The organism is Promicromonospora sp. NPDC050880 (assembly GCF_044456525.1).
Lineage (GTDB): Bacteria > Actinomycetota > Actinomycetes > Actinomycetales > Cellulomonadaceae > Promicromonospora.
This window is the reverse complement of sequence record NZ_JBITFV010000004.1, coordinates 1-57671: the sequence shown is the minus strand read 5'-3', so window position 1 is coordinate 57671 and position 57671 is coordinate 1. Positions and strand designations below refer to the sequence as shown.

Genomic DNA, 57671 nt, shown 5'->3' with positions numbered 1-57671 from the left:
ACACCGACGCACAGGCCCTCCTGATGTCCGACGCCGACGTGAAGCTCGACGTCGGCCGGGAGCTCACGCGCGGCCTCGGCGCCGGCGCGGACCCCGAGGTCGGCAAGAAGGCCGCCGAGGACCACGCCGAGGAGATCGAGGACGTCCTGCGCGGCGCCGACATGGTCTTCGTCACCGCGGGCGAGGGCGGTGGCACCGGAACGGGCGGCGCCCCGGTCGTGGCGCGGATCGCGCGCTCCCTCGGCGCGCTGACCGTCGGGGTGGTCACCCGCCCGTTCACGTTCGAGGGCCGGCGCCGCGCGGTGCAGGCCGAGAGCGGCATCGAGAACCTCCGCGACGAGGTCGACACGCTGATCGTGATCCCGAACGACCGGCTCCTGTCGATGTCGGACCGGAACGTGTCCGCGATCGCGGCCTTCCACTCGGCGGACCAGGTGCTGCACTCCGGTGTGCAGGGCATCACCGACCTCATCACCACGCCCGGCCTGATCAACCTCGACTTCGCGGACGTGAAGTCGGTCATGCAGGGCGCGGGCTCCGCGCTCATGGGCATCGGCTCCGCCCGCGGCGAGGACCGCGCGGTGCAGGCCGCCGAGCTGGCGATCTCCTCGCCGCTCCTGGAGGCGTCGATCGACGGCGCCCACGGCGTGCTGCTCTCGATCCAGGGCGGCAGCGACCTCGGCCTGTTCGAGGTGCACGAGGCCGCGCGCCTGGTGCAGGAGGCCGCGCACCCGGAGGCGAACATCATCTTCGGCACGGTCATCGACGACGCCCTGGGCGACGAGGTGCGGGTCACCGTCATCGCCGCGGGCTTCGACGGCGGCCTGCCCAAGGAGCGCAAGGACAGCCGTGCGCTCGGCCAGGTGACGGGTGCGGGCACGCGCAGCCCGGCCACGGCGCCGGTGCCGCTGCCCGACGTGTCGGACGCGGCCCGCCGTGCCCCCGAGCAGCCGGGCGTCAACGGCATGCCGCCGTCGGTCCCGCCCACGCACCAGCCGTCGCCCGTCTCGACGCTGCCGCGCGTGATCGACGACGAGGGGACGGACGACGTGCCGCGCACGCTGGACGAGCCGGCCGTCGTGGTGCAGGGCTCGTTCAACCGCCAGGAGGTCGGGCGCGAGCAGGGCGACCGCGTGGAGGTGCCGCCGCTGTACGACGAGAACCCGCGCCGGACGCCCGAGGACCTGGACGTCCCCGACTTCCTCAAGTGACCGGCCTCAGGTGATCGGCCCGGTACGCTCGCACGCGTGAGCGACACACGGACCCTCGAAGGCGTGCACCCCGTCGACCTCGGCGACGGGGTGCACGCCTTCTTCACGTCGGGGGCGGGCGGCGTCTCGCCGTCCCCGTGGTCGACGTCGGACGGCGGCGGCCTCAACCTGGGCCTGAACGTGTCCGACGACGCCGCGCGGGTCGCTGCCAACCGGTCGCGGGTCGCCGCGCAGCTCGGCGCGCCGGTGGCGTTCGCGACGCAGGTGCACGGCGACGTGGTGCTCGCGCTCGGTGCCGCCGAACGCGAGCGGTGGGCGGCGCCCGTCCCGCCGTCGACGGCGGGGGAGGGCGACGCCCTGGTCACCGCCGAGCCCGGGCTGGGGCTCGGCGTCCTGGTCGCGGACTGTGTGCCCGTGCTGCTGGCGGACCCGGAGGCGCGGGTGGTCGGGGTGGCGCACGCGGGGCGCCAGGGCGTGCTGGCCGGGGTGGTGCACCGGGCCCTCGACGCGCTGGTCGCGCGCGGCGCCGACCCCGCGCGCGTGCGCGCCGCCGTCGGGCCGGCGGTGTGCGGGCGGTGCTACGAGGTGCCCGAGGCGATGCGCGACGAGGTGGCGGCGGCGGTCCCCGCGACGTTCGCCACGACGAGTGCCGGCACGCCCGGTCTGGACCTGCCCGCCGGGGTGGTCGCGCAGCTCGCGGCGCGGGGCGTCGTGGCCACGCGGGTGCCCCGCTGCACGTTGGAGGACCAGACCCTGTTCTCGCACCGGAGAGCGTCCGCGACCGCTACCACAACAGGTCGCCAGGCTGGCATCATCGCGCTCATTTGACGGCCTTCCTGCCGCTTCCGGCACCCCGCGACACGCCGACGGCAAGCTCCTGACCTGCGAAATCACACTGATGTCGTTTTTAGCGCGCAATCGCTGAACAACTTTGGCAAAGTTGTTCGTGGCACGGCGTGTCGCACTTCCGGGTCGGATTGCGCCGGGCTACTTTTGTCAAGGCAACCCCGACGAGGGGTCAAGGCCGGACCTGTTGGACGGGCCAGCTGGACCGACAGAAGGACGCACAGCAGGCGACGAACGGAGAAAGAGCGATGGCCGGAGCGCTTCGCAAGACCATGCTGTATCTGGGCCTCGCCGACGATCAGGGCGAGCCGGAGTACCTCGACGAGTACGACGAGGGCCTGGAGGAGAACGTGGAGGACCACCGGCACGCACAGGTCACACCGCTGCACCGCGACGGTGTTCCGCGTGAGGCCCTGTCCTCCTCCGAGCTGCGCCGCATCACCACGGTGCACCCCCGGTCGTACAACGACGCACGGAGCATCGGCGAGGCCTTCCGCGCCGGGACTCCCGTCATCATGAACCTCTCCGACATGGACGACGCCGACGCGAAGCGCCTGGTCGACTTCTCCGCCGGGCTCATCTTCGGTCTGCACGGCTCGATCGAGCGGGTGACCAACAAGGTCTTCCTGCTCTCGCCCGAGCACGTGGAGATCGCGGCCGAGGAGCAGGTGGCGCCGGACAAGCCGAACGGGCGCGGCGGGTTCTACAACCAGAGCTGACCCCCGTCACCACGAGACCTGGGCGGAGGGCGGTCGCTGCGGCGGACGCCCTCCGCTCACGTCTGTCCGGACCTCGTTCGTGATGGCTCATGTGATCCGGGGTCCGGACGCGTTAGGTTGTGCCTTGTGACTCTGATCCTGCAGTTCATCGGTTTCCTGCTGTGGCTGTTCATCCTGTTCCTCATCGGCCGGCTCATCTTCGACTGGGTCCAGTTCTTTGCCCGGGACTGGCGGCCGCGTGGTGTTCTGCTCGTGGTCGCGGAGGCGGTCTACACGGTGACCGACCCGCCGCTGCGGTTCCTGCGGCGGCTGATCCCGCCGCTCCGGCTGGGGCAGGTCCAGCTCGACCTGGCCTTCATCGTCCTGTTCTTCGGCGCGTCGCTGCTCTCGTCGCTGGTCGGGTCATGGGCCAGAATGGTCTGACACCTGCTACGACACCGCCGGAAAAGTGGTGGAGATGTGCCGGTTCCCGGTGGGCCGGTTCACGCGTCCGCGGGGCAGGCCGCGAGAACATTGACCGATGCATGGATCTGGCCTGGGGTGAGGCGGCACACTCTGTGAGGAAATCGTGCCTGGGGGTGCTCCCGGTGTGCGGCGCCCCTACCGTCCGCTACCGTGGGTTGCGGCGGAGGGCGCGCGGCTGGGCAGCGCCGACGTCCGAGTCCTGCGTTCCTACGTTCTAACTTTCGAGGTGACACGATGGCACTGCTGACTGCAGAGGACATCCTCAACAAGAAGTTCTCGGCGACGAAGTTCCGCGAGGGCTACGACGTCGAGGAGGTCGACGACTTCCTCGACGAGGTCGTGCGGACCCTGACCAACGTCCAGGAGGAGAACGAGGGCCTCCGGCAGAAGGTCGCCGCCGCCGAGCGCCGCATCGCGGAGCTGTCGCGCAACGAGGCCGCCGCGCCGGCCCGTGCGCAGGCTGCGCCCGTTGCCGCACCTGTCATGCAGCCCGGCCCCGCCGGTGGCAAGGCGGGTGGCCCCGAGCCGGAGTCCGCCACGGGCATGCTCCAGCTCGCGCAGAAGCTGCACGACGACTACGTGCGCTCCGGCCAGGAGGAGGGCGACCGGCTCATCTCCGAGGCGAAGACCGAGGGCGCCCGCATCGTGCGCGACGCCGAGGAGACCTCGCACCGCACGCTCTCCCAGCTCGAGCAGGAGCGCTCGCTGCTGGAGCGCAAGATCGACGAGCTGCGTCTGTTCGAGCGGGACTACCGCACGCGTCTGAAGAGCTTCCTGCAGAACCTGCTCGGCGATCTCGACGCCCGTGGTTCGGCCCTGCCGCCGCGCAACAACCAGCAGTCGGGCCGCCCGGCCGAGATGGCTCAGGGCATCTGACGGCGCGCGCGGCGGCCGGCGTCCCCACCTCGCCGTCCGGTCGCCGCGCGCGACACGCCGGACACACCCATGATGGGGGCACGCCACATCGGCGTGCCCCGTTGTGCGTCCGGCTGCTTGTGCTTACGCTTCGTGGACTTGACCACCGGGGGCGACCGCGAAGGGGAACCCATGACCAAGATCTCGACTGCGACGCGAGCGGCGATCAAGCAGGAGTTCCCGAACCTGGCGCGCGACGTGAAGAAGTTTCCCGTCCGCGACGGTGAAGAGCCCTGGACCTTGCGCGAGGCCGAGGAGCTGGCCGCACTGCTCCTGGAGGACAAGGAGCGGCTCGAGCTCGAGCTGCACGTGGCCGACCGCGAGCTGTCGGACCTCCTGCGCAACTCCGGCGACGGCGCCGGTGACGACCAGGCCGACTACGGCTCCAGCGCGCTGGAGCGCGAGCAGGAGCTCACGCTGGTGAACAACATGCGTGACCTGCTGGCGCAGACGAACCACGCCCTGGACCGCATCCGCAAGGGCACCTACGCGACGTGCGAGCTCACCGACCTGCCGATCGGCAAGGCGCGGCTCCAGGCGTTCCCCCGGGCCACGCTGTCGGTGGAGGCGAAGGCTCGCGAGGAGCGCCGGGGCGCCTGACGGACCTCGCGGGCACCGAATTCCGAACTCGATATCAACGCTGTGATGTCTGGGTTACGGGTATTCCTGGTGCAATGCCGTGGGAATCGGTCCTGGAATGTCGCTTTTCGGGTTGTGTGCGCGCCGTCACGTTCCGATTGACAGGGTGAATTTCTCACCGGATGCTCGTCGAGGTGAATCACACGCGTGTGTTTCATCGCTTTTCCGACGGAGCTATTCGAGGGGGAAACACAATGATCCGAGGAATCCGTGCAACCTGCCGTGCAGGGGCAGCCGTGGTCATGTCGGCCGGTCTGGTCGTCGCCGCGGCAACGGGTGCGAGCGCGATGGTGCAGGGCGACGCGCCCGAGCTGATCAGCGCACCCGCCGCCGGCAGCGCGACGGACGCGGCCGCCCAGGCGGCGGACGTGCTCGGCACCACCAACCCGCTGGGCGTGGTCGGCGTCGACGGCGCCCTGGACGTGCTCGAGGGCTACGGCACCACCGAGGCCCCGGTGGGCGTCGACGGTGCGATGGTCCCCGAGGAGGTCGCCACGGTGGGCGACGTCGTCGAGATCGAGAGCGACGGCAGCTTCAACGCGCTGAACGACGTGTGCGTCGCTCCCTGGTACTGGGAGGGTCCGGGCAACGTCGGCAGCACCGCCAACGTGACCGACTACCAGGCCTGCAACGACGGTGAGACGGAGCTCGGTGGCGACGGTTCGGTCAACGTGCTGAACAACTGGTGCGTCGCGCCGTGGCACTGGGACGGCCCGCTGAACCTGTTCAACACGGGTAACCTCACCAGCTACGCGGCCTGCAACTGATTGACAGGCCCATTCGCTCCCGTCGTGCGGTGACGCGACGGTAGTACTGCACCACGCGAGGCCCTTTCCCGGATATCCGGGGAAGGGCCTCGTTGCTTTCTCTGCTGCCATTCCGGATGCGTCAATTCCGTCATGGACGGCATATCGGTTGCGTGCCACTCGTGACGGTGCCGCCGGCCGCCGGCCCGTGCCGGGCTCCTCTCGTGCCGTGTCCGGCGACGGACGTACGGCGTGGGAGACTTTGGGGGATGTCTACTCCCGCTGAACACTCCGCCGTCGCCGGCGACGCGACCCGGCCCGCGGCACCCTCGTCGTCGGGCAGCCGCGCGCTCGTGGTCTGGACCGTCGTGCTGGCGGCCTTCGTCCTGGCCGCGGACCAGCTCACCAAGTGGTGGGCCGAGTCGGCCCTGGTCCCCAACGCGCCCACCATCCCGGTGGTGGGCGACCTGCTCGGCATCCGGCTGATCTACAACCCCGGCGCCGCGCTGTCGATCGCCTCCGGCTACACCTGGATCCTGACCATCGTCGTGACGGTCGTCGTGGTGTTCATCGTGCGGGCGATCGGGCGCCTCGGGTCGCGCGGCTGGGCCGCGGCACTCGGGCTGCTGCTCGGCGGGGCCGTCGGCAACCTGGTGGACCGCCTGGCCCGGGAGCCCGGGTTCGCGCGCGGTCACGTGGTGGACTTCATCGACTACGCGGGCTTCTTCGTGGGGAACGTGGCCGACATCGCCGTCGTCACGGCCGCAGTGCTGATCGCGCTGCTCTCGCTGCGCGGGATCGGCCTGGACGGCCGGCGGCACACGGACGAGCGGCAGGGCGACGGCGCGGCGTCGGACGGTGCTGCGCCGGACGCTGCGGTGTCCGGCGGTGCGGTGTCTGGTGCTGCGGTGTCTGGCGCTGCGGTGTCCGGTGGTGCGTCAGGCAGTGGCGCGGTGCCGGATGCGGGCGACCCGGAGGGCCGGCCCGTGACGGGCGGCACGCCGGCGTCGCAGGACGCCCAGGGCGACCCCGCCTGATGGCGGTGCGGACCCTGCCCGTCCCGGACGGGCTCGCCGGCGACCGCGTCGACGCGGCGCTGGCCCGGATGCTCGGCTTCTCCCGGACACGGGCGGCGGAGCTCGCCGAGTCCGGAGCGGTGCGTCTCGACGGGCGTCAGGTCGGCAAGTCCGACCGGGTGGTACCCGGCGGCTGGCTCGAGGTGGACGTGCCGGAGGAACGGCCGGCCGTCGAGGTGGTGGCCGAGCCCGTGCCCGGCATGGGCATCGTGTACGACGACGACGACCTGGTCGTGATCGACAAGCCGGTCGGCGTGGCGGCGCACCCGTCGCCGGGCTGGACCGGCCCCACCGTGGTGGGGGCGCTGATCGCCGCGGGCTACCGCGTCTCCACGTCGGGCGCGGCGGAGCGGCAGGGGATCGTGCACCGGCTGGACGTCGGCACGTCCGGTCTCATGGTCGTGGCGAAGTCGGAGACCGCCTACACGGGGCTCAAGCGGGCCTTCAAGGAGCGCACGGTCGACAAGGTCTACCACGCCCTGGCCCAGGGCCATCCTGACCCGACGTCGGGAACCATCGACGCGCCGATCGGGCGGCACCCCAGCTCGGACTGGAAGTTCGCGGTGACCGCGGACGGCAAGCCGTCGGTGACGCACTACGAGACCCTGGAGATGCTGCCGGCCGCGTCGCTGCTGGAGGTGCACCTGGAGACGGGACGCACCCACCAGATCCGCGTGCATTTCGCCGCGCTGCGGCACCCGCTCGTGGGCGACCTGACCTATGGCGCGGACCCGGTGCTGGCCTCCAAGGTGGGGCTGACGCGGCAGTGGCTCCACGCGCACCGGCTGGGTTTCGAGCACCCGGTGACCGGGCGCCGGGTCGAGGTGGAGTCGGCCTATCCGGCCGATCTGGAGGCGGCGCTCGAGGTCGTGCGGGGCGCGTACCGGTAGGTCCCCGACGGTGTGTGCGATCCGTCTCAGGGCGAATCGCGGAACGCCGTGCGAGGAGACCCGGGCGTGTGGGTGAGGCGTCCTAAGATCGTGGACATGCCCACCGCCACCGCTTCCACGAGCGACGACTTCGTCCATCTCCACGTCCACACCGAGTTCTCGATGCTGGACGGCGCGGCCCGGATCGGCGATCTCATGGAGGAGGTCGCGCGGCAGGGGCAGCACGCCATCGCGACCACCGACCACGGGTACCTGTTCGGCGCGCACGAGTTCTGGGCGCAGGCGCAGAAGGCGGGCATCAAGCCGATCATCGGCGTCGAGGCATATGTCACGCCGGGTACCAGCCGGTTCGACCAGACGCGCGTGCGCTACGGTGAGGCGGGGCAGGAGTCGGACGACGTGTCGGCGCGCGGTGCGTACACGCACATGACGCTGCTGAGCAAGAACAACACGGGCATGCACAACCTGTTCCGGGCGTCGTCGCTGGCCTCGCTCGAGGGCCAGATGGGCAAGTGGCCCCGCATGGACCGCGAGCTGCTGGAGCGGTACTCCGAGGGGCTCATCGCGACCACCGGGTGCCCGTCGGGCGAGATCCAGACGCGCCTGCGGCTGGGGCAGTGGGACGAGGCGGTCCGGCAGGCGGGTGAGCTGCAGGACATCTTCGGCAAGGAGAACTACTTCGTCGAGCTGATGGACCACGGGCTCGACATCGAGACCCGGGTCACCAAGGAGCTCCTGGAGCTGGCCAAGACCATCGGCGCCCGGCTGGTGGCCACCAACGACCTGCACTACGTGCGCGAGGAGGACGCGACCAGCCAGGAGGCGCTGCTCGCGATCAACTCCGGCTCCACGCTGGACGACCCGAACCGCTTCAAGTTCGACGGCACGGGCTACTACGTGAAGTCGGCCGCCGAGATGCGCAGGATCTTCAAGGAGCTCCCCGAGGCGTGCGACAGCACGCTCCTCATCGCCGAGCAGTGCGAGGTCTCCTTCGACACGTCGGCCAACTACATGCCGCGCTTCCCCGTGCCGGACGGCGAGGACGAGATCTCGTGGTTCGTCAAGGAGGTCGAGGCGGGTCTGCAGCGCCGGTACCCGAACGGCTACTCGGACGCGGTGCGCAAGCAGGCCGACTACGAGGTCGAGGTCATCATCCAGATGGGCTTCCCGGGGTACTTCCTCGTGGTCGCCGACTTCATCAACTGGTCCAAGGCCCAGGGCATCCGGGTCGGACCGGGGCGAGGCTCCGCGGCCGGTTCGATGGTGGCCTACCTCATGGGCATCACCGAGCTCGACCCGCTGGAGCACGGGCTCATCTTCGAGCGGTTCCTCAACCCGGAGCGCGTCTCCATGCCTGACGTCGACGTCGACTTCGACGAACGTCGTCGCGGCGAGGCCATCAGGTACGTCACCGAGAAGTACGGCGACGACCGTGTGGCGCAGATCGTCACCTACGGCACCATCAAGGCCAAGCAGGCCATCAAGGACTCCTCGCGGCTGCTGGGCTTCCCCTTCGCCATGGGGGAGAAGCTCACCAAGGCGATGCCGCCCGCCGTCATGGGCAAGGACATCCCGCTGACGGGCATCTTCGACCCGAAGCACCCCCGGTACCCGGAGGCCGGCGAGTTCCGCCAGGTGCACGACACCGACCCCGAGGCGCAGCGCGTGGTCGAGCTGGCGCTCGGTATCGAGGGGCTGAAGCGGCAGTGGGGCGTGCACGCCGCCGGCGTGATCATGTCCAGCGAGCCGCTGATCGACATCATCCCGATCATGAAGCGCCCGCAGGACGGCGCGATCATCACGCAGTTCGACTACCCGACGTCCGAGGGCCTCGGCCTGATCAAGATGGACTTCCTGGGTCTGCGCAACCTCACGATCCTCGACGACGCGCTCGAGAACATCGTGATGAACGGCAAGGACCCGGTCGACATCGAGAACGTGGCGCTCGACGACAAGGCCACCTACGACCTGCTCGCGAGCGGTAACACGCTCGGCGTGTTCCAGCTCGACGGCGGGCCCATGCGCTCGCTGCTGCGGCAGATGCGTCCCGACAACTTCGAGGACGTCTCCGCCGTCATCGCCCTGTACCGGCCCGGGCCGATGGGCATGAACTCGCACATCAACTACGCGCTGCGCAAGAACGGCCAGCAGCAGATCGAGGCGATCCACGAGGAGGTCAAGGACGACTTCGCGGAGATCCTGGACGAGACCTACGGCCTGATCGTCTACCAGGAGCAGGTGCAGCGCGCCGCGCAGATCATGGCCGGCTACTCGCTCGGCCAGGCCGACCTGCTGCGCCGCGCCATGGGCAAGAAGAAGCCCGAGGTGCTGGCCAAGGAGTACGTCAACTTCGAGAAGGGCGCCAAGGAGAAGGGCTACAGCGCCGCCGCGATCAAGGCGGTGTGGGACACCCTGGTTCCGTTCGCCGGCTACGCCTTCAACAAGGCCCACTCCGCGGGCTACGGCCTCGTCGCGTACTGGACCGCCTACCTCAAGGCCAACTACCCGGCCGAGTACATGGCGGGCCTGCTGCAGTCGGTGGGCGACAACAAGGACAAGATGGCGCTCTACCTCAACGAGTGCCGCCGCATGGGCATCACGGTGCTCCCGCCGGACGTCAACGACTCCTCGGCCAAGTTCACCGCTGTGGGGAACGACATCCGCTTCGGGCTCACCGGCGTGCGGAACGTGGGGCGCAACGTCGTGGACGCGATCGTGGAGGCCCGTGAGGCGAAGGGCTCCTTCACCTCGTTCCAGGACTTCCTGGACAAGGTGCCCGCGCCGGTCTGCAACAAGCGCACCATCGAGTCGCTCATCAAGTCCGGCGCCTTCGACTCGCTCGGCCACACCCGGCGGTCGCTGCTGGTGGTGCACGAGCAGGCCGTCGACTCCGTGATCAGCGTGAAGCGCAAGGAGGCCGAGGGACAGTTCGACCTGTTCGCCGACTTCGGCGGCGGGGACGACGACCCGGGCATGGGCTTCTCCGTCGAGGTGCCGGACCTGCCGGACTGGGAGAAGAAGCAGAAGCTCCAGTTCGAGCGCGAGATGCTCGGCCTGTACGTGAGCGACCACCCGCTGTCCGGCCTGGAGCACGTTCTGCAGCGCGCCGCGGACACGTCGATCGCCTCGCTGCTGGCCGACGAGCACCGGCCGGACAACTCCGTGGTGACCGTGGCGGGCCTGCTCACGTCGGTGCAGCGCAAGATGAGCAAGAACGGCAACCCGTGGGCCGCCGTGACCGTCGAGGACCTGGAGGGTGCCGTCGAGGTCATGTTCTTCGGCGAGACCTATCTCGCGTACTCCACGATGCTCGCGGAGGACCAGGTGGTCGTGCTGCGCGGCAAGGTGCGCCGCCGCGACGAGTCGATGTCGTTGCAGGCCATGGAGGTGGCGCTGCCCGACATCACGGTCGGGTCGGACTCGCCGCTGGCCGTCACGGTGCCGCACAGCCGAGCGGTGGAGCCGGTGATGGTGCGCCTGCGCGAGGTGCTCGCCACGCACCCCGGGTCCGCGGAGGTGCACGTGGCCGTGGCCGAGCCCGGCAAGAAGACGATCGTGCGCGCCGCCGACACGCTGCGGGTCGAGAAGTCGCCGGCGTTGTTCGGCGACCTCAAGGCCCTGCTCGGTCAGGGCTGCCTGTCGTGACGGACGCTCCGCCCGGACGGGCCGCCGCCGGGGCCGAACCTGCGGTTGCCGCCGGACCGCCGGATCCTGTCGGGCCGGCCGAAGGGCTGCCCGCCGCGACCGACCGCTATCGTGCGGGCGACCACGAGCGATTCTCGCTGGTGCCGGCGGCCTACCTCTTCCTGCGGCGCGAGGGGCAGGTGCTGCTCCAGCTCCGCCAGGGCACCGGGTATCGCGACGGGTACTGGGCGTGTGCCGCGGCCGGCCACGTCGAGGAGGGCGAGTCTGCGGTCGACGCCGCCGTCCGCGAGGCGTCGGAGGAGCTCGGCGTGATCGTCGCGCCTGAGGACGTCCGGCCGCTGACGGTGCTCCACCGCGGCGAGCCGGGCGGCCCCGCCATCGAGCAGCGCGTCGACTTCATGTTCGAGGCCACACGGTGGGCGGGGACGCCCACGATCCAGGAGCCGGAGAAGGCCGCCGACCTGGCGTGGTTCCCGTTCGTCGCGCTGCCCGAGCCGCTGGTGCCCCACGAGGCGGCGGTGCTGCGCGCGATGCACGACGCGGGGCGTCACGGTACCCAGGTGCCGAGACTGCTGACGTTCGGCTTCTGATGGGACGTGTCAGGCCCTCAGGTCACCCGGGTGGCCGGAGGGCCTGACACGTCAGGCGGTTCTACCTCAGCAGACGCCCAGGTCCCGCCACGGGCCCCACGGCGTGGCGCCCGGCTCCTGGTGACGGGTCCACCACTTGGCCTGCCAGAGGTGGCCGTCGTGCGCCACCGTCTCGCCGCCCGTGTAGACCCAGGTGCTCGTCCAGGCCTGGTACGTCTCGTCGCCGCAGACGACGTCCGCCCCGACCTCGGCCCACGGGCCGTAGGGCTTGCCCGGCTTGTCGCCGCGGGTCCACCACAGGGCCACGTACACGGCGCCGTCGTACGACACCTCGTCACCGGCCCGGTAGACGGTCTTGCGGTCCCACGCCGGGGCCGCGGCACCGGTCACCTCGACGTCCGCCGACGCCACGGCGGGCTCGTCGAACGGGTTCGTCGTGACGTGCTCCGCCGAGTTGGTGTACGTGCCGCTCAGGGCGTCGGCGTCCACCGTGGTCTCGTACGAGAGGGTGACCGGGTCAGCGGCCGGCCCCACGTAGTCGAGGCAGATCGAGCCGCCCTCCGTGAGCACGGAGGAGGGGTCGCCCGCGTTCACGACGGCGGTGCCGAGCGTGCCCGCGAGGTTCTCGATCCCGACGGTCGCCGTCTCGGGCAGAGCGCCCAGGTCGGCGTACTCGAAGGTGATCTCGGGCCGGTCGTCGGCCACCGAGTTGTAGATCCAGGCCTGGAACGTGCCCACCGAGTTCGACAGGTCCGCAGGGTCCTCGCCGAACTCGAACGGGTCGTCCCACTGGACCACGGCCACCTCGCCGCCGGACGTCGCCAGGCGCACGCCGCGGTCGTTGGCCAGGGACAGCTCCAGGTCGGACCAGAGCGGCGCGATGACGCCGTTCGGCGTCGCCGTGCTGGGCAGCTCCTGGGGTGTCCACGGCTCACCGGCGTAACCGCCGGCGATGGTGATCAGGCCGTCGTCGGAGACGGTGAGGTTGGGCGACTGCTCCGAGTAGTGCGGGAACGGGCCGATGTTCGAGAACGCGTTGACGGCCACGCTGTCGCCGTCGAGCGTGCTGAACCCCACGCCCGCGGCACCGAGGTCCACGAACCCTGCCCACGCCGCGCACTGCGGGTCGTCCGCCGGCGTTGACGCCTCGTAGGATCCCACGGCCCCCACCTGCGTCGGCACGTCGACCTCCCACGTGATGGTCTGCCCGTCGACCACTCCGCCCCCGGTCACCGACGCCGGGTCGACCGTCAGGCCGTCCGGCACCGTGTCCGTGATCGTGTAGGTCAGGTCCTCCGGGGTCACATTCGGCTGGACCGTGATGTCGTACCCGACGGTGTCGCCGACGTCGGCCGCGTCGACCGACGCCGTCTTGGTCACGTCGTCCGCCACGCGGGAGAGCCGGACCGGGATCGAGCCGATGTCACCGGGGCTGTCCGGCGAGGTGCCGAGCACCGCGGTGCCGAAGTACAGGTCGCCCTCGGCGGCCTCGGGCAGGTTCCAGTGCACGCGCACGTCGTACGGCTCGCCCACGGGCACCTCGCCCTCCGGCCCGGCCACCCCGGCGTTGCCGAGGTCCTCGCCCGGCACGACGGCGGTCGCCAGCGTGTGGGCGTCGGGCTGGTTCTCGGTGCCGTTCCAGTTCTGCACCACGACCCACCAGGTGCCGGCCTCGGGGTCGGGCACCTCGCACAGCTCGGCGGCGGACGACGTCGTGGACGCGCACACCTGGGTCGCCGCACTCGGCGTGTCCCCGGTGCCCACGAACATGTCGAGGTCCGGCGCCTCGGCCGCGGTGATCTGGGCCACCAGGCGTGACGCGCCCTCGGGCACCTCCAGCGTGGTGACCTCGACCTGGCTCAGGTCGTCGAACGCGTCCGTGTTGGTCGGGTCCTGGCTGAGCGAGCCCTCGTGCTGGTCGGCCTTCACCAGGCCCTGCACGGAGCCCGTGAAGTCGCTGATGGCGACGGACTTCAGGCCGGTCACGGCCTGCGAGCCGGTGTCCCGGCGCGTGGTGATGTCGATCTCGTCGGGCAGGATCGCGCCGGACGGGACGACGGCAACCGGCAGGGTGACCGACGGGACGTCCTCGGTGCTCGGGGTGAGCGTGATGCGGCCGAACAGCGTCTCGCCCTCCGGCGCACCGGTCACGTCGGCGGTGACCGAGATGCCGAGCGAGTCACCCGGCGACACGGTCTCGGTCGAGAGGGTCACGTCCAGCGACAGCCCGTCGTCGGACACCGCGGACGGCGTCCACGTGACGTCGGCCGGGGCCGAGGCCGGCGCGACGGCCGTGCGGTCCCAGGAGCAGGTGGCCAGGCACTGGGTGTCGGCGAAGGACGGCAGGTTGAGCGTGCTCGGGTCGCCGCCCGCCTCCGGGTCTGCCGCCAGGTAGTCGGCAGCCGTCTCGTCGAACAGCAGGCCCGCCTGCACGGCGGCCCCGATGTCGATGTGCCCGCTGCCCTGCTCGTACGGCGTGGCGGGCGAGCCGTCGAAGTCCTTGACGGTCGTGCGCGCCGTGGTCATGAGGGCCGACTGCTGCTGCGCCGGGGTCCAGTCCGGGCGGGCCTGCGTGAGCAGGGCGCCGGCACCGGCGACGTGCGGGCTCGACATCGACGTGCCGGAGATGACGCCGTACTCGACGTGGTCGTAGGCGCCGTCGGCCACGCCGAGGGCGGCGAGGATGTCGACGCCGGGCGCGGTGATCGACGGGACGATCGTGTCGACGGCCCGGTTCGGGCCGCGGGAGGAGAAGCTGGCCATGGTGTCGCCGCGCGCGTCGTCGATGACGAAGTCCGTCCCGGAGACCGTGCCGGTGTGCCCGGTGCCCTCGGCGAGCCAGGCCCGGAGGGTCTGGCCGTCCGCGTAGGAGATGGCCAGGCCGGGCACGGCGAACGCGTCACCGAGCAGCGAGCCGCCGTTGGGCTCGTCGTTGGTCAGCACGAAGCCGGCCGCGCCCTGGGCCGCGACGTTCGACGACTTCTCCACGCGGCCGTTGCCGCCTCGGGCGCAGACCACGATCTTGTCCGTGAACTCGGCCTCGTGGCCCGTCGTCGCGGTGCACTGCGGGTCGCCCACCGTGGCCGCGTCGACGATCTCGGTCGCGGGCAGCGGCCCGGTCAGCGACTTGCCGGCCAGGTCGGGCAGGGTGCCCGCGCTGCTGGTCAGGTCACCCAGGGTGTTGACCATGTGCCGGTTGTGCGTCGAGGCGCCCACGGAGGTGATCCACGGTGCGTCGGCGGGGGAGCCGGTGGTCGCGAACCCGGGGCCGTCGTTGCCGTTGGAGGTTGCCACGAAGATGCCCGCGGCGCGCGCGTTGAGGAACCCGATCGCGTCGAAGTCGTTCCACAGGTCCGACGGCGAGGAGGAGCCGATCGAGTAGTTGATGACGTCCACGCCGTCGGCGATGGCCTGGTCGATCGACGCCGTCAGGCCCGCGGTGGTGCAGCAGCCGCGGTAGCTGATGACGTTCGCGTGCGGGGCGACGCCCGAGACGTCGAACGTCGGCGGGTCGGTGCCCTCCGGCGCCGTCGGCGTCACGTCGTTCACCACGTTGCCGCCCGACGTGGAGGCCGTGTGCGAGCCGTGCCCGTCCTCGTCCAGCGCGCTGCGGTCGGTGGCGCTGAGGAACCCGTAGGCGCCGATCAGCTTGCCGTTGCAAGGGAAGTCGGGGTCGTACTGGTCGGTGTTGGCCGGGTCGCACACGCCCAGGTAGTTGCCCGCGCCCAGCGGGTTGGTGTGCGTGTACCCGTCGGCGCCGGTCTCGGCGAAGGAGGGGCTGCCCGGGTGGATGCCCGTGTCGATGGTGCCGATCACGACACCCTCGCCCTTGTAGTCCTCCGGCAGGCCCAGCTCCTCGACGGCGTTCCACAGCGCGTCCGCGTTGCTCCAGGCGGGGCCTGCGTCGGTGTGCAGCTCACGCTCCTCGTCGAGCGCGATGTGCGCGACGGCGGGGTCGTTGGCCACCTGCGCGGCCTCGGCCGGCGTCAGGACGGCGGAGATGCCGTTGACGGCGTACTGGTAGGTGAACGGCACCTCGACGTCGTGCCCGACGGTGCGCTCCATGCGGGTGACGAAGTCGTCCTGCTCGGCCTCGAGGAACTCCGTGTACTCGCGCACCCGGGTGGACGAGGCGTCGAGCGTGCGGCCGGCCCGCGGGGTCGTGGCCTCCAGGCCGGCGACGCCGCCGTCGTAGCTCGGCACTGCGGCGTCGGCCAGGCGGATCAGGTAGGTGCGCTCGGCGGTGCCGCGCCCGAGCGCGAGCTTCTGGATGCCGGCGTCCCGCTCGACGCCGGGCTGCGGCGTGGTCTCGGCCGGCACCAGATCCTGGGCCAGGGCGTCGCGGGGATCGGTCTTGTCCGCGCCCGGCGGGGCCTGGGGGACGGCGACGGCCGCCGGCGCTACTGCCGCCGCCAGCGCCGTGACGGCCGCTAGGACGAGCATGGACGTTCTGGACCGGTGTGACATGTACGGCTCCCTCTGGTACGGCAGCGATGGGGTCGAGCACGTGCAGGTGTGCGACATTCCTCGCGTACCGGGGAACTGGTGTCAATGCTTCTGCACGCGTTTCACCCGGGTTGTCACAGGTGGCGGGGGTACGTGGTCAACCGTGCGACATCGACGAAAGGTGCAGCACGATGACAGTGTCAGAGAACCACGCGGCGCACGGGCACGGGGCCGGCGGCCATGACGGCGGCGGGCAGGGGGCGGCGTCGGGCGGCTGGACGACGGCGGCCCGGATGCTCCAGGACGCCTCACCGATCACCGTCCCCGAGGGCGCCTCGGCGATGACGATCCACGTGGCGTGGGAGCCGGGGGACCCGGGCACGCCGCCGCACCGGCACTCGGGGCCGGCGTTCGGTTACGTGATCCAGGGGGCGGTCCGGTTCGAGCTGGAGGGTGAGCCGGAGCGCGTCGTCGAGGCCGGCGGCACCTTCTGGGAGCCGGGCGGCGACGTGATCCACTACCAGGACGGCAATGCGCTCGGCGACGCCCGGACGGAGTTCGTGGTGACCATGATGTGCGCGCCGGGCAAGCCGATGCTGGAGCTGGTGGACGAGGCGGAGCTGGCCCGGCGAGCCCACCTCCGCGCCCCGCGGCCCACGTCCGCGCCGAGCTAGGACGGCCGCGACGTAGGACGGCGGCGGGGACGGAACCGCAGCCATGCTGCCGTTCCGTCCCCGCCGCCGTCCCACCTCGGGAGGGTGGATCGGCGGGTCAGTGGAAGCGGCCCCGGACCGCCTCGCCGTGGGCCGGCAGGTCCTCGTCGTTGGCCACGGCGACGATGCGGTCGGCGAGCTCGCCCAGCGCGTCGCGGCCGTACTCCACCTGCTGCACCGACTTGAGGAAGCTGTGCACGCCCAGGCCGCTCGCGAAGTGCGCGGTGCCGCCCGTGGGCAGCACGTGGTTCGAGCCGGCCATGTAGTCGCCCAGCGACACCGGCGACCACGGGCCTACGAAGATCGCGCCCGCGCTGTGCACCCGGGAGGCCACCGCGGCGGCGTCCGCCGTCTGGATCTCCAGGTGCTCCGCGCCGTAGGCGTTGACGACGGCCAGCCCGGCCTCGACGTCGTCCACCAGGACGACGGCGGACTGCGGACCGTCCAGGGCCTGTGCCACGCGGACGGCGTGCTTGGTGGCCGAGGCGAGGTCCTGGACCCGCGCCTCGACCGCGGCCGCCAGCTCGACGGAGTCGGTGACCAGCACGGAGGCGGCCATCGGGTCGTGCTCGGCCTGGCTGATGAGGTCGAGGGCCACGTGCCCGGCGTCAGCGGTGGCGTCGGCGAGGACGGCGATCTCGGTGGGGCCGGCCTCCGCGTCGATGCCGACGACGCCGCGCACCAGGCGCTTGGCCGCCGCGACGTACACGTTGCCCGGGCCGGTGATGACGTCGACGGGCTCGCAGAGGGTCTCGCCGTCCTGCGGCTCGCTGCCCGCGGCGCCGTAGGCGAACATCGCCACGGCCTGCGCACCGCCCACGGCGTACACCTCGTCGACCCCGAGCAGGGCGCAGGCCGCGAGGATGGTCGGGTGCGGCAGGCCGCCGTTGTCCTTCTGCGGCGGGGACGCGACGGCGAGACCGGGCACGCCGGCCTCCTGCGCCGCGACCACGTTCATCACCACCGACGACGGGTACACCGCGAGCCCGCCCGGCGCGTACAGGCCGACGCGCTGCACCGGGATCCACCGCTGCCGCACGACGGCGCCCGGCGCGAGCTCGGTCACGTGGTCGGTGGGCACCTGGTCGGCGTGCACCCGGCGGACCCGGCGGATGGCCTCCTCCAGCCCCTCGCGCACGAGCGGCGTCAGACTCTCGACGGCGGCCGTGACCGCCTCCGCGGGCACGCGCAGGTGCTCGGGGGACACGCCGTCGAACCGCAGCGCGATCTCGCGCAGCGCGGCCGCGCCGCCCTCGCGGACCTGGCGGAGCAGGGGCTCCACCGCATGGACCGCCTCGTCCACCCCGACCTCGGCTCGGGGCAGGACGGCGAGGAGCTCGCGCCGGCCGAGGGACCGGCCGCGCAGGTCGATGCGTTGGATCACCCGGCCAGTCTATGGCGGCCGGCGGGGGACAATGCTGTGGTGTCCAACTCTCGCGCTCACTCCAGCCCCGACTCCGCAGTGCCCGAGGTCCCCATCCGGGACGACGTCATCCGGCTGGGCCAGTTCCTCAAGCTCGCCGACCTCGCCGAGGACGGCGCGCAGGCCCGCGACCTGATCGCCGACGGGGAGGTGCGGGTCAACGGCGAGGCCGAGACCCGCCGAGGCCGGCAGCTCGTGCGCGGTGACGTGGTGAGCGTGCAGATGCCCGCGGGCGAGCAGTCGGCGAAGGTCGGCTGACCGGCGCGGGCCGGCCCACCGGGCCCGGGGCGCTCAGGAGGCCATGTACGTCGAGGCCATGGCCTTGTCGACCGTGATCCGCAGGACGATCCGGTCCGGGTTGGGTGACTGCTCGCGGTAGCGGCGGGCGTACCGGGCCTCGGCCTCCGCGATCTCGGCGGGGTCGTCGCTGAGGGTGATGGTGCCCTCCAGAGTGAGCCAGCGCGCGCGGTCGAACTGGCACAGGGCGGCCCGCTGCTCGCCGCCGTCGGGCAGCGGGCGGATGTTGCGCGCCTTGAACGACGTGCGGTTCGCGGTGACGCGCGCGACCCCTTCCTCGGCGTCCCAGGTGAAGCCGACCGGCACCACGTGCGGTGTCCCGTCGGGGCGCAGGGTGGTGAGGGTCGCGAGGTGGCGCTCGGTGACGAAGACGAGCTGCTCGGGGTTGAGTCGGAACACGTCGCGAGTCTAGGTGGGCGGGTGTGGGTTCCCCGTATATGCCGCCGGAGCGGATATGGCTAGTGTCCTGACAAATATCCGGCGTCGAAGGGGAGCCCCATGAAGCCGCGTACCTCGTTCCTGGCGGCGGGCATCGCCGCCCTGCTGAGCATCGGGCTGGCCGTGCCGGCCGTCGTCGCGCAGGCGGGCCCGACGACGACGGCCGCCGCCGACTGCACCGCGGCCGCGTGGACGGAGGGCAGCACCTACGCCGCGGGCGACCACGTGACCCACCGTGGCCGCGGGTACACCGCCCTGGTGGCGCACACCGCGCACGTGGGGGCGGGCTGGAGCCCCGACGCGACACCCACCCTCTGGACCGACGACGGCGCGTGCGCCACGCAACCCGACCCCGACCCCACCGACCCGACGCCCGACCCCACGGATCCGACCCCGGACCCGGAGCCCACCCCGGCGGACTGCAGCCAGCGCCCCAAGCCGTCCGGCAAGGTGCTGCAGGGCTACTGGGAGAACTGGGACGGCGCGAGCAACGGCGTGCACCCGGGCCTCGGCTGGATCCCGGTCACGGACTCGCGCATCACCCAGCACGGCTACAACGTGGCGACGCTCGCGTTCCCGGTGATCCGCTCGGACGGCACGGTGCTGTGGGAGGACGGCATGGACTCCGGCGTCCGCGTGCCCACCCCCGAGGAGATGTGTGCCGCCAAGGAGGCGGGCCTGACGATCCTGATGTCGATCGGCGGCGCGACCGCCGGGATCGACCTGTCCTCGCAGGCCGTGGCGGACCGGTTCGTCGAGACCATCGTGCCGATCCTGCGCGAGTACAACTTCGACGGCATCGACATCGACATCGAGACCGGCCTGACCGGCAGCGGCTCGATCACGCAGCTGTCCACGTCGCAGGCCAACCTGATCCGGATCATCGACGGGGTGCTGGCCGGCATGCCGGCCGGGTTCGGCCTGACCATGGCGCCCGAGACCGCGTACGTGACCGGCGGCAGCGTCACCTACGGCTCGATCTGGGGCTCCTACCTGCCGATCATCAAGAAGTACGCCGACAACGGTCGCCTGTGGTGGCTCAACATGCAGTACTACAACGGCTCGATGTACGACTGCTCCGGCAACTCCTACGCCGCCGGGACCGTGGCCGGCTTCCAGGCGCAGACCGACTGCCTCGACGACGGCCTCGTCATCCAGGGCACCACGATCCGCGTGCCCTACGACAAGCAGGTGCCCGGCCTGCCCGCCCAGCAGGGTGCAGGCGGCGGGTACATGGCGCCGTCGCTGGTGACGCAGGCGTACGGCTCGTACAACGGGGCGCTCAAGGGGCTCATGACCTGGTCGATCAACTGGGACGGCTCGCGCGGCTGGACCTTCGGCGACACCGTGAAGGCGCTCCAGGGCCGGTAGTCCCGGGAGCGGGCCCGACGTCGAGCGGCTGGGCGCTCGACGTCGGGCCTCCTGCTGTCAGGCCTCGGGAGGACTGCCGGGGCTGACCACCGGGAGGCCCAGGTGCCGCGCGGCGTGGAGCACCTGCTTGTCATAGGTCACCACAGCCACGAGGTCTTCGCCGAGCGCCGCTGCCGTGGCCACGTGTATCGCGTCGAGCGACCCGATGTGGATGTCGATCGCTGCTGCCGCGGCCACGACGCGCCGACTCACCTGACGTCGGGCGATCGGGGCGAGCACCGGACCGATGTGCGTCTCGTGGTCGAGCGCCTCACGGACGGCGAACCGCGCGAGCTCGATGTCGAGCAGAGCGGAGGAGGTGATGACGACACCCTCTCCCGTCACTCGCACCAGGTAGTCGACGAGGGCGTCCGAGTGCTCCTCACGGCGGACCTGCTTGAGCGCGGCGGACGTGTCGAGGTAGATCGCCCTCACAGGCGGTCTTCGCGGAGCTCGTCGAGCACCTCGGCCGTCGGGCGGTGCGGCTCCGGCGTGGCCGGGGGTACGTGGATCCGGGTGGTCCGGGGCAGGTCGTACTCGCCCTCGGCGACCAAGCGGTCGAACGGTGACGTCAGGATGGGAACCAGCCGTGCGATGGGGCGGCCGTGGTCCGTGATCATCACGGTCTCACCACCTCGGACCACGTCCAGGACGCGGCGCGTGTGCTGGTTCAGCTCGCGCACGCCGACGGCCGGAGGATCGGGCGGCGAGATGGGTCGGCTGGACATGCAACTCACATTACGCCGTGTTGTCAGACGGTGCACTACATGTCTGACAACACGGCGTCCTCGGTCACGAGCCGATCGAGTTCAGGACCGCCAGCTCGTCCTCGGGCAGCGCGAGGCTCGCGGCCGCGACGTTCTCGCGCAGGTGGGCCACCGACGACGTGCCCGGGATGAGCAGCACGTTCGGCGAGCGCTGCAGCAGCCAGGCCTGCGCCACCGCGGCCGGGGTGCTCCCCAGGCGGGCGGCCACGGCGTCCAGCTCCGCCGACTGCAGGGGCGAGAAGCCACCCAGCGGGAAGTAGGGCACGTAGGCGATGCCCTGCTCGGCCAGGGAGTCGATCAGCGCGTCGTCGGCGCGGTTGGCGATGTTGTAGAAGTTCTGCACGCACACGACCGGGGCGATCGACTGCGCCTCGGCGACCTGCTCGGGCAGCACGGTGCTCACGCCCAGGTGCGCGATCAGGCCCTCCGCCTGCATCTCGGCCAGCGCGGTGAACTGCCGCGCGAGCGAGCCCGGCTCCGGCCGGTCCACACCGCCCACGCGCAGGTTCACGACGTCGAGCCGGTCCAGGCCGAGGTGCTCGAGGTTCTGCTCGACGGCGCGGCGGAGCTGGTCGGGCTCCTGGGCGGGCGGCCAGCCACCCTGCGCGTCGCGCACCGCGCCCACCTTCGTGACGATGTGCAGGCCCGCCGGGTAGGGGTGCAGGGCCTCGCGGATGATCTCGTTGGTGACGTACGGGCCGTAGAAGTCGGCGGTGTCGATGTGGGTCACGCCGAGCGCGACCGCCTCCCGCAGGACGGCGACCGCCGCCGCGCGGTCGGCGGGCGGGCCGAAGACGCCGGGACCGGCGAGCTGCATGGCGCCGTAGCCGACGCGGGAGACGGTGATGTCGTCGGCGAGCGGGTACGTGCCGCCGGGGATCGTGTTCGTGGTCATGACGTCAACGGTCCGCCGGTCCGGCGTGGACAGGCAGTACCCGGCGCTTCCTGGGAGTGCGGGGACCAGGCACCGTCGGGCGCCGCGTCCTACGGTGGTCGCATGGCCGACAACCAGCTGGGCGAGTACCTGCGGGCGCGCCGCGAGCTCGTGCGGCCCGGCGACGTGGGGCTGCCGGCCGGGGGCGTGCGCCGGGTCGCCGGCCTGCGCCGCGAGGAGGTGGCCCTGCTGGCCGGGATCAGCGCCGACTACTACCTGCGGCTGGAGCAGGGCCGGGACCGGCATCCGTCCGTGCAGGTCGTGGAGTCGCTCGCGCGGGTGCTGCTGCTGGACGAGCCCGCGACGCGGCACCTGCTGAAGCTCGCGGCGCCCGCCCCTCGCCGCCGCCGGCGCACGCGCCGCGAGGTGGTGCCCGCCGGGACGCTGCGGCTGCTCGACCGGGTGGGCGTACCGGCGTACGTCGAGGGGCGGTACTTCGACGTGCTGGCGGCGAACGCCCTGGCCGGAGCACTGTCGCCGAACCTCCGCCGGGGCGGGAACCGGCTGCGCGACCTGTTCCTCGACCCCGCCGAGCAGGCGCTGCACGGGGACTGGCCCGCCGTGGCGCCGAAGATCGTCGCCCGGTTCCGCGAGGCGGTCGGCACGGAGACCGACGACGAGCGGGTGGAGCGGCTCGTGGGGGAGCTCTCGCTCGCCTCGGAGCGGTTCCGCACGCTGTGGGCGCGCCACGACGTGAACCTCGGCACGCCGCACACCACGCGCATGCTGCACCCGCAGGTCGGGGAGCTGGACCTGGACATGGAGAAGCTCGCGATCGTGGGCACCGACCGGCAGATGCTCGTGCTGCTGCACGCGGACGCCGGTTCGCCCACCGGGGAGCGGCTGGCGCTGCTCGCCTCGCTCGCGGCGTCGTCCGGTGCGGGACCGCACCCGGCCGCGAGCGAACCCGCCGACGTCACCTAGGGCTGTGGACGACCGGGTCGCGGTGTCGGTGGCCTCTCCTAGGATCGGTGGCGTGACCAAGGACCCCTTCGCAGACCTGCCCTTCGCCATGGAGGAGCCGCCCGACGACGCCCTCCTGACCGAGGTCGGTGATCCGGCGCTGCCGCCGTCGGCGCGGAACACCCCCGAGGCGCAGGCGGCCAAGCTGCAGATGCTGCGGGGCCTGCTGGACGACGGCGGGGTGGCGCCTGCGGCGCCGGTCCGCCGGCCGGCCCGGACCGAGGTCGCGGATGGTGGCGCGGCCGGGGACGCGGACGTGGACCAGGCGGCGGCTCCGGACGTCGCGGGCGAGGAGTCCCTGGAGGAGGCGGAGGCGCCCGCCCCGCCGGTCACGGCAGCGACGCCCGGCGCCTCGCTGCGCGAGGAGGCCGAGGCAGCGCTCCGCGAGCTCGTCGGCCGCGACGACGCGCGGCTGCGCGACGACCAGTGGACGGCCATCGAGGCGCTCGCCGCCTTCCGTCGCCGGGCCCTGGTGGTGCAGCGCACCGGGTGGGGCAAGTCGGCGGTGTACTTCGTGGCGACCCGGCTGCTGCGGGCCCGGGGCGCCGGGCCCACGGTGATCGTGTCACCCCTGCTGGCGCTCATGCGCGACCAGATCGCCGCCGCCGCCCGTGCGGGGATCCGCGCGGTCACCATCAACTCGGCGAACATGACGGAGTGGGACGAGGTGCACGCGTCGATCGCCCGCGGCGAGGTGGACGTGCTGCTGTGCTCGCCGGAGCGGCTGAACAACCCGGGCTTCCGCGACGAGGTGCTGCCGCGGCTGGCGGCCGACGCCGGCCTGGTGGTCATCGACGAGGCCCACTGCATCTCGGACTGGGGCCACGACTTCCGGCCCGACTACCGGCGCATCCGTACCCTCCTGGCCGACCTGCCCACGGGTATCCCCGTGCTGGCCACCACCGCCACGGCGAACGAGCGCGTCACGCAGGACGTGGCCGAGCAGCTCGCCGTGCACGCCGACGGCACGGCCGCCGAGGACGTGCTGGTGCTGCGCGGCGCGCTCGACCGGGAGTCCCTGCACCTGGCGGTGCTGGAGCTCGGTGACCAGCCCACCCGGGTGGCCTGGCTGGCCGAGGCGCTGCAGGACATCGAGGGGTCCGGCATCGTGTACTGCCTCACCGTGTCGGCGGCGGAGCAGGTCGCCGAGCAGCTGCGCGGCTACGGCCTCGCCGTCGCCGCGTACACGGGCCGGACCGAGCCGGCCCAGCGGGAGCAGCTCGAGGCCGAGCTCAAGAACAACGAGGTCAAGGCCCTGGTGGCCACCTCGGCGCTGGGCATGGGCTTCGACAAGCCGGACCTCGCCTTCGTGGTGCACCTGGGCGCGCCGTCCTCGCCGATCGCGTACTACCAGCAGGTCGGCCGTGCGGGCCGTGGCGTCGACCAGGCGCTGGTGGTGCTGCTCCCCGGTACCGAGGACAAGGCGATCTGGGACTGGTTCGGCGAGCAGGCGTTCCCCGCCGAGGGGCAGGTGCGCGTCACCCTGGACGCCCTGCGGTCCGGCGGCACCCTGTCGACCGCCGCGCTGGAGACGCAGGTGGACCTGCGGCGGTCCCGGCTGGAGACCATGCTCAAGGTGCTCGACGTGGACGGTGCGGTCCGGCGCGTGCGCGGCGGCTGGGAGTCCACCGGCCGGGAGTGGTCGTACGACGCCGAGCGGTACGCCCGGGTCGCCGCGACCCGGGCCGCCGAGCAGCAGGCGATGGTCGACTACGTCGCCACCCCCGGGTGCCGCATGGCCTACCTGCGGGCCCAGCTCGACGACCCCGACCTGGCTCCGGGCTGGTCGTGCGGTCGCTGTGACCGGTGCGGCGCGATGGACCTGCCCGAGGCGCCGGACGCCGAGGCGGTGGCCGCTGCTCGCGCCGAGATGGACCGGCCCGGCGTGGAGGTCGAGGCCCGCAAGATGTGGCCCACCGGCCTGGCGGCGATCGGCCTGGACCTCAAGGGGAAGATCCCGCCCGGCGAGCTGGCCGAGCCCGGGCGCGCCGTGGCGCGCCTCGACGGCCTGGGCTGGTCGGGTCCGCTGCGTGACCTGCTCGCCCCGAACGCGCCCGACGGTGAGCTCCCGGTCCACCTGCGCCGGGCCGCGGCCCGGGTGCTGGACGAGTGGGAAGCGCTGCGCCCGCCGGCCGAGACCGCGCCGGACGAGCAGGACGAGCACGACGCGAGCGGCCAGGAGGGGACCGTCGTGCCCGAGCCCGGTCCGCTGGTGGTGGAGGCCGTCGTGGCGGTCCGTTCCGTCAAGCGACCGCAGCTGTCCTACCACCTGGCCACGGGGCTCGCGAAGTACCTGGGCGTGCCGATGATCGGCGCGATCGGCCCCGTCGCCGGCCAGGAGGAGCCGGGCCGGCACGACGTGAACTCGGCGATGCGGCTGGCCGGTGTCGCCAGGCGCCTGCAGCCGCAGCTCGGGGAGGCCGCGCTGCGCGGGCTGCCGGGCCGGGCGGTGCTGCTGGTGGACGACTACACCGACTCGGGCTGGACGCTCACGGTCGCGGCCCGGCTGCTGCGCCAGGCGGGCGCGTCCGCCGTCTACCCGTTCGTCCTGGCGATCCGGTGACCGCCCGGCGTCCCGTGACGTGTCCCACGCGCCCGGTGGGCGGACTCGTACCGGGCCGGTGCCGCACGCTTCGTAGACTGGTGCGGTGATGACCCACGCCGTCGACCAGCACAGCGCCTCCGCGCCCGCGGTGCGGCTGCCGCTGCGTCCGGAGCTCGCGGACGAGCAGCCCTACGGCGCGCCGCAGCTCGACGTCCCCGTGCTGCTGAACGTCAACGAGAACCCGTATCCGCCCGGCGAGGACGTGGTGGCGACCATCGCCGAGGACGTCGCGCGCGCGGCGCGCGGCATGAACCGGTACCCGGACCGGGACGCCACCGCGCTGCGGCGGGACCTGGCCGACTACCTCGCCCTGGAGACCGGCGTCAGCCTCGACCACTGCGACGTGTGGGCCGCGAACGGGTCCAACGAGGTCATGCTGCACGTGCTGCAGGCGTTCGGCGGCCCCGGCCGTACCGCGCTGTCGTTCGCGCCCACCTACTCCATGTACCCGGAGTACGCGCGCGACACCCACACCACGTGGGTGGTGGGCCGCCGCGCGGAGGACTTCACGCTGGACCCGGCGTACGCCGCGCAGAAGATCCGCGAGGTGCGCCCGTCGGTGATCCTGCTGGCCAGCCCGAACAACCCGACGGGCACGGCGCTGCCCGCGGCCACGGTCGAGGCGATCTGCGAGGCGGCCCTGGAGGTCGACCTCGACGGGGCGCGCCCCGTCGTCGTCGTGGACGAGGCGTACGCGGAGTTCCGCCGTCCGGGCACGCCGTCCGCGGTCGCGCTGCTGGAGCGGTACCCCCACCTCGCGGTCACCCGCACCATGTCCAAGGCGTTCGCCGCGGCCGGGGCGCGTCTCGGCTACCTGGTCGCCTCCGCCGACTTCGTCGACGCGCTGCGGATCGTACGCCTGCCGTACCACCTGAGCGCCATCACGCAGGCCGCCGCGGGCGCCGCGCTGCGGCACCGGGAGTCGCTCATGGCGCAGGTGGCGACGCTGCGTGCCGAGCGTGACGCGACGGTGGCCTGGCTGCGCAAGCAGCACCTGCCCGACGGGCGGCCGTTCGAGGTCGCGGACACCGACGCCAACTTCGTGCTGTTCGGCACGTTCGCCGACCGGCACGCCGTCTGGCAGGGTCTGCTGGACCGCGGTGTCCTGATCCGCGAGACGGGCCCGGACGGCTGGCTGCGGGTGTCGATCGGCACGTCCGCCGAGATGGCCGCGTTCCGCGCGGCGCTCGTCGAGGTGCTGCAGGAGCAACCAGGAGGAGAGCAGGCATGAGCCGGACAGCACGCGTGGAACGCGCCACCTCCGAGTCGAAGGTGCTGGTCGAGCTCGACCTCGACGGCACGGGCCGCACCGAGATCAGCACGAGCGTGCCCTTCTACGACCACATGCTCACGGCGCTGGGCAAGCACTCCCTGATCGACCTCACCGTGCAGGCGACCGGTGACACGCACATCGACGCCCACCACACGGTCGAGGACGTCGCGATCAGCCTCGGCGAGGCACTGCGCCAGGCGCTCGGCGACAAGGCCGGCATCTCCCGGTTCGGTGACGCGCTCGTGCCGCTCGACGAGGCGCTCGCCCAGGCCGTCGTGGACGTGTCGGGCCGGCCGTACCTGGTGCACGAGGGTGAGCCCGCGGGGCAGGAGTACCACCTCATCGGAGGGCACTTCACGGGTTCGCTCACCCGGCACGTGCTGGAGTCGATCGCCCACCACGCGGGCATCTGCCTGCACGTGCGGGTGCTCGCGGGACGCGACCCCCACCACATCGTCGAAGCACAGTTCAAGGCGCTGGCGCGTGCGCTGCGCGCCGCCGTCGCCCTCGACCCGCGCGTCGAGGGCATCCCGTCCACGAAGGGTGCGCTCTAGCAGCATGTCCGACAGCACCAGGCCCGACAGCAACAGGCCCGACAGCAGCACGCCCGGGAACGACGGGCACGAGGTGGGCGACGACCTGCCCGAGCTCGACCTCGGCGACCTCGAGATCCCGGACGACCTGTCCTCCCTGACCGGCAGCGGCGAGCCCGAGTTCGCCGCGATCATCACGCAGATCGCCGGTGCCGAGCCGCTGGCCGCGGCCAGCTCGCTGGCGCAGCTCGACCTGGACGCGGTGCCGACCTCGATCGGCGCCGTCGGCGTGCTGCGCGACCGCTCGGGCGATGCACCCGAGCAGGCGGCCGCCGCGATCTCCCAGCTCGTCCGGGGCGTCCCGCTCGTCCTGGTCACCCGGACGGGTGAGCAGATGACGGCGGTGCGGTTCGCCGACGGCGTCCGCGGCGACGAGCTCGCGCCCGGCCTCGTGCTGGGCGGCGCGCCCGAGAGCGTCGTCGACCTGCTGACCGGCGCCACGAGCGTGGCCGACGCCGAGGGCGTGGTCGGCTCGACGTCGATCAGCAAGTTCAAGGCGGTGCGGATGCTGACCTCGGCGGCCCGCAAGGCTCGCAAGGGGCTCGGCAAGGGCGAGCCGGGCGCGAGCAGCACGGGCGGGGCCTGAGCATGGGCGCCCGCGTCGTCGTCCTCGACTACGGCTTCGGCAACGTCCGTTCCGCGGTCCGTGCCCTCGAACGCGTGGGCGCGGACGTCACGCTGACCGCCGACCGCGCTGCCGCCCAGGACGCGGACGGCCTGGTCGTGCCGGGCGTGGGCGCGTTCGCCGCCTGCATGGCGGGCCTGACCGCGGTCCGCGGGCACGAGGTGGTGGGCCGCCGCCTGGCCGGCAACCGGCCGGTGCTCGGCATCTGCGTGGGCATGCAGGTCATGTTCGACGCGGGGGTGGAGCACGGCGAGCGCGCCGAGGGCATCGGCGAGTGGCCGGGCGTCGTCGAGCGGCTCCAGGCACCCGTCGTCCCGCACATGGGCTGGTCACCGGTCGAGGTGCCGGAGGGCTCGGTCCTGTTCGACGGCATCGCCGACGAACGCTTCTACTTCGTGCACTCCTACGCCGCCCAGACCTTCACCAAGGGCCATGACGAGAACGCCGTGAGCCGGTTCCGCCCGCCGCGGGTGACCTGGGCGGACCACGGCGGCCGCTTCGTCGCCGCGGTGGAGGACGGCCCCCTGTCGGCCACCCAGTTCCACCCGGAGAAGTCGGGTGACGCGGGCTCGGAGCTCTTGAAGAACTGGCTGACCACCCTGGCCTGACCGCTGAGTGCTGGACGTTCGCCCTTCTGGCACGCGAGGAAGGGCGAACATCCAGCACTCAGCAATCCAACCTGAGAGATTGTGGAGAGAGATGACCGAGCGACTTGTGCTGCTGCCCGCCGTCGACGTGGCCGACGGCCAGGCCGTGCGCCTCGTCCAGGGGGAGGCCGGGTCGGAGACGTCGTACGGCGACCCGCTGACGGCCGCGCTGGACTGGCAGGCCGGTGGCGCCGAGTGGGTGCACCTCGTGGACCTCGACGCCGCGTTCGGCCGCGGCTCCAACGCCGAGCTCCTGGCCCGCGTGGTCGGCGAGCTCGACGTGCAGGTCGAGCTGTCCGGCGGCATCCGTGACGACGAGTCGCTGGAGCGGGCGCTGGCCACCGGCGCACGCCGCGTCAACCTCGGCACCGCCGCACTGGAGGACCCGGCCTGGACGGCCAAGGCCATCGCGGAGCACGGCGACCGCGTCGCCGTGGGCCTCGACGTGCGCGGCACCACGCTGGCCGCACGCGGCTGGACCAAGGAGGGCGGCGACCTCTGGGAGGTGCTCGCCCGCCTCGACGAGGCCGGTTGCGCCCGCTACGTGGTCACCGACGTGACCAAGGACGGCACCCTGCGCGGCCCCAACCTCGACCTGCTGTCCGACGTCGCCGCGCGCACCACCGCGCACGTCGTCGCCTCGGGTGGCATCTCCTCGCTCGACGACCTGCGCGCCCTGCGCGAGCTCGGCACCATCGAGGGCGCCGTGGTCGGCAAGGCCCTGTACGCCGGCGCGTTCACCCTGCCGCAGGCGCTCGACGTGGCGGGCCGCCCGGGCACCGCCGGGGACGCCGCGTGAAGTCGATCCAGCCCTCCAGCCAGTTCGCGGGCGACGACGGCTCGGCGGACGCCGAGCTGACCCGGCTGCTCGCCGGTCACACGACGGGGACGGTGCCGCTGCGCGACGTCGTCGCCCGGCTGGCCGAGACCCGGGTGCTGGTGCCGGTGCTGGCCGAGCTCGGCGTCGCGGAGCAGAACCCCGACGGGCTCACGGTCGACAAGGAGGCGTCCTCCGGCGTCGTCGCGCTGGAGGCCCCGGACGGGCGGCGGGCCCTGCCGGTGTTCACGTCCGTCGAGACCATGCGGGCCTGGCGCGCGGACGCCCGGCCGGTGCCCGTCGAGGCCACGCGTGCCGCGCTGTCCGCGGTGAACGAGAACTGGGCCCTGATCGTGGTGGACCCCGCCGGGCCCGCCACGGCGCTGGTGCCGCGTCCCGCCGTCTGGGCCCTGGCGCAGGGTCAGTCCTGGCAGCCCGCCCTGGTGCCGCACGAGGACGGGATCGTCGTGGACCCGGAGGTCGCCTCCGAGGTGGCCGTCGCCGCCGGGCCCGTGCAGCACGTGGTGCGCGCGCACGCCGAGCCGGGTCGCACGGCGGAGGTCGCGGTCGTGCTCGCCCTCGACCCCGGCCTGGACCGCGCAGGGCTCGACGCCGTGCTGGGCCAGGTCAACGCCCGGCTGGCGGCGTCCGAGGTGATCTCGTCGCGCGTGGACTCCCTGGAGCTCCGTATCGGCGCGGCCCGCTGAGCCTCGGGCGGCGCGGCAGCGACCGGTACCGCAAGCGATCGGCACAGGGACCGGCACAGCCGCGAGCATGCACCTGCTGCCAGGACGAGGCTCGTCCTGGCAGCAGGTGCATGCTCGTCCCAGCCGGGCCCTAACAGCCCTTCGCCGGGGTGAACGCCGTGTCGTCGGCCAGCATCTCCTGGAGCGTCGACAGGGGCACCAGCAGGCTGTTGTCGTCGGCCGTCTTGGCGTAGACCACGCCGATCACGCGGCCCTTGGCGTCCAGCGCGGCCGATCCGGACGAGCCCGGCTCGACCGGGGCGTCGGTGAGCAGCACCTCGCCCAGGTTCGCGTTCAGCGGGTCGCGGGTGGTGCCCATCACCGCGCCCTCCGTCACCGTGAGCTCGCCGCCGGCGGGGTAGCCCACGACCGTGACCGGGTCGCCCGGCTCGGGGTCGGCCTCGGCGAGCTTCGGGTACGAGGGCAGGGGGTCGGTGGTGCGGACCACGGCGAGGTCGGCCAGGCCTGCCGTCGACGTCGCGCCCACGGTGATGTCGTGCCCGTCGTAGGTGCTGACCTCCAGGTCCCGCGAGTCCGCGACCACGTGCTTGTTGGTGATCAGCGTGTGGTCGTCGATGGCGAAGCCCGAGCCCGTCGACAGCTCCTCGCAGCCCACGTTGCGGATGCGCACGGCCATGCGCTCCACGGCGTCGAACCCGTCGGGACTGAGGGCGTCGCCGCCCGCGGCGGGGGACAGGCCGACCGGTGCCGAGGGCACGATGTCGCTCGGCACCGGGTCCGGCAGGGGCGGCAGCACACCGCAGCCGGCCAGCGATCCGGACAGCAGGGACCCGCCCAGCGCGGCGACGGCGACCGCCCGCCCCACCCGGGACGCCCGGCCCGCCCGCGAGCGGACCGTCCCCCTCACGGGCGCAGCTCCTGCTGCAGCGTCTGGTTCGCCTGCTCGGCCTCGTCGCACAGCGCGTTGACCTGGCGCTCGTACCGGCGCAGGTCCTCGGCCTGGTACTGGTCGGCCTCCTTGAGGTAGCCGACGAGCTGCTCCTGACCGGACACGCACTGCCCCAGGGCGGACGCCACGGTGCCCGCGGCCGCGCTCACCTGCGTCTGGTAGTCCAGGTACTGCTGGGAGGCGACGTTCTCGTCACCGAGCTGCGCCTTCTCGTTGGCCAGGTCCGTGATGCGCGCCGTCGCCGTGGAGAGCTGGTCCCGGGCGGCCTGCAGCTCGGACCCGGCGGCGTCGAGCTGCATGCGCAGCGTGGCCACCTCCTCGGCGTACTCGTGAGCCTTCTCCTCCCACTCGGCGGCGTTGCGCTGCCAGCGGACCGTCGTCACCCACAGGTACGCGCCGACGGCGATCGTGGCCACCAGGAGCACGGCGAGCCAGCGCGAGCCACGACGTGGCCCGGGGGCGGGCACGGGCCCGGGGGCCGTCACGACGGGAGCCTCGGTCATCAGACGACGGAACCCGTGTACTTCTCGCCCGGCCCCTCGCCCGGCGCGTCGGGGATGACCGACGCCTCGCGGAACGCGAGCTGGAGGCTGCGCAGCCCGTCCCGCAGCGAGCGGGCGTGCTGGTTGCCGATGTCCGGTGCGCTCGCGACCACCAGCGCGGCCAGGGCGGTGATCAGCTTGCGGGCCTCGTCGAGGTCCTTGAGCTCTTCGGCGTCGTCACCCTCGGCCAGGCCGCACTTGACCGCCGCGGCGCTCATCAGGTGCACGGCGGCGGTGGTGATGACCTCGACCGCCGCAACCTCCGCGATATCGCGTGTTGCCTGGTCAGCGCCCATGCCGGCGCCTGTGCCCGTGCCTTCACCGGGGACGGTGCCGGTGGGTGTCTCGTCGGTGCTGCTCATGGGGACCATCCTTTCATCCCCTCGGGGGTGCGGACGCCCCGCGAGCGACCCTGCCGGTGTGGGTTAGCCTGCGTGCGTTCAACGGCGACACAGGGGGAGGCCCTCTTCGATGCACGACGACATCACTCTGACCACCGGGCGCGCGACGCGCGTCCTCACAGAGCGCATCTGGCCGGCGGTCCACGGGACGTCCGTCCCGCTGGAGGTCGAGTGGCACGCCCTGCCCGGGGAGCCGATCCCCCCGGCGGACGGGCTCGCCCTCGCGATGGAGCCCTACGAGGTCGGCACCCCGTGGGGTCCGGCCTGGGGCACGACCTGGTTCCGGCTCACGGGCACGGTGCCCCCGGAGTGGGCCGGCCGCACGGTCGAGGCGGTGCTCGACCTCGGCTTCGACAGCAGCATGCCCGGCTTCCAGGCCGAGGCGCTCGTCTACCGGCCCGACGGCACCACGGTGAAGTCCATCAATCCCCGCAACCAGCACGTTCCCGTGGTGGACGCGGCGGTGGGCGGCGAACGGGTCGAGCTGTTCCTGGAGGCGGCCTCCAACCCGGTGCTCCTCGGGCACGACATGTTCCGCCAGACCCAGGAGGGCGACGTCCGCACGTCGTCCCGGCGCCCGCTGTACGCCACGCGGCGCCTGGACCTCGCGGTCTTCGAGGCCGAGGTGCACGAGCTCGCCCTCGACGTCGAGGTGCTCCTGGAGCTCCAGGCGGAGCTGCCCGCGGGCCCGCGGCGCATGCGCGTGCTCCAGGCGCTCGACGACGCCCTGGACGTGCTCGACCTGCAGCGCATCGGTGAGACGGCAGCGGCGGCCCGTGCGGCGCTCGCGGACGTGCTGGCCAGCCCTGCGGAGGCCAGCGCCCACCAGATCTCCGCCGTCGGGCACGCGCACATCGACTCGGCCTGGCTGTGGCCGGTGCGCGAGACGATCCGCAAGGTCGCGCGCACGACGTCGTCCATGGCCGACCTGATCGACCGCACGGACGACTTCGTGTACGGCATGTCGTCGGCGCAGCAGTACGCCTGGGTCAAGGAGCACCGCCCCGAGGTGTGGGCGCGGGTCAAGGAGGCCGTGGCCAAGGGCCGGTTCCTGCCGCTGGGCGGCATGTGGGTCGAGTCCGACACCGTGATGCCCTCGGGCGAGGCGCTGGTGCGCCAGTTCTCGCAGGGGCAGCGGTTCTTCGAGCGGGAGTTCGGCCTGCGGTCCCACGGCGTGTGGCTGCCGGACTCGTTCGGCTACTCGCCGGCCCTGCCACAGCTCGTCCGCCGTGCCGGGTTCGACTGGTTCTTCACGCAGAAGATCTCCTGGAACCAGGTCAACGTCTTTCCGCACCACACGTTCTGGTGGGAGGGCATCGACGGCTCGCGCGTGCTCACGCACTTCCCGCCCATGGACACCTACAACTCGCGGCTCTCGGGCGAGGAGCTCAGCAAGGCGACCCGCCAGTTCCGTGAGGCGCGGCGCGCCACGGGCTCGATCGCACCCGTCGGCTACGGCGACGGCGGCGGCGGCACCACCCGCGAGATGACGGGCAAGGCGCAGCGCCTGGCCGATCTCGAGGGCAGCGCGAAGGTCCGCTGGGAGCACCCCGACGCGTTCTTCGAGCGGGCGCGCACGGAGCTCGACGCTGCCAGGCACGGTGACAGCGCTGTCTGGGTGGGCGAGCTCTACCTGGAGCTGCACCGCGCGACGCTCACCTCGCAGCACAAGACCAAGCAGGGCAACCGCCGCAACGAGCAGCTCCTGGTCGAGGCCGAGGCGTGGGCGGCGACGGCGTCGGCCCGGACGGGGGCCGACTACCCCTACGAGGAGCTGGACGCGCTGTGGCAGCAGGTGCTGCTCATGCAGTTCCACGACATCCTGCCGGGCACGTCCGTGGCCTGGGTGCACCGCGAGGCCGTGGAGCGGCACGCGGCGGTCACCGCCGGCGCCCAGGACATCATCGAGCGTTCCCTGCGGGCCCTGGTCGGTGAGGGGGACGTGGCCCTGCGGGCCAACCCGGCCGCGTTCGCGCAGGCGGGCGTACCCGCCCTCGGCGTGGGCCCCGCACAGGGGCCGACGGCGGCGGCTAGCACCCTGACGGAGCTCGACGGCGGCGGGTACGTGCTGGCCAACGACCTGGTCCGGATCACGCTGGACGCCGCCGGTCACGTGACCTCGGCGGTGGACCTGGCCACGGGGCGCGACGCCGTGGCGCCCGGCCGGGACGCCAACGTGCTGCAGCTCCACCAGGACTTCCCCAACAAGTGGGACGCCTGGGACGTGGACCGGTTCTACCGCAACTCGGTGACCGACCTGCGCGAGGCCGAGAAGGTCTCGGCCGCCGTGGAGGGCGGCGTGGCCGTGGTCCGGGTGCACCGGGTGTTCTCGGCGTCCAGCCTGGACCAGGTGCTCACGCTGGCGCCGGGCTCCCGGACGCTGGAGGTCACGATGGCCACCGACTGGCACGAGACCGAGAAGTTCCTCAAGGTCGCGTTCCCGCTCGACGTGCGCGCCGAGCACGTGGCGGCCGAGACCCAGTTCGGCTTCCACCAGCGGGCCACGCACACCAACACGAGCTGGGAGGCCGCCAAGTTCGAGACCTCCATGCACCGGTGGGTGCTGGCGCAGGAGCCGGGCTTCGGCGTCGGCCTGGTCAACGACTCCGTGTACGGCTACGACGTGACCCGCGAGGTGTCCGACGACGGCGTGGCCCCGGCCCCGGGTGCACCGGACGTGACGACCACCGTGCGTCTGTCGCTGCTGCGTGCCCCGCGGTTCCCCGACCCGGAGACCGACCAGGGCGTGCAGACCCACCGGTACGGCCTCGTGGTGGGCGTCGACACGGCCGCGGCGACGGAGGCGGGCGCGACGTTCGGCGCGCGGCCGCGCGAGCTGCGCGGCGGGTCCGCCGTCGAACCGCTGGTCGCCGTGGCCGGTGGCGTGACGCTGTCCGCGGTCAAGCTCGCCGACGACCGCTCGGGCGACCTCGTGGTGCGCGTCTACGAGGCGCTCGGCCGCCGCGCGTCGGGCACCGTGACGGTCGCGGCCCCCGTGGCCGGGGCGCGGGCGGTCAGCCTCATCGAGGACGACCTGGCCGACGCCGTGGTGCCGGTGACCGACGGCGCCGTCACCGTCGACCTGGGCCCGTTCGAGGTGCGCACGCTGCGCTTCGCGCGGGCGTAGGGCGGGCCGGCCCGGACACCCGCGCGCCGTGCCGGAGGCACAGGTCACCCGCGTGACCCGTGCGTCCGGCACGGCGCCGGGGCGGGCGCCCGTCCGTCTTGACACCGGTCCGGCCCGGCGGGACTCTGGGCGCGCTGAAGCGCACTCGTCGCGATGGCGACGGCATCCCTCAGGACGCGACGGGGCTTCTGCTGGAAGGAACTGCGATGAACTCAGCCAGGACCGGGGCCGCGGGCCTCGCCCTGACCGTGCTGGTCGCCGTCGGCGGCTGCACCCTCGGCGGAGCGGACGCCCCGCAGGACGCCGCCGGTCGGGACGACGCCGTCGTGGACGTCCCGGGCGACGTGACGGGTGCGGTCACGCTCCAGACGTGGTCGCTCACGCCGAAGTACACCGCGTACGTCGAAGGCGTGATCGCCGACTTCGAGGCGACGTACCCCGGCACCGAGGTGACGTGGCTCGACCAGCCGGGCGACGGCTACTCGGAGAAGGTGCTCGCCCAGGCCGCGGCCGGTGAGCTGCCGGACGTGACGAACCTGCCGCCCGACTTCGCGCTGCCGCTGGCGCGCGAGGGCCTGATCGAGGACCTCTCGGCCCTGGACGACACCCTCGCGGACACCTATGTGCCCGGCGCGGTGGACGCGTACCGGTACCGGGGCGTGGAGGGCGTCTTCGGCTACCCCTGGTACCTGACCACCGACGTGAACTACTGGAACACCGAGATGTTCGAGGCGGCCGGCCTCGACCCCGCGGCGCCGCCCACGTCGCTCGAGGAGCTCGTGGCCCAGGCCCGGACCATGAAGGAGGCGACCGGCGCCTACCTGATGAGCCGCAAGCCCGGCCTGGGCGACTTCGCCGCCGCGGGCGTGCAGGTGCTCTCCGCGGACGGCACCGAGCTCACGTTCAACACCCCTGAGGCGGCCGCCGTCCTGGACGTCTACCGCGACGCGTACGCCGAGGGCCTGCTGCCCGACGACGTGCTCACCGACGCCTACCTCGGCAACAGCCGGCTCTTCGCCGAGGGCAGGGTGGCCTGGTCCACGGGCGGCGGCAACTTCATCGACAGCGTGCTGGCGGACAACCCCGCGCTGGAGGGCAAGATCACCGCGTCGCCGTCCATCGGGGCCACTCCGCTGTACGTGCAGGGCGTGTCGGTCTCCAGCCAGTCGCGCAACCAGCCGACGGCGCTCGCGCTGGCCCGGTTCCTGACCAGCGCGGCCAACCAGGAGGCGTTCGCCCAGCAGGTGCCCGGCGTCTTCCCGTCCACCGCCTCCTCGCAGGAGGACGCCGCACCGGCCGCGGGCGGCGACACCCCGCAGGACGTCGCGAAGCAGATAGCGTTCAGCCACCTCGCCACCGCGCAGGTGCTGCAGCCGGTCGAGGTCGACGAGGCGATGACCACCATCATCAACCAGCAGCTCGCGGCGGCGATCGCGGGCGACAGGTCCTCGCAGGAGGCCCTCGACGCGGCGGTCGAGGAGTGCAACAGGCTGCTCGCCGACCAGTGAGCTCTCCGATCGTGTCCCGGGGCGGCTGCCGGCCGGCCCCGTGACGCCGCGCGCTCACCCGCACGACACCCGTACGACAGTGCCGGCGGACCTCGCGCAGGACGAGGCCGCGGCAGCAACCAGGGCGCTGGTCGCCCCACGACGAAAGGCCCACCGCCATCGTGTACGACTCCGACGTGACCGCGCTCGCGGCCGTCACCGTGCCAACCGAGCCCGCCCGGACCCTGGGGGTGGTGGCATGACCGGGCCCGCACACGTCCCCGCGGGCCGCCCCGGCGCCGGGCTGACCAGCGAGCACGCACGGCTGGTCAGCCACGAGGGCCCCGGCCGCACGGTCGTGGTCGACGACCTCGACGTGCCTCTCGCACCGGGCCTGGTCCTGCGCTGGGCGGTCCTGCCCGTGCTCGACGACGAGCTCACCTACCGTTCCACCCACGTGGCCGTCGACCTCCGGCTCGACGACGGCACCTGGCTCGGGGCGACCGACGCCGGGCGTGGCCTGACCGACCAGCACGGCATGCCGGCGTCCGCCACGGGACAGGGGGAGGCCCGGATCCTGGTGCCCGACCACTGGAACGTGGTGCGCGTCGACCTGGACGCCGCGGCGGAACACCTGGCCGGTCGCCGCGTGCGCGCCGCGGCCCTGGTCACCGCACCGCCGGACGGCGGGCGCACCGAGGCGTGGCTGGACGAGGTGAGCGTCGGACCGCGGCCCGAGCGCACCGTCACCGGTCGCACCGACCTGGTGGACACCCGCCGGGGCACGCACTCCTCGGGCGCCTACTCGCGCGGCAACAACGTGCCGGCGGCCGCGGTGCCCAACGGCTTCACGATGTGGGTGCCGCTCACGGACGCCGCCACGGAACGGTGGCTGTACTCCTGGGCCGGGCACAACGGCCCGGACAACCGGCCCCGCCTGCAGGGCATCGGCATCTCGCACGAGCCGAGCCCGTGGATGGGCGACCGGGACCAGCTCGCGTTCCACCTGGTCCCGGCCCGGACGGACGACGACGGCACGACCGACGTGCCCGACGCCGGCCTCGCCGCCCGCGCCCTCGCCTTCTCCCACGACGCCGAGACCGCCCGCCCCCACCGGTACGCCGTCGACCTGGACGGCGGCGCCCGCGTGGCCGTCGCGGCGTCCGACCACGGCGGCCTGCTGCGGTTCACGTTCCCGCCCGGCGTCGCCACCGGCCACCTCGTGGTCGACGCCGTCAGCGACGCGGGAGCCGACGGCGCCCCCGTCGAGATCACCGTGCACGACGACGGCACGTTCACCGGCTGGAGCGACCACGGCAGCACGCTGTCCGCGGGGCGCTCCCGGATGTACGTCGTCGGGCGGATCGCGCGGCCGGTGCTGCGCAGCGGCCCGGCGCGCGGGCGCCCGTACGCCACCTACGCGACGGTCGCGCTGGACCCCGCGACCCGGCCGGGCGACGAGGCGGGCCGGACCGTCGACGTGCGTGTGGCGACGTCGTACATCAGCGAGGAGCTCGCCTGGCTGGCGCTGGAGCGCGAGGTGTCCGGCACCTTCGACGAGGTCGCCGAGGCGACCAGGGCCCTGTGGGAGGAGCGGCTCGGCGTGCTCGACGTCGAGGGCGCCACCGAGGAGCAGCAGGTCACGCTCTACTCGAACCTCTACCGGCTGAACCTCTACCCGTCCTCCTACACGGAGGTGGGGGCGGACGACGAGCCCGTGCACGCCTCACCCGTGCTCGACGGTGGGCCCGTGCGCCCCGGCGAGATGTTCGTCAACCACGGCTTCTGGGACACCTACCGCACCTGCTGGCCCGCCTACGCCCTGCTCTACCCGGAGATCGCCGCGCGGCTCGCGGACGGTTTCGTGCAGCAGTACCGCGAGGGTGGCTGGGTGGCCCGGTGGTCGTCCCCGGGCTACGCCGACCTCATGACCGGCACGTCGTCCGACGTCGCGTTCGCCGACCTGCACCTGCGCGGCGTCGACCTGCCCGACCCGCTGGACACCTACGACGCCGGGCTGCGCAACGCGACCGCCCTGCCGACCCTGCCGGGGGTGGGCCGCAAGGGCCAGGCCTTCGCGCTCACCCGTGGCTGGGTGCCCCGGGACGTGGACGAGTCGGTCTCCTGGGGGCTGGAGGGCTACATCAACGACGCGGGCCTGGCGCGGATGGCACGGGCGCTCGCGGACGCCCCCGGCACCCCGGACGAGCGCCGCCGCGCGCTGCGCGACGAGGCCGCCTACCTGCACCAGAGCTCCCTGGGGTACGTGCACCTGTTCGACCCGGACACGGGCTTCTTCCGGGGCCGCGGCCGGGACGGGGCGTTCGCGCCGGGCCCGTTCGACCCCGACGAGTGGGGCGGCGACTACACCGAGTCCGACGCCTGGAACTTCCTGTTCCACCCGGTGCACGACGGCCCGGGGCTGGCCGCCCTGCACGGCGGCCCCGCCGGGCTGGAGGCTCTGCTGGAGCGCTTCTTCGCCACGCCGGAGCGGGCGGACAAGCCCGGCTCCTACGGGTCGGTGATCCACGAGATGGTCGAGGCGCGTGACGTGCGGCTGGGCCAGCTCGGCCAGTCCAACCAGGTCTCCCACCACATCCCGTACGTGTGGCTCTTCGCGGGCCGCCCGGACCGCACCCAGGAGACCGTGCGGGAGATCCTGGCGCGGCTGTGGACGGGCAGTGAGATCGGCCAGGGCTACCACGGCGACGAGGACAACGGGGAGATGTCGGCCTGGTACGTCCTGTCCGCCCTGGGGTTGTACCCGCTGGAGATCGGCTCGTCGCGCTGGGCCGTAGGCTCGCCGCTCTTCGAGCGGGCGGTGGTGCACCGGCCCGACGGCGACCTCGTGGTCGAGGCACCGGGCGCGGCCGGCCGCTGGTACGTGGCCGGCCTGCACCTGTCCGACGGCGCCGGTACGACCCGGGCGGTCACCTCGCCGTCGGTGGAGCACGCCGACCTGACCGGGGGAGCGACGCTGCGGTTCAGCATGTCCGGGACGGCGGCCCGCTGGGGTGCGCAGGTGGCGCCGACGGCCGCCGACCGGCCCTGGGAGCGCGCCGAGGGTGGGTGGTCGTCCGCCGGCCGCCCGCTCCCGGGGCTGACCGACGGGGACCTCACGACGGCCGTCGACGTGGCGGGGGCGCTCGTGTGGCAGCCGTCCGGGGAGCTGCCCCAGGGTGCTTCGCTCCGGGGGTACACGGTGACGTCCGGGCCGGGTGACGCGGGGGCGCCGCCGTCGGGCTGGCGTCTGGTGGCCGAGGACGGGCGGGTGCTCGACGAGCGCTCGGGGGAGCGGTGGCGCTGGCCGGGCCAGCTGCGCCCGTTCGTGCTCGACGAGCCCGTGCCGCTGACGGGACTCCGGCTGGAACCGGTCGACGGTGGCCTGGTCACCCAGATCGAGCTGCTGACGAGCTGACGCTCCGGGGGTGGCGGAGGCCGCGGGGGCGGGCGCGAAAGTGCGCTTCTACCCAGTCATCAGGCCCGGAAACCCATCGGATTCCGGGCCTGATGACTGGGTAGAAGCGCACTCTGCGTGGCGTGGGCGCATCGGGGAGGTCCCGGCATGTGAGATCCGGGAAAGGATCGTTGACTTCTATGGGTTCCATTCGTATCTTCTAGGCATCGAGACCTACCGTACTTATCCGACCGGAAAGGTATAGAAAACCTCGACAGGTCATGAGTTCCGACGCGAAGCCCCGGCTGGTCGGACGGCAACCCCCCGCGCGGGTGGGTGCCCCGGGTGAGGACCAGGTCCACCGCCGCCGGCGGTGACAACACGCGTCGCTCGCCGATGGGCGAGCAGGTGAGGAGAACGACGATGACCCGGAGCGCTGCCCCCGCCGTCCACGTGTCCCTGCCGTCCCGGAACGTCTGCACGCGGGCTGGTGCCGCCCCGCACGAGGACATGTGTTGCCGCTGTTCCTGTCGCTGAACCCGACAGTGACGGCCTGATCGCGACGTCCCTGTCGCGACAGCGCCCGACGTGCTGACCGGCCGCCACCGGTCCGCCGCCCGCTCTCGGCGCCGAATGCCGAGCCCCGGCCGCACCAGGCCCTCACGTTCCTGACCGGACGTCTCACTCCTGCCTCCCGGCAGCCACGCTCCCGGGCGACCCCAGGCACCGTCGTGCACCTGGCACGACGGCGGGGGCCTGCCCGGGTGCCGTCGCGCCGCAGCCCGAACGGAGCCCCGCCGTGCCGTACCCGCCGCAGCCCACGTCCCTGTCCACCGCCCTCTCGCCCCGTCCCGTCGTGCTCGGCGTGGACCTCACCTCCGCCGGCGCCCGCCCCGGGGCCCACCGGGCACGCGGCCCGGTCGCGCCGCGCCCGTTCGACGGCGAGCGGTTCCTGCACCTGGTGCGGACCGCCGACCGCGGCCTGCTCGACTTCGTCAGCCTCGACGAGGGTTTCCTGCTCCACCCGGGGCGCAGCCAGGTCACCAGCCGCCTCGACACGGCCGTCGCCGCCGCCCGCGCCGCGCGGGTCACCGACGGCATCGGCCTGATCGCCGCCGTCGACACGGTGCACGTGGAGGCGGCCCACGCCGCCGTCGCCCTGAGCAGCATCGACCGCGCCAGCGGCGGCCGGGCCGGCTGGCAGGCCGTACGCCAGGTCACGCTCCCCGAGCCCGACGAGGCCTGGGCCACGCGGGTCGAGCTCGGCATCCAGGCCGTGACCCAGGTGTGGACCGGCCGTCCCGGCAGCGGGGCGGGAGCGGTCGAGCTCGACGCCGAGGGCCGGTTCCGCGTGGACCACGACGGCATCCGGTTCGCCGTCCGCGGCCGTCCCGCCGACGGCGGTACCCCGCCGCCCCGGACGCCCCCGCCCGTCGTGGTGCGCGTGCGCTCCGAGGCGAGCGCGGCGCTGGCCGGCCGCACCGCCGACGTCGCCCGGATCGCGGTGACCGACGCCGGGCACGCGGTGCGGCTGCGCCGCCTCGTGCGGGACTCGGCCCTGTCCGCCGGACGCGACCCCGAGGACGTGCGGGTGCTCGCCGAGGTGTACGTCGTGCTCTCCACGGAGCGGGCCGGAGCCCGCGCGCGGCTCGAGCTCGTGGAGGCGCTGGAGGGCACCGCCCCCATGGGCGACGGGCTCGTGGTCGCCGACACCCCGGACGAGCTGGCCACCCTGATCGCCGACTGGGCGACGGTCGGCGCCGTCGACGGGTTCCTGCTGCGGCCCTCCTCGCTCAGCTCGGACCTCGACACCATCACCGACCACCTGGTGCCCGCTCTCCAGCACGCGGGCCTGTTCCGCACCGAGCGGACCGGGACGACGCTGCGCGGTGCGCTCCGGCTGCCCGACGCGGCGACGGTCGCCCGCGAGCTGCGCACCGGGCGGCTGCTGAGCGCCTGAGCACCTGGCGAACCGCCCACCGCACCGTACGAACTGCCCACCGCACCGTACGAACGACCTGAGGAGACCACCATGACCACGTCCGAGCCGACCACGTCCGAGCCGACCACGTCCGAGCCGACCACGTCCGAGCCGACCACGTCCGAGCCGACCACGTCCGAGCCGATCGAGAAGGCCACCCCCGAGCTCCAGGCCCCCGACGCCGCGGGCGCCAAGGTTGCCCACGGCGCCCTGCTGATCGACGTCCGCTCGGCCGCCGGCCGGGCGTCGGCGGGCGAGATCCCGGGGGCGACGCTCGCGGACCGGAACAACCTCGACGCCCTGTTCGGCCCGTCGGACAACCCGGCCATCACCCTCGACACGCCCGTCGTGATCGTGTGCGGCTCGGTGGACGGCTCCGGCCCGGTCGCCGAGGCGCTGGCCGCGCGCGGCTACACCGACGTCTCGCACGTCGATGGCGGCTTTCCTGCCTGGAAGCAGGCGGGCCTGCCCGCGACCGAGGCCGCCGAACCGAGCGCGGCACCATGACGGGCTTCGCCACCCGGCAGGTGCACGCCCGCAGCACCGGGCGGGACGACGCGGGGCACGCCACTGGCACGTCCGGCACGGCACCGTCCGGCACGGCACCGTCCGGCACGGCACCGTCCGGCACGGCACCGCCCGGGACGGCACCGCCCGGTCGCGGAGTGCCGTCCCGCGTGGTACCCCGCGCCACACCCGTGTACCTGACCGCCGGGTTCGAGTTCGAGGAGTGGGAGCAGGCCGTCGGGCACTTCGGCGCGGGCGAGGGCTTCGCCTACACGCGCACCGGCAACCCGACCACGGCCGCGGTCGAGCAGCGGATCGCCGCGCTGGAGGGCGGCGCCGACGCGCTGTTCCTGGCCAGCGGGCAGGCGGCCGTCACGGTCGCGCTGCTCGGCCTGGTCGCGGCCGGGCAGCGGGTGCTCGCCGCGTCCAGCATCTACGAGGGCACGCGCGGGCTGCTCCTGGAGAACCTGCCGCGCCTCGGCATCGAGGCCGACTTCGTGGACGACGCCGCCGACCCCGCCGCCTGGGCGCGCGCCATCCGGCCCGAGACGCGCGTGCTGTTCCTGGAGTCGATCCCGAACGCGCGCAACGACCTGCCCGACCTCGCCGCCGTGGCCGACGTCGCGCACGCCCACGGGCTGGCGCTGGTCGTGGACAACACGCTGGCCACGCCCTACCTGCTGCGCCCGATCGAGCACGGCGCCGACGTCGTGGTGCACTCCGCCAGCAAGTTCCTGGCGGGGCACGGTTCCGTGCTGGGCGGCGTCGTCGTCGACGCCGGGACGTTCGACACACGCACCGCGGGCGCGCTGTACCCGCACCTGGTCGCGGCGTCGCGCACGGGCGGACCCGGCCGGGCCGAGCGGCACGGCGGGCTGGCCCGCCTGGCCTACCTCCGCGAGACCGTGGCGCCCCGGTTCGGGCCCACGCCGTCGCCGCTGAACGCGTTCCTCGTGGGCCAGGGCATCGAGACGCTGTCGCTGCGGGTGGCGCGGCAGAGCGCGTCGGCCCTGGAGGTGGCGCGCTGGCTGGCGTTCCGCCCCGAGGTGGCGTCGGTGGACTACTCGGGGCTCGACTCCAGCCCGTCGCACGCGCTGGCCAAGCGGTACCTGCCGGACGGCCAGGGCTCCGTGTTCACCTTCACGCTGCACGGCGGTGCCCCCGCGGCGCGCGCCCTCGTGGAGGCCGTCCAGGTCTTCACGCACATGACTCACATCGGCGACGTCCGCTCGCTGGTGCTGCATCCGGAGAGCACCAGCCACGTGCTGCGCACCCCCGCCGAGCGGGCCGCCTCCGGCATCCACCCGGGCACCCTGCGCCTCTCGGTGGGCATCGAGGACCTGCCCGACCTGATCGCCGACCTCGACCGTGGCCTCGCGGCCGCACGCCGCGCCGCCGGGCCCGGCGCCGCCGACGCGAGCACCACACGCAAGGAGACACCATGACCCGCCAGCAGCACCTCGGCTGGTTCCTGGCCCGCGGCTTCGGGCCGCACGGCTGGGGCCACGACTACCTGGACTGGAACTACGACTGGACCCGGCCCGACCTCTACGTCGAGTCCGCCCGCGCCTTGGAGCAGGCGGGTGTGGACCTGCTGATCATCGAGGACGCGCCGTCCCTGGGCAGCCCCGAGACCATCGACCTGCGCGTGCGCCAGGCGTTCGGCGGCCCCAAGCACGACCCGCTGCTGCTGGCCCCGTACCTGTTCGCCGCGACCCAGCACCTCGGCATCGTGCCGACGGTCAACCCCGCCGCCGTGCTGCCCTACACCGGGGCGAGACAGCTCGCGACGCTCCAGCATCTCTCGGGCGGCCGGTTCGGCCTCAACCTCGTCACGGACACCGGCAGCGCGCGCCACTTCTCCGCCGCCCCGCCGCTGGGCCACGACGCCGCGTACGACCGCGCCGAGGAGTGGCTCGACGGCGTCCGTTCGCTGTGGCGCTCCTGGGACGACGGCGCGCTGCTCGCCGACCCGGGCGCCGTCGGGCCTGGTGGTACGCGGACCGGGGGCCGGTACGCCGACGGCGGACTGCTGCGCCCGGTGCGGCACCGCGGCGAGCACTACGCCTTCGACGGCCCGCTCAACGCGCTCCCGTTCGACGGCGGGGCCGACGGCGAGCCCGTGATCGTCTCGCCCGGCGGCTCGGGCCGCGGGCTGGCGTTCGCCGGTGCGAACAGCGACGTCCAGCTCGCGCTCGCGCCGCTCACCGAGTCGAGCGTGCGCGACTACCGGGCCCGCATCCACGCCTCCGCCCGGGCGGCAGGCCGCGCGCTGGAGCACGTCAAGGTGCTGTTCGCGATCAAGCCGGTGCTCGTGTCCAGCTCGGAGGAGGCCGACCGGCTGGTGGCGGCGTCGGCGGACCCGGACGACGCGACGCTGCTGCGCATCGCCGAGCAGCAGTCCAGCGACCTGGAGACCGACCTGACGGCACTCGACCTCGACAAGCCGCTGCCCACGGGCCTGTTCGGCGACCACGTCTCGCACGGCTCGATCAAGCGGCTCGTGGGCGACCACGATCTCGCCACCACGCCGCTGCGCGTGCTGCTCGGCGGGCTCGCCCGGCTGGGGCGCATCGCCGACCGCACGGGCTGGGTCGGCACGGCCGGCGAGCTGGCCGACCTCATCGAGGAGCTGGGGGAGTGGGGCAACGACGGCGTGCTGCTGTGGGGCGACCTGCACCCCGTCACCGTGCACCGCACGCTCGACGAGCTGGTCCCGATCCTGCGTCGGCGCGGCATCCTGCGCACCGAGTGGGCCGACGGCGGCCTGCGCGCCAACCTGCGCGCGTTCTGACCTCCCGCGCCGGACGGCGCCGGTGGCGGCTCGCCCCGTGGCCATCTACCCAGTCATCAGGCCCGGGATGACCCGCTGTCGTGGGCCTGATGACTGGGTAGAAGCGCACTTGGCACCAGGTGGCGTCAGCCGACGCGGCCCGGGCCGCCCGTGAGGGTGCCCGGGAGCAGGTCGCGGAGCTCCTGCTCCTCCTCCGGTGTCGGCGTCCAGCGGGTGGCCAGGAGGTTCTCGTCGAGCTGCTCCGGCACCGTGATGCCCGTGATCACGCTGGTCACCGTCGGCTGGGCCAGGAGCCAGCCCAGGGCGAGCGCGCTCGGCGTGACGCCCCGGTCGGCGGCGAACCGCTCGAACTTCTCCAGCGCGTCCCACGGGGCCTCGCCCAGCAGGTACGTCTTGAGGTTGGTGATCTTGGCGCCCTCGGGTGCGCGGTCGCGGGCGTACTTGCCGGTCAGCAGCCCGTTCTGGAGCGGGAAGTACGGCAGGAACCCGAGGCCGAAGTGCTCGAGCGCCCCGATCAGCTCCTCCTCGGGCTTGCGCCACAGCAGGCTGTACTCGTCGGTGGTCGACACGAAACGGCTGTAGCCGTGCGCGGCGGCGACGTGGTCGGCGTCGGCGAGCTGCCAGGCCTTGAAGTTGGACGCGCCCACGTACCGCACCTTGCCGTCGCGCACCAGGGTGTCGAGCGCCGACAGGGTCTCCTCGATCGGCGTGAACGGGTCCGGGAAGTGGATCTGGTACAGGTCGATGTAGTCGGTGCCGAGCCGGCGCAGGCTGTCCTCGACGGCGGCCAGCACGTACTTGCGCGCTCCGGTCCGACCGTACGAGGGCCCGCGGTCGGCCGCGAGCGACCGGCCGAACTTGGTGCCGATCACCACCTGGTCGCGCCGCCCGGCCAGCGCCGTGCCGAACAGCTCCTCGGACAGGCCGGTGCGGTCGCCGTAGCCCTCCGCGATGTCGAAGTACGTGACGCCCAGGTCGATGGCGCGGTCCACGATCCGGTTGACCTGCTCCTGCCCGACGGCGCGCATGCCGCTGCGGCCGAACGTGCTGGCGCCCACGCCGAGCTCGGACAGGACGAGGCCGGAGCGGCCCAGCGCGCGGTACCCGGCGGGGAGGCTGGTGGTGGCAGGCACGGTCACTCCTCCGTCCCGGACGCCGACGCGGACGTCCCGGACGCCGACGCCGACGAGCCGGACGGAGCCGACGCCGTCGCGAACTGGTTGGGCGGCACCGGCAGCCCGAAGTGCCCGCGGAACGTGTCGGCCTCGTACTCGGTGCGGAACACGCCCTTGTCCTGCAGGATCGGCACCACCTGCCCGGTGAACCGCTCGAGCTGGTCCAGCATGGCCGGCGACTGGATGTTGAAGCCGTCGGCGGCGCCCTGCTCGAACCACTCGATGAGGGTGCCCGCGACGTCGTCGGCGGTGCCGATGGCGAGCGGGAAGCCACCCCCGATCGAGTTGTGCAGCAGGTCGCGGCCCCGCACGGTGCCCGCCTCGACGGTGCGGCCGGTGCGCTGCGCGATGGTGCGCAGCAGCTTCTGCCCGACGTCGTTCAGCTCACCCGCCAGCGAGGGCGTCAGCACGCCGTCGAGCCCCAGCGGGCGCAGGTCGGCGCCGGTGCGCTCGCCGATGGACCGCAGGCTGCGCGCGCCCTTCGGCAGCGGCGCGCGTCCGCGCTGCGCGGCCTGGAACGCCTCGCTGGTGTAGTAGTCCTCGGGCTGGTTGCCGGCCACGGGGTCGTCGTCGACCGGGAGCCCCGCGTTGAGCCGGTCGAAGAGGTCGATCGCCTCCTCGCGGGTGTCGCCGATGACGGGCGTGATGCCCGGCAGGAAGAAGACGGGCTCCTCCCGGCCGCGCAGGCGCAGCGCCCGCGCGCGGACGTCGGCGTTGAACTCCGCCGAGGCCTCCAGGGTGGGCGGGCCGGTGAAGTTGATGTCGCAGTACTGCGCCGTGAGCTCGCGGGAGAGCTCGGAGCCGCCCGCGTACAGCAGCGGCACGTGGCCCTGCGGCGGGCGCAGCATGGGCAGGGTGCCGGCCACGGAGAAGAACTCGCCGGTGTGCTCCAGGCGGTGGATCTTGCTCGGGTCGAGGTACTGCCCGGACTCCTTGTCCTGGAGGTAGGCGCCGTCCTCGATGCTGTCCCAGAGCTTGCGGATCACGTCGATGAACTCGGCAGCGCGCCGGTAGCGGCTCTCGCCGCCCAGGTCCGGGAGGCTGAAGTTCTTGGCCGCGAGGTCGTTCGCGCCGAGCACCACGTTCCAGGCCAGCCGCCCGCCGCTGAGGTGGTCGAGCGACGCGGTCAGCCGGGCCAGGATGTACGGCTCGTAGAAGGTGGGGTGGGCCGTCACGGCCAGGCCGATCCTCGACGACTGCAGCGCGAGCTGGGAGGCCAGCGTGAACGGCTCCAGCCGCCCCGCGTTGTGCGTGGTGCCGTAGTGCTCGCGGTAGACGTCGCCGGGCAGGGTGTCCCCGAGGAAGAAGAAGTCGAACTTGGCGTCCTCGACCAGCTTGAGCACCTGGGCGGGGTAGGCGAGGCCGAACGGGTCGGGCGTGGCCGACTCCGGCAGGCGCCAGCCGCCCCAGTGGGTGCCGTTCAGCCAGTACATGTATCCGAGGTGCAGCTGCCGCTGTGCCGGCTCGCCCATGTCGGGGTCCTTTCGTTCGGTGCGGTCGTTCGTGGTGCGGTCGTCGGTCATGCGGGTGTCGTCCGGACGTCGGCGGCAGCCCCCGGGATGGAGGCCAGCAGCCGCCGCACGTAGTCGGTCCGGGGGTTGGAGATGACGTCGGTCGCGGGGCCGTGCTCGACGACGTCGCCGTGCCGGAGCACGAGGACCTCGTCGGAGAGCTCCGCGACCACGCCCAGGTCGTGGGACACGAACAGGTACGTCAGGGAGAGCCGGTCCTGGAGGTCGAGCAGCAGGTCGAGGATCTGCCGGCGCACGGTGACGTCGAGCGCGGAGACCGGTTCGTCGAGCACCAGCACCTCCGGGTGCGGCGCGAGCGCGCGGGCGATGGCCACGCGCTGCCGCTGGCCGCCGGAGAGCTCCGCGGTGTAGCGGTCGGCGACCGACGCCGGGAGCCCGGTGACCTCCAGCAGCTCGGCGACCCGCCGGGCCCGCTCGGCGCCGCCGCGCCGGCCCGGCCCGCCGATCCGGTGGCCGGTGAGCGGCTCCTCCAGGATGGCGCGCACGGTGGTGCGCGGGTTCAGCGAGGCGAACGGGTCCTGGTAGACCATCTGGACCTTGCGGTACAGCCTCGCCTGGCCGGCGCCCCGGCGGTGGTGGACCACGGGCTCGCCGTCGACCGTCACCGTGCCGGAGCTCGGCGGCGTCAGGCCCGCCAGGAGCCGGACCAGCGTGGTCTTGCCGGAGCCGGACTCGCCGACGATGCCCAGCGTGGTGCCCCGCCGCACCTCGAAGCTCGCCCCGGCGACGGCGGTGACCGCCGTCCGCCCGCGGTGGGCGGGGAACGTCTTGGCGACGTCGCGGGCGCGGACCACCACGGGGGCGTCGGGGGCGACCCGGGCGGCGGTGTGCTCCTGCCGCGCAGCGGCAGCGTCGGCCCCGGAGAAACCGAGCGAGGACGAGCGCAGCAGCGTCTCGGTGTAGGGGTCGCCGGGGTCGGCCACGACCTCGGGCGTGCGGCCCGAGCGCACCAGGGCGCCGTCCTTCAGCACGGCGATCTCGTCGGCCCGCTCCGCGGCGACGCCGAGGTCGTGCGTGACGAGCAGGACGGCGAGGTCGTTCTCCGCGACCAGGGTGCCCAGCAGGTCCAGGATCGTCTTCTGCACGGTGACGTCCAGCGCGGTGGTCGGCTCGTCGGCCACCAGCAGCCGTGGCCCCGTGGACATCGCCGCGGCGATCAGCACCCGCTGGCACATGCCGCCGGACAGCTCGTGCGGGTAGGCGCCGTAGACCTTCTCGGGGTCGCGCAGCCCGACCTTGCCGAACAGATCGATCACGCGCTCGCGGCGCTCGGCCTTGCCGGCCAGGCCGTGGGCGCGCAGCGGCTCGCCCGCCTGGACCCCGACGGGCAGCAGCGGGTTGAGGCCGAGCAGGGCGTCCTGCGGGATGTACCCGATGTCCTTGCCGCGCAGGGCTCGGTGCTCGCGCTCCGTCACGCGGGTCAGGTCGCGGCCGGCGAAGACCACGCGGCCGGTGGTCACGCGGCCGTTCTCGGGCAGGGTGCCGGTGACCGTGCGGCCCAGCGTGGACTTGCCGGAGCCGGACTCGCCGACCAGGGCCAGCACCTGGCCGGGGCGCAGCGAGAGGCTGACGTCGTCGAGCACGCGGACGGGGGCCCGGCCCGGCAGGGTGAACTCGGCGCCGACGCCGTCGAGGACGAGCAGGGGTTCAGGCGACGACACGGGTTCTCCCTCGGTCGATGGAGCGGCCGATGCGGTAGACGGCCAGCACGGAGAGGACGATCACCAGGCCGGGCAGGAGGCTGAGCCACCACTGCCCGGCGATGAAGGTGCGGCCCTCGGCCACGAGCAGGCCCCACTCGGGGGTGGGCGGTGGTGCGCCCAGGCCGAGGAAGCTCAGCGAGGCGACGGTGAGGATGGCGCTGCCGATCTCCATCGTGGCGTAGGCCAGCACCGACCGGGAGGCGTTCGGCACGACGTGCCGGAACAGTCGGTAGGCGTAGCCGTGGCCGGCGAAGACCGACGCCTCGACGTACCGGGAGCCGCTGACCTTGAGCACCTCCGACCGCATGGGACGGGCGAACGTGGCGGTGCTGTTGATCCCGATGGCGACGGCGATGTTGAGGGTGCCGTGCCCCAGCGCCGAGATGATCGCCAGCGACACGATGAGGCTCGGCACGGCGAGCATGACGTCGACGACGCGCATCAGCACGCTGTCGAGCCACCCGCGCAGCGCCCCGGCCAGAAGCCCGATCAGCGAGCCGCTGACCAGGCCGATCAGCACCGCCACGACCGCGGCCTGCAGCGAGAGCCGGGTGCCGTGGACGGTGCGCGTGAACTGGTCGCGGCCCAGGTCGTCGGCGCCGAACAGGTGCTCGGGACCGGGCGGCAGCAGCATGGCCTCGCCGCTCTGCGCGAGCGGGTCGCCGGGCGCGAACAGACCGGGGACCAGCGCCGCCGTGACGATCAGCACCAGCCACCCCCAGGACACCAGCAGGCTCGGCGTGCGCGCGACGTCCGGCAGCGCGCCGAGCCACCTGCGCCGTCGGCCCGCGCCGGGTTGCGGCGCGACCGGCGCGGCCGGCGCGGCCGGTCCCGCCGCGACCGCGGTCCCTGTCTGCGTGACGCTCATCAGCCCTCCAGCCGGATGCGCTTGTCGACCACGGGGTGGACGAGGTCGACGACGAAGTTGACGGTCACGAAGATCAGCGCGCTCACGGTCACGGCGACCAGGACGACGGGCATGTCCCGGCCGTTGACGGAGTCGACGACGAGCCGGCCGATCCCGGGCCGCGAGAAGACGGTCTCCGTGAGCACCGTGCCGCCCACCATCACGCCGATGAGCGTGCCGAGCGCCGTGATGACCGGCAGCGCCGCGTTGCGCAGCGCGTGCCGCACCACGACGTCGAACCTGCTCAGCCCCCAGCTGCGCGCCGTCTCGATGTACGGCGAGGTCAGGGCGCCGCGCAGGTTCGCCGTCAGGAGCTGCGAGATGGTGCCCCCGCCGGCCACGGCGATCGACAGGGACGCCACCAGCAGGCCCAGGAACGTCGTGTCGCCGAACGCGTCGATCCAGCCGAACCGGAACGCGACCACCTGCACCAGCACGAGCGCCACCAGGAACGGCGGCAGCGAGACGGCGACCGGCGGCAGCGACACGAGCAGCTCGCGCAGCCACCGCCAGTCCGTGAGCTCGATGACCACCGACAGCGTGACGCCGAGCACGACCGCCAGCGCCAGGCCGACGAACGCGAGCTGCAGCGTGGCGGGGAACGCCTCGAAGAACACCTCGACGGCTGGACGCCGCTGGTAGAGGCTGTCGCCGAAGTCCCCGAGGACCGCGCCCGACAGCGCGTCCCCGTACTGCACCAGGACCGGGCGGTCCAGGCCGAGCAGCTCGCGCTGCTCGGCCAGGAGCTGCTCGACGTCGCCGCCGGACGCGCCCATCGTGAGGCCGCCGGCCGCGTCGCCCGGCACGATGTAGAGCAGGAAGAACGCCCCGGTGAACGCGCCCCACACCACGATCGCCGCGTAGCCGAGGCGTCGTAGGCCGTATCTCAGGAGACCGGAACGCACCTCACTGCTCCGAGAGCCAGGCGTTGTAGAGGTACTGGTCCAGGCCCACCGGAGTGATGTCGTGCACCGAGGGCTGGAACGCCCAGATGTCGGTGTCGTTCACGATCGGCAGCACGTAGGCGTCCTCGACCAGCAGGCGGGCGGCCTCGTCGACGATCTTCTGCCGCTCGCCGGCCTCGATCACGGTGTTCTGCTTCTGGAGCAGGTCGTCCAGCTCCTGACCCCGGGCGTCGTCGTCCGCGATGAACGAGCGGTTCGAGCCCGTCTCGACGCCGTAGTTGGCCCGCAGCACGTCCGGGTCGGGCGTGGAGTGGTACCAGTAGGCGATGTCGTACTCGCCCGACAGCAGCTTCTCGTTCGCCTCGGCGTCCAGCGGCGGGTCGAGGACCAGCTCGATGCCCAGCTCCATCCACTGCGCCTGCACCACCTGCTCGGCGGCGCCGTCGCGCGGGAAGCGGAAGGAGAGGCGGTCGCCGTCGGCGTTCACGCGGATGCCGTCTTCACCCGTCTCGGACCAGCCGGCCTCGTCCAGGAGCCGCGCCGACAGCTCCGGGTCGTACGTGAGGAACTCGCTCTGGTCGGAGTAGAAGGGGTTGGCCCTGCTGAGCGGGCCCGTCGCGGCCTCGTCGTAACCACCCGAGACCAGCTGGGTGAACTCCGCGCGGTCGATGCCGTGCTGCAGGGCCTGGCGCACCCGGACGTCCTTGAGGATCTCCGACGAGGTGTTGACCGGCCACTCCGTGCCCGTCGCGGGGTTGGTGGTCTCGGTGACGGTCAGGCCCGCGGCCTCGAGCTGGTCCACGTACTTGGCGTTGACCCAGTACACGAACTGCAGCTCCTCACCGCCGATGACGGCGCCGTTGCGCACCGAGTCCTCGGGGATGATCTTGTAGACCACCTCGTCGAGGTAGGCCGGGCCGGTGCGTTCGAAGTACTCGGGTGCCCAGTCGTAGTCCTCGCGCTTCTTCAGCACGATGCGCTGGTTGGGCGTGTACTCCTCCAGGTAGAACGGGCCGGAACCGTCCAGGAACTTCTGCCGCTCCTCGACCGGGAGCGCGGCCGTCTTCGCCGAGACGATGCCGGCGTGGGCCCGTGACAGGCTCACCAGGAACGCCGCGTTCGGCTCGGCGAACTCCACCTCGACCACGTGCTCGGACGGCGTCCGGATCTCCTCGATGCCCTCGACGATCGTCTTGGCGCTGGAGTGGATGCCGGGCCGGTCCAGGCTCTCGAAGTTCTGCTTGACCACCTCGGACGTCAGCGCGGTGCCGTCGTGGAACGTCACGTCGTCGCGCAGCGTGAACGTGTAGACACGAGCGTCCTCGACGGTCCACTCCGTGGCCAGCCAGGGCTCGATCTCCTTGGTCTCCGGGTTGAAGAAGACCAGCGAGTCCGTCAGCGCGCGGGCCGCGGTGCGCCACACCTGGTTCACGACGGCGGCGTCGACCCCGTTGGGCTCGGCGGCCAGGCCGATGTTCAGCGTGCCGCCGAACCGGTCCTCCTGCGGGACGGTCGCGGACGAGGCCTCGGATCCGGCGCCGCAGCCCGCGAGCACCAGGGACACCAGCACGGCGGCCGTGGTGGCGGCCGGCCCCCGGCGTCCGCGCCTTCTCGTGGCGGGCCTTCTCGTCGTGGTCACGGTCTTCCTCCTCGGATCGGGAACGTCGGTGACACCGCCCCGTGCAGTGCGGCGGGAATGAGACGGGAAAAAATCCGACGAGTCAACCAATCCGGCAAAGAGTCCATATAGTGGGCGGTCGACGGAGCCAGCCCAGTCATCAGGCGCGACAGCGGTCCCCGTCGCCCGACCGGCATGTGAGACGCCGAACTGGGGCATTGACGAAGGGCCCGCGGCATGAGTGTCTGGCCTTCCGTCCACCCCACGGAGCACTCATGACAGCCATCGACGCCTTTCAGGTCACCACCCCGACCGAGACAGCTCCCGTACCGCCGGCCCGCGTGCCGGCCCGGATCACCCGAGCACCCCGGGCGCACCAGCCCGACCCCGCGACCCAGGCCGTGCGCGACGAGGCGCACGACCCCCTGTCGTCCGAGCGGGCCGGCCGGCTCGCAGCCGCCCGAGCCCAGGTGGCCGCGCGCTACGGCGTACCCACCCGGCGGGCCGACACCGCCGCACCCCAGGTCGCCGCAGCCGTCGCCGCCGCGGCCGACCTGCCACGGTCGGTGCTGGACGTCCAGCTCGGGCACCGCTCGGTCCGGCGGTTCCTGCCCGGACCGCTGCCACCCTCGGTGCTGCCCACGCTGGTGGCCGCCGCCCAGTCCGCTCCCACGTCGTGCGACCTGCAGCTCTGGAGCGTCGTGGCCGTCACCGACCCGGACCGCCTGGCTCGCGTGGCCGACCTGTCGGGCAGGCAGGGGCACGTGCGCGACGCCCCGCTCCTGCTCGTCTGGGTCGCCGACGTGGCCCGCGTGCGCACCCTCGCCGAACGGCGCAACACGGCCGTGCACGCGACCGGGTACCTGGAGACCACGGTCACCGCGTTCGTCGACACGGCGCTCGCGGCCCAGAACGCCGCGGTCGCCGCCGAGTCGCTGGGCCTGGGCACCGTCTACCTCGACGGCGTCCGGGACCGGCCCGAGGCGCTCGCGGCAGAGCTGCGGCTGCCCCGGGGTACCGCGCCCGTCGTGGGGCTGCTCGTCGGCAGACCCGATCCCGCCTTCGTCGGCCGGGTCACACCGCGCCTGCCGCAGACCGTCGTCCTGCACCACGAGACCTACGACACGACGCGGCAGCTCCGCCCCCTGGCCACCTACGAGCGGCGCATGACGGAGTTCTACCGCGCCCAAGGGCTCGACGGCGGGTGGGCCGGCCGCGTGCTGGCCCGGCTGCGCGGGCACGGTTCGCTGCGGGGGCGGGAGCGGCTGCGCTCGGCCCTGGCGGCGCTGGGGCTGCCGTCCTGGTGACCTTCTCGCCGTCTCGCCATCCGAGAGCCTGACGCCGTACCTCGCCGACGGCGGGCGCCGGTGGTGCGCTGCGGGCATGACCACAGCCAGCAGCCCCACCGCGCCCGTCCCCGCCCGCACCCTGGGCTCCGGCCCGCACGCCCTGACCGTCTCCGCGGTCGGGTTCGGCGGCATGTCCGTCGCCGACTCCTACGGCCCCGCCGACGCCGCCGAGGCCGAGGCGGTGCTGCTGCGCGCCCTCGACCTGGGCGTGACCCTGATCGACACCGCCGACGTCTACGGCCACGGCCGCAACGAGGAGCTGATCGGCCGGGTGCTCGGCCCGCAGCGCGACCGGATCGTGCTGGCGAGCAAGCTCGGACTGCCGCCCGCGGGCGGCCACCCGGACGGGCGTCCCGTCGACGGCCGCCCCGAGTACGTGCGCCGCGCCGTCGACCGGTCGCTCGGCCGCCTGGGCACCGACCACCTCGACCTCTACTACCTGCACCGGGTGGACCCGCAGGTACCGGTCGAGGAGACGGTCGGCGCCCTGGGTGAGCTGGTCACGGCGGGCAAGGTGCGTGCGATCGGGCTGTCCGAGGCGGGCGCCGAGACCGTGCGGCGCGCGCACGCCGTGCACCCGGTCACCGCGGTGCAGAGCGAGTACTCGCTGTGGACCCGCGACCCGGAGGACGCCGTGCTGCCCGCGCTGCGCGAGCTCGGCATCGGGTTCGTGCCGTTCTCCCCGCTGGGCCGCGGCATCCTCACCGGCACCGTGGACTCGACCGACTCCCTCGCGGCCGACGACGTACGCCGCAGCCACGCCCGGTACGCCGGCGAGGCGTTCGAGCACAACCGGGCGCTGGTGCGCGCTCTCGAGACCCTGGCGGCCGACCGCGGCGTGACCACCGCGCAGCTCGCGCTCGCGTGGCTGCTGGCGCAGGGCGACGACGTGGTGCCCATCCCGGGGACCAAGCGGCTGCGCTACCTGGAGCAGAACGTCGCGGCGGCGTCGCTGGTGCTGACGGCCGAGGAGGTGGCGGTGATCGGCGCCGTCATCCCGCGCGACGCCGTCCAGGGGGTGCGGCACCCGCGCCCGGACCTGCTGGAGGCGTGAGCGGACCCGGTCCGAGAGCGGGGTAGTGGCCTACCCGGTGATCGGGCCCGGAAACCAGCCGGTTCCGGGCCCGACCACCGGGTGCGCGACGGGTCCGGGCGCGCGATCCCTCAGATCGCGGTGTCGTCGCCGATGCGGTGGTAGGCGCGGTTCTTGTAGACCAGCGGTGAGGCGTCGGGCTCCCTGCCACCGTTGGTCAGGCTCGACGCGAGGGCGCGCAGCGAGACCAGGTAGCTGTCGCCGATCGGGGTGCGCTGCACCACGCGCGCGCGGAACCAGGACACGGCACCGTCGATCACGGGCTCGCCCGTGGGCAGGGGAGTCCAGCCGCCGTCCGCGAAGCGGTCGATGCCGCTGGTGGCGAAGCGGGCCGAGACGTCGTCCTGGTGGTCGGCGAGGAAGCTGACCGCAAGGGTGCTCGCCTCGGAGACCGCGGGCCAGGACGAGGAGGTGGAGGCGAGGGAGAAGGCGAGCAGCGGGGGAGCGGCCGACACCGAGATCACCGACGTGGCGGTGAAGCCGACGGGCCGGCCCTCGTGCAGCAGCGCCACGACGGCGACGCCCGCGGGGTGGTTGCGGAAGACCGTCTTGAACTCCTCGGGGCTGAGCTGGGGCTCGTCCTGCTGGGCCAAGAGCTCCTCCAGGGCGGACAGGTCGATGTTCTCGGCGGTCATCGCACGACCTCCTGCGTGCTGCCCACGCCGGCAGGGACGCCGGCGCCGACCCGGACGGGCGCACCGTCCGGAGCGACGGCGAACCCGGCCGCCCGGCGCAGCGGCTCGCCCGCGCCCGCCAGCCACGTGCCGACGACGCCGTCCAGGTCGGCGAGCTGCGCCTCGGTGACGGTCAGTGAGCGGGTCGGCACCACGGCGCCCAGCTCGACGAGCACGGGCCGCAGGTGCACCTCTCCGGCCAGCGCGTGTGCGGGGCTGCCCGAGACCACGAGCGGCACGGCCACCACGCCGGCCAGGCCGTCGTTGCCGTACAGGTCGAGGAACGCCTTGAGCAGGCCGGTGTACGCCGCCTTGTAGACGGGGGTGGCGACCACGGCGACGGTGGCGCCCGCGAGGCGTTCCTTGGCCGCGTCTGCCGTCGGATGCTCGGGAGCCAGGATCTCGGTGGCGAACGTGGCCAGGTCGATCGTGGTGACGTCGTCGATACCGAGGTGGGTGGCGATGCCGTGGGCCGCCACCTCGGCGGCGTGCAGGGTGCGCGACCCGGGACGGGGGTTCCCGGAGAGGACCACGACCGTGGCTGCGGGCGGGGCGGAGATCGGAGAGGTCGGTGAGGTCATGTGTGGGCTCCTCGCAACGTGTTGAGCTCGGTGGTCGCGCGGTGGGCGGTTGGTCGTGGCGAGGTATAGGCGGCAGACCCGGAGTTGACCAGGAGGAGGCCCGGACTTCTCACCATGCGGACCGGGACGTGCCAGCGGACGGCGCGCACCGGCCGAGTACCCTCCCCGAAGAACCCGCGCTGCCGCCCGCCGATTCCCGAAGGCGCCTCCCCCGGGGGGCGTCCTGAGCCGCCGTCCCGAGCCGCCGTCCCGGGGCGCCGCCGCCCGCGGCGCCCTCGTGCAGGTCGGCAAGAGGTCAGGTGGTGGGGGGGCGGGGGGGGGGGCCCCCCGCCCCCGGGGGGGCCCCCCCCCCGGGGGGGCCCCCCCGGGGGGGGGGCCCGGGCCCCCCCCCCCCCCGGCCGGGGGGGGGGGGGGGGGGGGGGGGGGGGGGGGGGCCCCCCCCGGGGCGGGCGCGGGGCGGGGGGGGGGCGGGCCCGGCCCGCCCGTCAGTCGCAGTGGGCCGCCAGGCCCTCCTCCGTACCGCCTGCGTCCTTCGACGACGCCGCGACC

Annotated in this window: 48 protein-coding genes and 1 riboswitch (1 of these 49 running past the window's edge); of the genes, 31 read left to right on the top strand and 17 right to left on the bottom strand. The window is 73.2% G+C overall.

Annotation, left to right across the window (positions count from 1 at the left end; translation table 11 throughout):
- From ftsZ to ACIBBF_RS09310, 11 genes are all read left to right on the top strand, one after another.
- A protein-coding gene (ftsZ, locus tag ACIBBF_RS09360; RefSeq protein ID WP_397412786.1) for a cell division protein FtsZ crosses the window boundary here: on the top strand, window positions 1–1211 show its 3' portion. Its footprint begins 121 nt before the window's first position; only the last 1211 of its 1332 coding nucleotides appear in the window; its start codon lies off the left edge, out of view; its stop codon occupies window positions 1209–1211.
- A 36-nt stretch (window positions 1212–1247) separates the two neighbouring features.
- Window positions 1248–2039, top strand: coding sequence for a peptidoglycan editing factor PgeF (gene pgeF / locus ACIBBF_RS09355; protein ID WP_397412784.1), 792 nt, complete (start codon window positions 1248–1250; stop codon window positions 2037–2039).
- A 266-nt stretch (window positions 2040–2305) separates the two neighbouring features.
- A complete protein-coding gene (locus ACIBBF_RS09350) occupies window positions 2306–2776 on the top strand; it encodes a cell division protein SepF (RefSeq protein ID WP_397412782.1) in 471 nt (156 codons plus the stop codon).
- Between the two features lie 126 nt (window positions 2777–2902).
- A complete protein-coding gene (locus ACIBBF_RS09345; protein WP_397412780.1) occupies window positions 2903–3199 on the top strand; it encodes a YggT family protein in 297 nt (98 codons plus the stop codon).
- 276 nt (window positions 3200–3475) lie between these two features.
- Window positions 3476–4117 (top strand): DivIVA domain-containing protein, encoded by a 642-nt coding sequence (locus tag ACIBBF_RS09340; protein WP_119137643.1) that lies wholly within the window; start codon window positions 3476–3478, stop codon window positions 4115–4117.
- Window positions 4118–4288: 171 nt separating this feature from the next.
- A complete protein-coding gene (locus ACIBBF_RS09335; protein WP_397412778.1) occupies window positions 4289–4756 on the top strand; it encodes a TraR/DksA family transcriptional regulator in 468 nt (155 codons plus the stop codon).
- Between the two features lie 281 nt (window positions 4757–5037).
- Window positions 5038–5562 (top strand): hypothetical protein, encoded by a 525-nt coding sequence (locus ACIBBF_RS09330; RefSeq protein ID WP_397412776.1) that lies wholly within the window; start codon window positions 5038–5040, stop codon window positions 5560–5562.
- Between the two features lie 248 nt (window positions 5563–5810).
- Window positions 5811–6578, top strand: a complete 768-nt coding sequence (locus ACIBBF_RS09325) for a signal peptidase II (RefSeq protein ID WP_397412774.1) — start codon at window positions 5811–5813, stop codon at window positions 6576–6578.
- Complete coding sequence (locus tag ACIBBF_RS09320; RefSeq protein ID WP_397412772.1) at window positions 6578–7507, top strand: RluA family pseudouridine synthase; 930 nt, start codon at window positions 6578–6580, stop codon at window positions 7505–7507. The genes ACIBBF_RS09325 and ACIBBF_RS09320 overlap by 1 nt, the downstream gene beginning before the upstream one ends.
- 96 nt (window positions 7508–7603) lie before the next feature.
- Complete coding sequence (gene dnaE, locus ACIBBF_RS09315; RefSeq protein ID WP_397412770.1) at window positions 7604–11152, top strand: DNA polymerase III subunit alpha; 3549 nt, start codon at window positions 7604–7606, stop codon at window positions 11150–11152.
- Window positions 11149–11742: an NUDIX domain-containing protein gene (locus ACIBBF_RS09310; RefSeq protein ID WP_397412768.1), complete on the top strand. Its 594-nt coding sequence runs from the start codon at window positions 11149–11151 to the stop codon at window positions 11740–11742. Before dnaE ends, ACIBBF_RS09310 begins: the two co-directional genes overlap by 4 nt.
- Window positions 11743–11808: 66 nt before the next feature.
- On the opposite strand, the gene ACIBBF_RS09305 is transcribed toward ACIBBF_RS09310, so the two are convergent.
- On the bottom strand, window positions 11809–16185 hold the full coding sequence (locus ACIBBF_RS09305) for a S8 family serine peptidase (protein WP_397412766.1): 4377 nt from the start codon (window positions 16183–16185) through the stop codon (window positions 11809–11811).
- 194 nt (window positions 16186–16379) lie between these two features.
- Here ACIBBF_RS09305 and ACIBBF_RS09300 point away from each other — a divergent pair, with 194 nt between their 5' ends.
- On the top strand, window positions 16380–16862 hold the full coding sequence (locus tag ACIBBF_RS09300; RefSeq protein WP_397412764.1) for a cupin domain-containing protein: 483 nt from the start codon (window positions 16380–16382) through the stop codon (window positions 16860–16862).
- A gap of 97 nt (window positions 16863–16959) precedes the next feature.
- Here ACIBBF_RS09300 and hisD read toward each other — a convergent pair whose 3' ends face one another.
- The gene (gene hisD / locus ACIBBF_RS09295) at window positions 16960–18285 is read right to left on the bottom strand and encodes a histidinol dehydrogenase (RefSeq protein WP_397412762.1); all 1326 of its coding nucleotides are present in this window, start codon (window positions 18283–18285) and stop codon (window positions 16960–16962) included.
- A gap of 39 nt (window positions 18286–18324) precedes the next feature.
- Here hisD and ACIBBF_RS09290 point away from each other — a divergent pair, with 39 nt between their 5' ends.
- Window positions 18325–18582 carry an RNA-binding S4 domain-containing protein gene (locus tag ACIBBF_RS09290; RefSeq protein ID WP_397412760.1) on the top strand — a complete coding sequence of 86 codons (258 nt, stop codon included), beginning with the start codon at window positions 18325–18327 and terminating at the stop codon, window positions 18580–18582.
- 33 nt (window positions 18583–18615) lie between these two features.
- Here the strand turns inward: ACIBBF_RS09290 and ACIBBF_RS09285 are convergent, their stop codons facing one another.
- Window positions 18616–19020 carry a pyridoxamine 5'-phosphate oxidase family protein gene (locus ACIBBF_RS09285; RefSeq protein WP_397412759.1) on the bottom strand — a complete coding sequence of 135 codons (405 nt, stop codon included), beginning with the start codon at window positions 19018–19020 and terminating at the stop codon, window positions 18616–18618.
- A gap of 99 nt (window positions 19021–19119) precedes the next feature.
- On the opposite strand from ACIBBF_RS09285, the gene ACIBBF_RS09280 reads away from it, so the two are divergent.
- Window positions 19120–20430, top strand: a complete 1311-nt coding sequence (locus ACIBBF_RS09280; RefSeq protein WP_397412758.1) for a carbohydrate-binding protein — start codon at window positions 19120–19122, stop codon at window positions 20428–20430.
- A gap of 57 nt (window positions 20431–20487) precedes the next feature.
- Here the strand turns inward: ACIBBF_RS09280 and ACIBBF_RS09275 are convergent, their stop codons facing one another.
- The 3 genes from ACIBBF_RS09275 to ACIBBF_RS09265 form a co-directional block, all read right to left on the bottom strand.
- On the bottom strand, window positions 20488–20904 hold the full coding sequence (locus ACIBBF_RS09275) for a PIN domain-containing protein (protein WP_397412756.1): 417 nt from the start codon (window positions 20902–20904) through the stop codon (window positions 20488–20490).
- Complete coding sequence (locus ACIBBF_RS09270; RefSeq protein WP_397412754.1) at window positions 20901–21197, bottom strand: type II toxin-antitoxin system Phd/YefM family antitoxin; 297 nt, start codon at window positions 21195–21197, stop codon at window positions 20901–20903. Before ACIBBF_RS09270 ends, ACIBBF_RS09275 begins: the two co-directional genes overlap by 4 nt.
- 64 nt (window positions 21198–21261) lie before the next feature.
- Window positions 21262–22131 (bottom strand): oxidoreductase, encoded by an 870-nt coding sequence (locus ACIBBF_RS09265; RefSeq protein WP_397412752.1) that lies wholly within the window; start codon window positions 22129–22131, stop codon window positions 21262–21264.
- Window positions 22132–22233: 102 nt separating this feature from the next.
- Between ACIBBF_RS09265 and ACIBBF_RS09260 the strand changes: the two genes are divergently transcribed.
- The 8 genes from ACIBBF_RS09260 to ACIBBF_RS09225 all read left to right on the top strand — a co-directional run bounded on the left by ACIBBF_RS09260 (window position 22234) and on the right by ACIBBF_RS09225 (window position 30400).
- Entirely contained in the window at window positions 22234–23094 is an 861-nt protein-coding gene (locus tag ACIBBF_RS09260) for a helix-turn-helix transcriptional regulator (RefSeq protein ID WP_397412750.1), read from the top strand.
- 52 nt (window positions 23095–23146) lie between these two features.
- Window positions 23147–25696, top strand: coding sequence for a RecQ family ATP-dependent DNA helicase (locus tag ACIBBF_RS09255; protein WP_397412748.1), 2550 nt, complete (start codon window positions 23147–23149; stop codon window positions 25694–25696).
- 88 nt (window positions 25697–25784) lie between these two features.
- Complete coding sequence (locus ACIBBF_RS09250) at window positions 25785–26969, top strand: histidinol-phosphate transaminase (RefSeq protein ID WP_397413051.1); 1185 nt, start codon at window positions 25785–25787, stop codon at window positions 26967–26969.
- Window positions 26966–27565 (top strand): imidazoleglycerol-phosphate dehydratase HisB, encoded by a 600-nt coding sequence (gene hisB / locus ACIBBF_RS09245; RefSeq protein ID WP_397412746.1) that lies wholly within the window; start codon window positions 26966–26968, stop codon window positions 27563–27565. The genes ACIBBF_RS09250 and hisB overlap by 4 nt, the downstream gene beginning before the upstream one ends.
- Before the next feature lie 4 nt (window positions 27566–27569).
- Window positions 27570–28190 (top strand): hypothetical protein, encoded by a 621-nt coding sequence (locus tag ACIBBF_RS09240; RefSeq protein WP_397412744.1) that lies wholly within the window; start codon window positions 27570–27572, stop codon window positions 28188–28190.
- A 2-nt stretch (window positions 28191–28192) separates the two neighbouring features.
- Window positions 28193–28837 (top strand): imidazole glycerol phosphate synthase subunit HisH, encoded by a 645-nt coding sequence (gene hisH / locus ACIBBF_RS09235; RefSeq protein WP_397412742.1) that lies wholly within the window; start codon window positions 28193–28195, stop codon window positions 28835–28837.
- Between the two features lie 91 nt (window positions 28838–28928).
- Window positions 28929–29675 carry a bifunctional 1-(5-phosphoribosyl)-5-((5-phosphoribosylamino)methylideneamino)imidazole-4-carboxamide isomerase/phosphoribosylanthranilate isomerase PriA gene (gene priA, locus ACIBBF_RS09230; RefSeq protein ID WP_397412740.1) on the top strand — a complete coding sequence of 249 codons (747 nt, stop codon included), beginning with the start codon at window positions 28929–28931 and terminating at the stop codon, window positions 29673–29675.
- The gene (locus tag ACIBBF_RS09225) at window positions 29672–30400 is read left to right on the top strand and encodes an SseB family protein (RefSeq protein ID WP_397412738.1); all 729 of its coding nucleotides are present in this window, start codon (window positions 29672–29674) and stop codon (window positions 30398–30400) included. The genes priA and ACIBBF_RS09225 overlap by 4 nt, the downstream gene beginning before the upstream one ends.
- A 130-nt stretch (window positions 30401–30530) precedes the next feature.
- Here the strand turns inward: ACIBBF_RS09225 and ACIBBF_RS09220 are convergent, their stop codons facing one another.
- The 3 genes from ACIBBF_RS09220 to ACIBBF_RS09210 are packed head-to-tail and all read right to left on the bottom strand — an operon-like array spanning window position 30531 to window position 32187.
- The gene (locus ACIBBF_RS09220) at window positions 30531–31265 is read right to left on the bottom strand and encodes a S1C family serine protease (RefSeq protein ID WP_397413050.1); all 735 of its coding nucleotides are present in this window, start codon (window positions 31263–31265) and stop codon (window positions 30531–30533) included.
- A gap of 38 nt (window positions 31266–31303) precedes the next feature.
- Complete coding sequence (locus ACIBBF_RS09215) at window positions 31304–31852, bottom strand: hypothetical protein (protein ID WP_397412736.1); 549 nt, start codon at window positions 31850–31852, stop codon at window positions 31304–31306.
- Window positions 31852–32187 carry a DUF1844 domain-containing protein gene (locus ACIBBF_RS09210; RefSeq protein ID WP_119146276.1) on the bottom strand — a complete coding sequence of 112 codons (336 nt, stop codon included), beginning with the start codon at window positions 32185–32187 and terminating at the stop codon, window positions 31852–31854. Before ACIBBF_RS09210 ends, ACIBBF_RS09215 begins: the two co-directional genes overlap by 1 nt.
- A 175-nt stretch (window positions 32188–32362) precedes the next feature.
- Between ACIBBF_RS09210 and ACIBBF_RS09205 the strand changes: the two genes are divergently transcribed.
- The 7 genes from ACIBBF_RS09205 (at window position 32363) to ACIBBF_RS09175 (ending at window position 45585) form a co-directional block, all read left to right on the top strand.
- On the top strand, window positions 32363–35419 hold the full coding sequence (locus tag ACIBBF_RS09205; protein ID WP_397412734.1) for an alpha-mannosidase: 3057 nt from the start codon (window positions 32363–32365) through the stop codon (window positions 35417–35419).
- A 206-nt stretch (window positions 35420–35625) separates the two neighbouring features.
- Window positions 35626–36927 (top strand): ABC transporter substrate-binding protein, encoded by a 1302-nt coding sequence (locus ACIBBF_RS09200; RefSeq protein ID WP_397412732.1) that lies wholly within the window; start codon window positions 35626–35628, stop codon window positions 36925–36927.
- Between the two features lie 238 nt (window positions 36928–37165).
- The gene (locus tag ACIBBF_RS09195) at window positions 37166–40324 is read left to right on the top strand and encodes a GH92 family glycosyl hydrolase (protein ID WP_397412730.1); all 3159 of its coding nucleotides are present in this window, start codon (window positions 37166–37168) and stop codon (window positions 40322–40324) included.
- 256 nt (window positions 40325–40580) lie between these two features.
- Window positions 40581–40691: riboswitch (SAM riboswitch) on the top strand.
- 411 nt (window positions 40692–41102) lie between these two features.
- Entirely contained in the window at window positions 41103–42263 is a 1161-nt protein-coding gene (locus ACIBBF_RS09190) for an LLM class flavin-dependent oxidoreductase (RefSeq protein WP_397412728.1), read from the top strand.
- Window positions 42264–42335: 72 nt separating this feature from the next.
- Window positions 42336–42791, top strand: coding sequence for a rhodanese-like domain-containing protein (locus ACIBBF_RS09185; protein WP_397412726.1), 456 nt, complete (start codon window positions 42336–42338; stop codon window positions 42789–42791).
- Window positions 42788–44236, top strand: a complete 1449-nt coding sequence (locus tag ACIBBF_RS09180) for an O-acetylhomoserine aminocarboxypropyltransferase/cysteine synthase family protein (RefSeq protein WP_397412724.1) — start codon at window positions 42788–42790, stop codon at window positions 44234–44236. The genes ACIBBF_RS09185 and ACIBBF_RS09180 overlap by 4 nt, the downstream gene beginning before the upstream one ends.
- Window positions 44233–45585: an LLM class flavin-dependent oxidoreductase gene (locus ACIBBF_RS09175; RefSeq protein ID WP_397412722.1), complete on the top strand. Its 1353-nt coding sequence runs from the start codon at window positions 44233–44235 to the stop codon at window positions 45583–45585. Before ACIBBF_RS09180 ends, ACIBBF_RS09175 begins: the two co-directional genes overlap by 4 nt.
- Before the next feature lie 125 nt (window positions 45586–45710).
- Here ACIBBF_RS09175 and ACIBBF_RS09170 read toward each other — a convergent pair whose 3' ends face one another.
- The 6 genes from ACIBBF_RS09170 to ACIBBF_RS09145 are packed head-to-tail and all read right to left on the bottom strand — an operon-like array spanning window position 45711 to window position 53446.
- Window positions 45711–46718 (bottom strand): aldo/keto reductase, encoded by a 1008-nt coding sequence (locus tag ACIBBF_RS09170; protein WP_397412720.1) that lies wholly within the window; start codon window positions 46716–46718, stop codon window positions 45711–45713.
- 2 nt (window positions 46719–46720) lie between these two features.
- Window positions 46721–48283: an LLM class flavin-dependent oxidoreductase gene (locus tag ACIBBF_RS09165; protein ID WP_397412718.1), complete on the bottom strand. Its 1563-nt coding sequence runs from the start codon at window positions 48281–48283 to the stop codon at window positions 46721–46723.
- On the bottom strand, window positions 48280–49953 hold the full coding sequence (locus ACIBBF_RS09160) for a dipeptide ABC transporter ATP-binding protein (protein WP_397412716.1): 1674 nt from the start codon (window positions 49951–49953) through the stop codon (window positions 48280–48282). Before ACIBBF_RS09160 ends, ACIBBF_RS09165 begins: the two co-directional genes overlap by 4 nt.
- Window positions 49940–50863, bottom strand: a complete 924-nt coding sequence (locus tag ACIBBF_RS09155; protein WP_397412714.1) for an ABC transporter permease — start codon at window positions 50861–50863, stop codon at window positions 49940–49942. Before ACIBBF_RS09155 ends, ACIBBF_RS09160 begins: the two co-directional genes overlap by 14 nt.
- Window positions 50863–51807 carry an ABC transporter permease gene (locus ACIBBF_RS09150; RefSeq protein WP_397412712.1) on the bottom strand — a complete coding sequence of 315 codons (945 nt, stop codon included), beginning with the start codon at window positions 51805–51807 and terminating at the stop codon, window positions 50863–50865. Before ACIBBF_RS09150 ends, ACIBBF_RS09155 begins: the two co-directional genes overlap by 1 nt.
- A 1-nt stretch (window position 51808) precedes the next feature.
- Complete coding sequence (locus ACIBBF_RS09145; protein ID WP_397412710.1) at window positions 51809–53446, bottom strand: ABC transporter substrate-binding protein; 1638 nt, start codon at window positions 53444–53446, stop codon at window positions 51809–51811.
- A 254-nt stretch (window positions 53447–53700) separates the two neighbouring features.
- Here ACIBBF_RS09145 and ACIBBF_RS09140 point away from each other — a divergent pair, with 254 nt between their 5' ends.
- Together ACIBBF_RS09140 and ACIBBF_RS09135 are read left to right on the top strand one after the other, a co-directional pair.
- Window positions 53701–54732: a nitroreductase family protein gene (locus tag ACIBBF_RS09140; protein ID WP_397412708.1), complete on the top strand. Its 1032-nt coding sequence runs from the start codon at window positions 53701–53703 to the stop codon at window positions 54730–54732.
- 76 nt (window positions 54733–54808) lie between these two features.
- Window positions 54809–55828, top strand: coding sequence for an aldo/keto reductase (locus tag ACIBBF_RS09135; protein ID WP_397412706.1), 1020 nt, complete (start codon window positions 54809–54811; stop codon window positions 55826–55828).
- 110 nt (window positions 55829–55938) lie between these two features.
- Here ACIBBF_RS09135 and ACIBBF_RS09130 read toward each other — a convergent pair whose 3' ends face one another.
- Entirely contained in the window at window positions 55939–56502 is a 564-nt protein-coding gene (locus ACIBBF_RS09130) for a flavin reductase family protein (RefSeq protein WP_397412704.1), read from the bottom strand.
- The gene (locus tag ACIBBF_RS09125) at window positions 56499–57122 is read right to left on the bottom strand and encodes an NADPH-dependent FMN reductase (RefSeq protein ID WP_397412702.1); all 624 of its coding nucleotides are present in this window, start codon (window positions 57120–57122) and stop codon (window positions 56499–56501) included. The genes ACIBBF_RS09130 and ACIBBF_RS09125 overlap by 4 nt, the downstream gene beginning before the upstream one ends.
- Window positions 57123–57671: the final 549 nt, after the last annotated feature.

Coding starts and splice junctions, on each gene's coding strand:
- ACIBBF_RS09350 (WP_397412782.1), top strand. CDS start 2,306: ATGGCCGGAGCGCTTCGCAAGACCATGCTGTATCTGGGCCTCGCCGAC.
- ACIBBF_RS09340 (WP_119137643.1), top strand. CDS start 3,476: ATGGCACTGCTGACTGCAGAGGACATCCTCAACAAGAAGTTCTCGGCG.
- ACIBBF_RS09335 (WP_397412778.1), top strand. CDS start 4,289: ATGACCAAGATCTCGACTGCGACGCGAGCGGCGATCAAGCAGGAGTTC.
- ACIBBF_RS09330 (WP_397412776.1), top strand. CDS start 5,038: ATGTCGGCCGGTCTGGTCGTCGCCGCGGCAACGGGTGCGAGCGCGATG.
- ACIBBF_RS09325 (WP_397412774.1), top strand. CDS start 5,811: ATGTCTACTCCCGCTGAACACTCCGCCGTCGCCGGCGACGCGACCCGG.
- ACIBBF_RS09320 (WP_397412772.1), top strand. CDS start 6,578: ATGGCGGTGCGGACCCTGCCCGTCCCGGACGGGCTCGCCGGCGACCGC.
- dnaE (WP_397412770.1), top strand. CDS start 7,604: ATGCCCACCGCCACCGCTTCCACGAGCGACGACTTCGTCCATCTCCAC.
- ACIBBF_RS09305 (WP_397412766.1), bottom strand. CDS start 16,185: ATGCTCGTCCTAGCGGCCGTCACGGCGCTGGCGGCGGCAGTAGCGCCG.
- ACIBBF_RS09300 (WP_397412764.1), top strand. CDS start 16,380: ATGACAGTGTCAGAGAACCACGCGGCGCACGGGCACGGGGCCGGCGGC.
- ACIBBF_RS09280 (WP_397412758.1), top strand. CDS start 19,120: ATGAAGCCGCGTACCTCGTTCCTGGCGGCGGGCATCGCCGCCCTGCTG.
- ACIBBF_RS09270 (WP_397412754.1), bottom strand. CDS start 21,197: ATGTCCAGCCGACCCATCTCGCCGCCCGATCCTCCGGCCGTCGGCGTG.
- ACIBBF_RS09265 (WP_397412752.1), bottom strand. CDS start 22,131: ATGACCACGAACACGATCCCCGGCGGCACGTACCCGCTCGCCGACGAC.
- ACIBBF_RS09260 (WP_397412750.1), top strand. CDS start 22,234: ATGGCCGACAACCAGCTGGGCGAGTACCTGCGGGCGCGCCGCGAGCTC.
- ACIBBF_RS09250 (WP_397413051.1), top strand. CDS start 25,785: ATGACCCACGCCGTCGACCAGCACAGCGCCTCCGCGCCCGCGGTGCGG.
- hisB (WP_397412746.1), top strand. CDS start 26,966: ATGAGCCGGACAGCACGCGTGGAACGCGCCACCTCCGAGTCGAAGGTG.
- ACIBBF_RS09240 (WP_397412744.1), top strand. CDS start 27,570: ATGTCCGACAGCACCAGGCCCGACAGCAACAGGCCCGACAGCAGCACG.
- hisH (WP_397412742.1), top strand. CDS start 28,193: ATGGGCGCCCGCGTCGTCGTCCTCGACTACGGCTTCGGCAACGTCCGT.
- priA (WP_397412740.1), top strand. CDS start 28,929: ATGACCGAGCGACTTGTGCTGCTGCCCGCCGTCGACGTGGCCGACGGC.
- ACIBBF_RS09215 (WP_397412736.1), bottom strand. CDS start 31,852: ATGACCGAGGCTCCCGTCGTGACGGCCCCCGGGCCCGTGCCCGCCCCC.
- ACIBBF_RS09210 (WP_119146276.1), bottom strand. CDS start 32,187: ATGGGCGCTGACCAGGCAACACGCGATATCGCGGAGGTTGCGGCGGTC.
- ACIBBF_RS09205 (WP_397412734.1), top strand. CDS start 32,363: ATGCACGACGACATCACTCTGACCACCGGGCGCGCGACGCGCGTCCTC.
- ACIBBF_RS09200 (WP_397412732.1), top strand. CDS start 35,626: ATGAACTCAGCCAGGACCGGGGCCGCGGGCCTCGCCCTGACCGTGCTG.
- ACIBBF_RS09195 (WP_397412730.1), top strand. CDS start 37,166: ATGACCGGGCCCGCACACGTCCCCGCGGGCCGCCCCGGCGCCGGGCTG.
- ACIBBF_RS09185 (WP_397412726.1), top strand. CDS start 42,336: ATGACCACGTCCGAGCCGACCACGTCCGAGCCGACCACGTCCGAGCCG.
- ACIBBF_RS09180 (WP_397412724.1), top strand. CDS start 42,788: ATGACGGGCTTCGCCACCCGGCAGGTGCACGCCCGCAGCACCGGGCGG.
- ACIBBF_RS09175 (WP_397412722.1), top strand. CDS start 44,233: ATGACCCGCCAGCAGCACCTCGGCTGGTTCCTGGCCCGCGGCTTCGGG.
- ACIBBF_RS09165 (WP_397412718.1), bottom strand. CDS start 48,283: ATGACCGACGACCGCACCACGAACGACCGCACCGAACGAAAGGACCCC.
- ACIBBF_RS09155 (WP_397412714.1), bottom strand. CDS start 50,863: ATGAGCGTCACGCAGACAGGGACCGCGGTCGCGGCGGGACCGGCCGCG.
- ACIBBF_RS09140 (WP_397412708.1), top strand. CDS start 53,701: ATGACAGCCATCGACGCCTTTCAGGTCACCACCCCGACCGAGACAGCT.
- ACIBBF_RS09135 (WP_397412706.1), top strand. CDS start 54,809: ATGACCACAGCCAGCAGCCCCACCGCGCCCGTCCCCGCCCGCACCCTG.
- ACIBBF_RS09130 (WP_397412704.1), bottom strand. CDS start 56,502: ATGACCGCCGAGAACATCGACCTGTCCGCCCTGGAGGAGCTCTTGGCC.
- ACIBBF_RS09125 (WP_397412702.1), bottom strand. CDS start 57,122: ATGACCTCACCGACCTCTCCGATCTCCGCCCCGCCCGCAGCCACGGTC.